The following is a 57671-nucleotide window of genomic DNA, read 5'->3' as shown; positions in this document are numbered from 1 at the left end:
CGAGATATAAAATGCCCATCAACTTCCCTTGATGCAAAATCGGGCTGCACAAGATACTTTTCGGCTGCTGGCGCATGATGTATGGGTCGTTGGCGAGAGTCAAATCGGCAGTTGCATCTAGTAGCACAACAGTCTGCTTGTCATGTTTGACTTTGTAAATCAGTCTGTGGGGAATGTCGTGACTATCTTCAATGGGAATACGCTGCAAGACAATTGGCTTTGAACCTGTGGTAATCGCTCCTTTGATTAACAGGCGCTCGTCTCGCAAGAGCATAAACACGCATTTATCAGCCCCCGCATTTTCAATGACGATCTCAAGTAACGATGAAAGCAGTTTTTCAAATTCGATTTCACCTGAGATAGTATGAGAAGCTTTGAGAATGGCAGCTAAATCTAAAGCAACAGATACATTACTACTGTCGGAAATGCTGGAACTGACGGATGTAACATTTGCCAATGTGAAGATTGTGTCTCTAGTGGAGAAGGGAGTATGGATTTGCTGGAGGATAGGGGTTAGCAGTTGCGGATAGTGTCTTTCCAGATCGGCAATTTTGGCCTTTGCACCCCATTTTGCGTAACAATAGTAAGCTTCTTGTATATAGCCTGCGGCGAATTTTTCTTTGCCCCATTCGAGGCAGAATTTACCTGCAAGTTCGTTTCCTAAGGCTTGTTCTTGCAGATAGCCATTGACTTCAGCAAGAGAAATAGCACTATCAAATAGTTCAATTGCTTCTGTTTTCTGTCCTGATAAAACGCTTAAAACTGCATTCACGAGATCGTACTTATGAGCAAAGTTTTCCGGACAACTAGCTGCCCATAGACTCAGTTGCGCTTGGTTTGATTTAACTTTTTGGATGTAACTATTGTCTAAACCTAGAGAATGACTCCGGCAGTATTCAGCTATAGCAATAGATTGATAGAAATTGATCGCTGCAACCTGATATTTTCCAGTAATTGTACCAACGAGGTCTTCAGCCCCCTGAGCCGATTTCAATGCCTCCTCATAGCGTCCGTAAAAACAGAGAATTTTAGTTTTTAGGAGCAAATAGTGGCAAATTGCATAATCGCTGTTGTTTATTCTACATACTTCAAGATGCTGCTGCTCAGTCGGGATATCAAGAGCAGAACTAGCTGTCAGTTCAGCAAGCGCAATGTTTAATCCAGAGAGCACATCCACAGTAAGCTGATAGTTAAGTTTCTTGGCACAAAATTCTAAATATTCAGGAAGATTTTGCTGAATTTCTAATAGGTTTTCTCCTGCATAAAATGGATTGAGCAGCTTGTACATCAAAAGATTACCTGAGAAAACCATCTCCCCAGACTGTAGCCCAGCCACTAATCCTCGATCGAAAATAGGCCCTGAGCAACGCAAGGGACGCACCCATGAAAGCAGATTATTCCCCAGCATATAACAAGCTTTGCATAGATTATCTGCTTGCTTAAATCGTTTGGCTAAACTTTCTGCAAGTACTCCAAATTCATAGCCAGATTGATAGTTGCTTTGATAATATCCGAGATACATTCCATAGGCGGAAAATCCGTTTCCTGATTCAGCTATTACGCCAAAATTGAGAGATACTGAAACCATCGATAACGCGACGACAAAGTATAGTTCTGCCTTTTGGAGAACATAAACGGGTACGATTAAATTATTCAATATTTTGATAATCAGGCGTTTTTCTGGATCGGTGGCTTCTGGTTCATCAACGAGCTGCTCTATTGTGCGATCGCCTAATTTCAATTGAATCTCACGTTGGTAAGATTCAAGTTTATCTGGTAAGTCTATTTCTGATAAATCAAAATTCAAGCAAGACAATGCCTTTTGTCCATACTGAAGTGCTTGGAGGTACTGACCTTGCAATGTGAACATCAAAATCGCTAGGTTAAAGGCTTCAGCTCTTTCAATTTGTTGTCTTGCAAAGCTAGAGATCGCTTCAACAATGGCTAGAGAAGATTGAAAATCTCCAGACAAATACTTAACTTCTGCGAGATTGAAATAAACATCTAAGGACTTCTCATAACATTGCTGCCAACTATCTGGAGGTAACAAGCTCTCAGCTACCGTAAAGTAGTTAACAGCAACTCCATAGGCAGTAGACTCTTTAGCCTTTTTCCCGGCAATAGAGTTTAGTTGTAAAAGTTCTGAACGTTCTTCCTGGCTTTGATGAAGTACCAAGCCCTCATTTAAGTGATTGACGATCGCAAAAATTTTACTGCCTTGTTCTTCTTTTGAAACATTAGCAAGCAGAAGTTTGCCAATTTGGAAGTGGGTTGCTTGTCTCAAAGTCTCAGGAATGAGAGAGTAAGCGGCTTGCTGTACTCGGTCGTGGAGAAACAGATAACTAACAGTAATGTTATCAACCGCTTCTACATCGTGTCCTTTGCCTTGGAAAAACTTGTAGGTTGAGTTTTCTGGAATAACTAACCCGTCTTGAAGCGATCGCCACAAGTCTGCTGCTACACTATCTTGAGTAGCTTCACAGACTACTGCTAAGGTTTCTAAATCAAATCGATTACCAATGCACGCCGCTAGCTTTAATACTTGCTGTGTTGCTTCTGGTAGCCTCTGCAATCGTCGGATCGTAAATTCCACAACATCATCCGTCAGCGCCAACTGTGTCACCTGGGTTAAGTCACACTGCCAATAGCCGGAGGAACGATTGAAAAAAATACATTCTTCCTCGTGCAGTCCGTACAAAAACTGAATGGTGAAAAATGGATTTCCCTGAGTTTTTTGGTAGACCAAGTGCGAAAGTGGCGCAGCGATATTATTTGAACACTGCAATGTATCGGCAACTAAACAAGTAATATCTAATTCATTCAAAGCAGCCAACATGAGAGTATTGAGATTGACACCTTGTTTTCTAATCTCATTGAAAGTTAGCATCAGCGGGTGGGCTGGAAAAACTTCATTATGCCGATAAGCTCCCAGTACGAGTAGATAGCCTGCTTCTGACTCGCTCATCAACAATTTCAAAAGGTTCAAAGAAGCAGAATCGGCCCACTGCAAATCATCGAGGAAGATCGCTAAGGGATGTTCTTTTTTCGTAAATACCCGAATAAATTTGCCAAAGAGCAGATTAAACCGATTCTGAGATGCACTCCCAACTAATTCAATTAGCGGGGGTTGGGAACCAATGATGTATTCTAGTTCGGGAATGACTTCAATCAGAACTTGTCCGTTTTCACCAACAGTCGCCAGGATTTGCTCCTTCCAGCGAGCTAATTCTGTATCGGATGCGCTGAGGATTTGTCCCATCAAGCTGCGAAAAGCTTGGACAAAGGCTGAAAACGGAATGTTGCGATTAAACTGGTCGTACTTCCCTTTGATGAAATAGCCGTACTGTCGGGTGATGGGTTTGTGGACTTCATTCACCACCGCAGTTTTGCCAATACCAGAAAAACCAGCCACTAGCATCAGTTCAGAACCGCCGCTAGCAACACGCTCGAAGGCTTTCAGTAAAGACTGAACTTCATTTTCCCGTCCGTAGAGTTTATCGGGGATAATGAAGCGATCGCACACATCATGCTGTGCTATTTCAAAGCTCTCAATCTTACCCGAAACTTGTAATTGATGCAGACAATTTTCTAAATCAAATTTCAGTCCCAAGGCACTCTGATATCTATCTTCAGCATTCTTCGCCATCAATTTACTGACAATTTTTGATAGTACAGATGAAATTTCTGGATTAATTTCGTGTACTAATGGTGCGATTTTCGCAATATGAGAATGTACCAACTCCATTGGATTGTTGGACGCAAAAGGTAACTCTCCAGTGAGTAATTCGTAGAAAGTTATGCCGAGTGAATAAAAATCTGTGCGATAGTCAATCCCCCGATTCATTCGGCCTGTTTGTTCGGGAGAGATATAAGCTAATGTTCCTTCTAAAACATTGGGGTTAACGAGGGTTTGGGTTTCTCTTGGTAATAGTGATGCAATACTAAAGTCAATTAATTTAACTTGTTTGGTTTCGGGATTAATTAATATATTGCTAGGTTTAATATCTTTATGAATAATCCGCTCTTGGTAGAGTAAATTTAAGGTGTCGCAGAGTGCGATCGCTATTTCTAAAAACTCTTGTAGAGAAGCGATATGTAGCGTCTGGTCAGAGGTGAAATAATCTGTCAGAGAAATTCCCCCAAAGTCTTCCATGACTAAAACATAGCCATTTTGGTACGGTTCTAGGCTATAAGTTTGGACGATTAGAGGTGAGTGGAGATTTTTCGCAATCACATACTGATTGCGAAACGACAAGAGTTCGCTGAAATTGGGATAAGGATTTTTCAGCAGTTTGATTGCTACTCTTAAAGAGCCAGTTTCTCGAACTGCTTGATAAACCACGGTTCTCGAACCGTTGTAGATTTCTGCGGTAACGTTATATCCAGGAATTCTCACAAAAGTGGCTATCATACTGCTGAAGAAGTGATGATTTACTGATATAGTGTTCCCAGATATCTAAAGTTATTTAGAAACAAGAATAAAAATTTACACCGGAATTTCAATAATAAATTCAGTGCCTTGACCAACAACAGAGTTACAACTCAATTTGCCGCCGTGGGTTGATTCAACAATTTGCCGAGCGATCGCCAACCCTAACCCCGTTCCTTTACCTACACATTTCGTAGTAAACAAATGGTCAAAAATCTTTTGTTTTACCGATTCACTCATTCCCTGACCATTATCTGCAATAGCAATTTTTACGAAATCATTTTGCACGGCAGTAGTAATAGTAATTCGGTTGGGATTGGCTTGAATATCTGCCCCACTTCGCCCAATATTCGACTCTTCTAAAGCATCAATAGCATTAGCAATAATATTCATGAATACCTGATTTAATTGTCCGGGGAAACATTCAACTGGCGGTAAATCGCCGTAGTTAGTGACAACTTCAATCGCCGGACGTTCAGAGTTAGCTTTGAGACGATGTTTCAAAATTAAAATCGTGCTATCAATACCTTCGTGGATATTAAAAGGCACTTTGTAATCGCGATCGGCACGAGAAAAAGTTCTCAAACTGGTGCTGATGTTTTTCAGCCTGTCGCACGCCATCGTCATCGAATTAAGCATTTTTGGCAAGTCTTCTAAGCTATATTCCAAGTCAATTTCTGACTCGTGGTCGAGGATTTCTTCACTCTTATCAGGTAAAGTTTCTTGATAAAGTTTCAAGTGTTCGACAATATCGGCGATCGTGGGTTTAGCTTGTTTAATACTGGCAGAAATAAAACCCAAAGGATTATTCATTTCGTGGGCTACCCCAGCAACTAAGTTACCCAAAGCAGACATCTTTTCACTTTGGATCGTTTGTAATTGGGCGTTTTGTAAATCAATTAGTGCTTGTTCTAAGTCGAGTGATTTTTGCTCTAAAGCAAGTTCAGCAATTTTGCGTTTGTGAAGTGCTGCTTGCTGTTCGCTAATATCTAAAAATAAGCCATCCCAAACCATAGACCCATCAGCAAATCTTTGGACTCTTGATTCGCCATGAATCCACTTGATAATTCCAGAGGGTGTAACAATTCGTCCAGACCATTGCCAAGGAGATGAGGTTTGAATCGAATCAATCTGGGACTGCTGATAACTCACGACATCATCTGCATACACCAGATTGTCGAAAAACTGCCAATTAGATATGGCTTGCTCTGGGGTAATTTCCAGCAAGCTGTAACAGTCGGCACTAATGTAACTCAACGATATAACCCCATTGGCACTCATGCTGTATTGATAAACTACTCCAGGTACATTGTTTACTAAGTTATGAAAGCGAGACTGTGCAGCACTCAATTCGGCAAGCGATCGCTCTAATTGTTGGGCATATTCTAAGGAACGTTCGTAAAGTCGCGCATTTTCCAAGGAAATTGCAGCTTGAGCGCAGATTAAATTCAGGAGTTCGATGCGATCGCCCTTGGCGTTGGCGGAGCCATCGCTGGTGAATGCCCCCGTTGCTAAGTTATTTTCTAGATATAAAATGCCTCTCAACTTGCCTTGATGCAAAATCGGGCTACACAAAATACTCTTGGGCTGCTGACGTATGATATAGGGGTCGTTGGCTAAGGTGGGATCTGCTGTTGCATCCAGCAGGACAATAGTCTGACTATTATGCAAGACTTTGTAAATGAGCTTTTGGGGAATATCCTGACTCTCCTCCACAGGAATTTTCTGCAATACTACTGGTTCTGTTCCCAGAGTCATTGACCCTTTAATCAACAGGCGACTGTCTCGCAACAGTATTAACACGCATTTATCAGCCCCGGCATTTTCGATGACGATTCTCAGTAAAGATGCAAGCAGTTTTTCCAGTTCGATTTCACTGGAGATTGTGTGAGAAGCTTTGAGAATCGCTTCTAAATCTAAGGTATGTGAGAGACTGCTGCTAGAAGTGGCAGAAGTGGAAGTGACAGTCCCCAGGGCAAAGATAGTTTCATGAGTGGAAAGGGTCGAACGATTTTGCTGTAATACTGGAGCGAGTAATTGGGCATAGCGTTTTTCTAAATCTGCAACTTTGGCTTTTGCACCCCAGCGAGCATAGCCGTAGTAAGCTTCAATCATGTACTCCCCAGCAATGCGCTGTTTACCCCAATCTAGGTAAAACTTTGCTGCTAGTTCGTTGCCAAGGGCTTCATCCTGGATATATTCGTTAGCTTTAGCAAGAGAAATTGCCTGGTCATATAGCTCAATTGCTTCGGTTTTTTGTCCTAACACTCGACATTTTTCAGCTGCTACCAAATCAACCTTATGCTGATAGTTCATTGGGGCATAGTGCGCCCAGTGCTGTAACTTAGTTTGGTTGTCTGCTACTCGCTCTAATGCGGTTGATACTTCGCCCGATCGCTGAGTCAATTGTGCTAGAGCAATCAAAGAATCATAGAAATAAAATGCAGGTTCGCCAACTGTACTTGCACCTCCCATGAAATAGTTTCTGCACTCAAGCGCAAGATTGTTTGCTGCCTCAAAGTCCCCAAACAAAAAGCCAAGGGTCAACTTATATGAGTAAAACATCCTCTAAGCCATGCCAATCATTTGCAGACCGCAGCAGAGGCAGAAATTCTGTTTCTTGCAGTGCAGAGCTAGAAAAAATAGTGGGATGTTCTGCAAAACCCAGTAAATTTAAAATTGCTTGCCAATAGATCAGACAGGAATTTGCCGATCCTAACTGCTTCAATTGCACTAAAGCATGATAGTAATTGCGTGTATTTTGCTCCAACTCAGCAAGGGGTTGACCGCAGTAAAAAGCATTCCGACAGAAAGTTTGAGCGCAATATCCAGCATATTCCAGATTGCCAATCTCTAGCCCCAGCGTGTAGCCCTCCTTCAAGACGGGTAAAGTTTCTGCAATGTGATAGTTTCGGTGGAGAATATAACCACCTAGCAGCAAAAATACTTCAGGTTTCGGCGCTTTATCATCGAATTTTAAAACGAGATGGAATGCCAACTGGCCAAACTGTGCAGCTAAATCTATATCTTTCTGGATGTTACAGAGAACCAGGCTGTAGCAAGCATAGTTAGTAGCAGAAACAGAGATATTTCCGTGTTGCAGAGATAATTTGACGACCAAGGTCGTTAATAATGGATACAAAAGAGAGCCACAGCTGTAAGCAGTTGCCATGATACTGCTGGCGATCTGGGTAATGGCTATTTTCTTGGCATCGGTCATGACAGGGAGATCGGCAAAATCTTCAACTTTTTGGTCGCCAATGAATTCGCTAATTTCTTGGATTGATTGCTGAATATCTGCCATTGTGGGTGATTCGGTCATCGTTATCCCCAATTGTTGTAAGAGATTGATGCCGATGCCCAATACTTCAGTAAATTGCATTTGGGAAACCTTGGCTTGAATCCTAATGCGGTAAACATTGACCTTTTCTAGTAAGTCATGAGCCTGTTCAATGACAATATTAATGAACTGTTCCATCGCCTCAAAATCACCACCCAGCATTGCCACTTCTGCCGCTAATTCATGGAAAGCGAGGGTCATTTCATAGTGTTGTTGCCAAGCTTGTCCCAACAAAGATAATCCCACGGTGGCATATTCATGGGCTGCTTGATAGGCGGTTGAAGTTTTGGCTTTGCGACAAGCAATTAAATTGAGTTGGGCTAATTCTTCTCGTTGGGTTTGTTGGGTAATTAAAGCAGTTCCGTGATTTAATTGATTGACGATTTCAAAAATCCGGTCAACTCTAGCTTGTGCGGAAATCTGTTGTAGCAGCAGTTGTCCGATTTGGTAATGAGTCGTTTGTTTTTGGTTATCAGGAATCAGGGAATAAGCTGCTTGTTGCGCTCTGTCATGTAAGAATTTGTAAGAAACTGTCATTTGTCCTTGGTCATTGGTCATTTGTTCGCTCTTGTCTAATGACAAATGACTACTCGCCCTGAGCGGAGCCGTTCGACGAAGTCGTTCCCGAAGGGTAGGGATGACTAATGACTGTTGTTGATAAAATTTATAAACATCACCAATTGGTAAAACCAACCCTTCTTGCAAAGCTTTCCATAAAGCCGCAGCCGTGTCAATTTCCGATTGTTGCGAAACAATCGCCAAAGTTGCTAAATCAAATTGAGCGCCAATACAGGCAGCAAGTTTGAGTACATTTTGAGTTTCATCGGGCAACTTTTGCAATTGCATTGCCATGAACTCTACTACATCATCGGTGAGCGCGAGTGTCTTCACTACTGCAATATCGCACTGCCAATGTCCGCCATTGAAGTCAAAAGTAATGTATCCTTCCTCGTGCAAAGCTTTGAGAAATTGGGTGGCAAAGAAGGGGTTGCCTTTGGTTTTTTGATAAACTAACTCTGTCAGTGGCAGTGCTGTTATTGGCGAACAACTCAGTGTATCGGTTATCAAATCATTAAGATGGGTTTGACTCAAAGGATTGAGAGTCAGGGTATTGACGATCGCCTCGGCTTTTTCAATCTCCTCTAGCATCAGCATCAGGGGATGTGCTTTTGAAACTTCGTTATCTCGATAAGCTCCGATGATGAACAGATAGCCGACCTCGCTTTGACTCATCAACACCTGTATTAAGTTGAGTGAGGCTGAATCTGCCCACTGCAAGTCATCTACGAACATTACTAACGGATGTTCGGCTGTAGCGAACACGGCGATGAATTTCACAAATAACAAGTTGAAGCGGTTCTGGGCTGCACTACCACCGAGTTCAGCAACAGGTGGTTGTTTGCCGATAATCTGTTCGAGTTCGGGAATGACATCTATTAAAACTTGCCCATTTTCACCTAAAGCAGATAAGACTTTCTCTTTCCACTGCATTAGCTGAATATCAGTTTCACTCAATAGTTGTGACATCAAGTCGCGGAAAGCTTGTACAAAAGCACTCAAAGGAATGTTGCGCTTGAATTGATCGTATTTGCCTTTGATGAAGTAGCCGCGCTGCCTGACAATCGGTTTATGCACTTCGTTGACGACGGCGGTTTTGCCAATTCCAGAAAACCCTGCAACGAGCATCATTTCTACCCCCCTATGTCCCGATTCAGGGGGGTTAGCGACTCTATCAAAGGCTTGCAGTAAAGTTGCTGCTTCGCTTTCTCGTCCGTAGAGTTTGTCGGGGATAATGAAGCGATCGCACACATCCCGACTCGCTATTTCAAAACTTTCAATCTTACCCGAAACTTGTAACTGATGCAGACAATTTTCTAAATCAAACTTCAGTCCTAATGCACTCTGATATCTATCTTCGACGTTTTTCGCCATCAACTTCATGACGATATCATCTAGTACTTGAGGAATTTCTCTTTCTGATTTGCTCGTCAATTTTTCTGGAAGTTTTGCAATATGAGAATGTACCAACTCCATTGGATCGTTTGATTGAAAGGGTAACTCTCCTTTTAGTAATTCGTAGAAAGTTACGCCGAGTGAGTAGAAGTCTGTGCGATAGTCAATTCCTCGATTCATTCTGCCTGTTTGTTCGGGGGAAATATAAGCAAGTGTCCCTTCTAACACATTGAGATTGACGAAGGTTTGGGTTTCTCTTGGTAATAGAGATGCAATACTAAAGTCGATTAATTTAACTTGTTTGGTTTGGGGATTAATTAATATATTGCTGGGTTTAATATCTTTGTGGATGATGCGCTCGCGGTAGAGTAAATTTAAGGTGTCGCAGAGGGCGATCGCAATTTCTAAAAATTCTTGTAGAGATTGTCGGCTTTGGCTGAGGAGCCATTCTTTGAGAGAAATCCCCCCAAATTCCATTACCAACGCATAGCCATTCTGATAGGGTTGGAGGCTGTAGCTTTGGACGATTAGCGGTGAGTTGAGATTTTTCGCAATGGCGTACTGATTGCGAAACGACAAAAGTTCGCCAAAACTCGGATATGGATTTTTCAGCAGTTTGATCGTTACTGGTAATGAGTCACTCTCTCGATACCCTCGATAAACTAGGGTTCTCGAACCATTGTAGAGTTCTTCGTTAACCTTGTATCCAGGAATATTTACAAAAGTGCTAACCATGCTGCTAAATCTTTAAGACTCCAAATTTAGTATTCCCAGATGTCTGAAATTGTTTACTAAACGAGCCAAAAATTATACTTAAATTTCAACGATAAATTCTGTCCCCTTACCCAGAACTGAGTTAAAATGCAATTTTCTGTTGTGAGTCTCTTCGACGATTTGTCGAGCGATCGCAAGTCCCAATCCTGTACCTTTACAACCGCTTTTGTAGTAAATCAATGGTCAAATATTTTCGATTTTATTTGTTGATTCATTCCCTTGTCATTGAAAGCAAAAATTTTGCCAATTAGGAATTTGGATAATTCTTCCTTACTGTTGTGAATCCAAAACACGTCACAGTTTTAACTGGTAAGGTAAGGACGACAAACCCTGTAATTTTTGCTAATACAGAAGTGCAGTTCAGCTTGCCACACTGAGTTTCCTTGATAATTTGGCGTTAGCGTTCGCGGAGCGTCTCGAAGAGAAGCTCACCGTTGGCGTTCGCGTTAGCGTCTCTGAAAGAGAAGCCTCTCGTAGAGAAGGTATCGCTAGCTTTGTTAATTTTTATAACTCAAGCTTGATTAAAAACCGTGCCTAACACTAGCTAACAGGGGTAATTTATTAACAGTTGCACAGTTAAATACACTTAAGTTAATCTTTAAACTACCTATGGCAATACTTGTCGGGTTTTGGGGAAAAGGGGAAGGAGAAAGGGGAAAGAAAAAACCTTTACCCTTTAACCTTTACCCTTTAACCTTTACCCCAAACCCAATGCCGAGTTAAAAATGGTTAACCGAGCAGTATTGCTACCTATGGGCACTCCAATTAAAGGCATATTTAGAATCAATCGACAACAATACAAAAGATGATTAACTATTAACTTAATGATTAACAGACGCCAATTTTTAAAAGGGGTGACAGCACTTTCTAGCTTATCTTTAGGTGGTTGTGGCTGGAGGCTAGCTGAAGTACGTGCTAATTCTAATACCAATAGTCAGCGCGACCAACTTTATATCTTTACCTGGACGCAATATACTGACAATCAATTATTGAAAACTTTTAGCGCTCAAACTGGCATAAAAGTGCTGGCAGATGTCTATGATTCCAATGATGTCATGCTGGCTAAATTGCAAGCTGGAGGCGGTGGCACTTACAGCATCATCAATCCATCTGATTATATGGTGCAGAAGATGGTAGACAAAGGTTTGCTAACAGAAATAAATCACGATCGCTTAATCGGTCTAGAGAATTTATTTCCTCGGTTTGAAAATCCTAGTTATGACCCCAATAACCGCTATAGTATCCCTTTTAATTGGGGAACAACAGGTTTACTTTATAATTCCGAAAAAATTAAAGATGCACCCCAAGACTGGGATTACCTTTGGCAAAATCAAGAGCAACTTAATCAACGAATGACTTTGCTCAATGATGTTCGAGAAGTGATGGGTGCAACCTTACGAATGCTCGGTTATTCTTATAACTCAAAAAATGAACAAGAAATCAAACAAGCTTATGAAAAATTGAAAGTTTTAAAACCTGCGATCGCCCGTTTTGACACCGACGCTTGGCAAAATCAAATTCTGGCAGGAGATTTATTATTGGCAATGTGTTATTCGGCAGATGCAGTGAAAATCTCTCAAGAAAATCCTAAACTCAAATATGTGATTCCTCGCAGTGGTTCTTCATTATGGACAGATACTATTGTAATTCCCAACACAGCCCCCAACCAAGCTGGAGCCTATGCTTGGATTAACATGATTTTGCAACCAGAAATCGCAGCCCAAATCACTCAACGCCTGAATATTTCTACGCCGAATAGCGCCGGATTTGAGCAATTACCAAAAACAATTCAAAACAACACTAATTTGTTTCCGCCAGAGTCACTGTTAAAAAATTGCGAACGTGTTACACCTGTAGGAGAATTTGAAGAGGTTTACGATCGTTATTGGACTCAATTAACTAGCAGTTAAAAGAGTTAGGAGTTAGGAGTTAGGAGTTAAAAGTTGGGAGTTAAGAGTGATTAATTTGGAAAAAAATGAAATTTCTAAAATAGACAAATTGCAGCACCCCGTTAGAAATTGGCTGCAACCCTTGGTATTGCTTGCACCATCTGGGATTTGGTTATTACTTTTGTTGGTGCTGCCATCTTTGATCATTTTCGAGTTAAGTTTAGTTGCAGATATCCGACCGGGAGATTTGGTCAACCCCAACGGATTCAAAAACTACATCCGAATATTTGACTCCCTTTACGTGCAAGTAATTTGGCGATCGCTATTTTTTGCGTTTGGTACTACCATTATTTGTTTAATTTTGGGGTTCCCCGTCGCCTATTGGATTGCTCAGATAGCGCCACAGCGTTGGCGAAATTTACTGCTATTAGGCTTTGTTCTACCTTTGTGGACTTCTTCCTTACTCCGTTCTTATGCATGGATTACAATTCTTCGTCCTACTGGTTTATTAAACAGTTTACTCAGCAATTTAGGCTTGCCTACTTGGGAATTACTTAACAATAGTCAAGCTGTATTGATTGGCATGAGTTACAGCTTATTACCTTATATGGTTTTGATTTTATATGCTTCTCTTGAAAAGCTAGACAAGCGGTTGTTAGAAGCTGCGGCTGATTTAGGTGCAAATCCGGTGGAAACTTTTTTCCAAGTAACCGTACCGCAAATTTTTACGGGAATTGCGGCTGCTTCCATGCTTGTATTCATCACAGGCTTGGGGGATTTTGTCGATCCAGAATTACTCGGTGGTGCTTCTAGTATGACGGCGGCGCGGTTAGTTTATAATCAGTTTCTTGGAGCAACGCAAAATTGGGGATTTGGTTCAGCCTTGAGTATGACGTTAATTTTGCTAGTTAGTATTGCGATCGCACTTTTAATCAAGTTTGGGGAAGCTACACCCAAACGCTAAACTTTTGGTCGCTCACTTATAATAAAGGCATCAAACGCCAGCGAGACAACGGTTATGCTCTCACCCAATCTCAAAAATGCGTTACCAACTACTGACGAACTTCCCTGTTCAGACGATACGCCAGTGGATAACGAAGATTAAAACACAGATGCAGAACAGGCACAACAAGAGCGATCGCGGGCTGAACAATTAGCCGAGTATTTACGTTCTCTAGGTGTAGATCCAAATAATCTACCTGGTAATTAAGTAGGGCTATTTGATTGTTGTGAAATAGCCTTACTTAATTAAGGCGATCGCATTGTCAAAATTATCAATTATTTTTCACTACAAGTAAACGATCTAAATCATTTGTATTATTGTTAATTAACTCCTTAATTTTAGAGATAAACTCATGCTCTAAAAAAGGCTTGGTTAAGTAAGCTTTTGCGCCTAATTCTTTAGCAAGCTGGCGATGTTTTTCAGCGCTGCGAGAAGTAAGAATCACAACAGGAATTTTTGCTAAATTTGTGTATTGGCGGAAATTGCTCAACAACTCAAAATCATTCATTCTTGGCATCTCTAAATCGGAGACGACAACTTGAATTTCAGGATGTAACTGTAATTTTTCTAGAGCTTCTACACCATTTTGAGCTTGTATTACTTGATAGCCAGATTTTTGGAGAGTTAGAGAGAGAGTTTGCCGGAGACTAATTGCATCATCTACTACTAAAACAACTTTTGGTGATTTATAATCTGGCTCTTGAGAATAACTGGGTTGGGTTTCTATAGTTGTTGTGGAAGTCGATGCCGCAAGTAATGGTGTAGATGAAAAAGTATGCCCTGATATTGGCAAGGCTTTTATATTTGACGCAGAAGCTACTGGTAGCGCCCTGATATCAAGTGTTGTTTGTTGGATTTCGCTAGATTTTATCAACAACCAAGCATCAATTACTAAGATGAGATTACCATTAGCTAAACTACTACAACCATAAATGTATTTTGGGGGTGCGATCGCATTTCCTAAAGGTCTGATTACCAGTTCTTGTTCGCCGATTATCTGGTCAACTTCTAAAGCAACCTTTCCCTGATTTCGCTGTAGCAAAAGCACCGGATTCTTTGCTATGCTTGGGTTTTGAGGATTTGAAGTATTGTATGAAGTCTCATTATTAATGAACGATCCATTATAATTAATCAACTTTGAAAGTTGACGAAGGCTGACCATAGTCTCATCATTGTCTATATTCAAATATAAGACTTTTTTACCTTCAATTTCTTTAATCTGCTGTTCAGAAGGAATCAATATTTTTTCGATACTGTCCAACATCAGACCATAAACAACACTTTTGGCTTGAACTAGCATTAACTTCTCTGTAGTCATAGAAAAAGGAATTTTGAGGATGAATATTGTTCCTTGGTTGGGTAAGGATTGAACTGAAATCGAGCCGTTGAGCGCGTGCATTTGAGTACGCACAATATCTAAACCCATACCGCGCCCAGAAATTTCACTTACTTTATTTGCAGTAGTAAATCCAGGCGAAAATATCAAATCTAAAAGTTCAGGTTCAGCCAGACTAGAAGCATAGTTTCTAGTTTTTTCTTCAGTTTGTATGGGATAAAGTTCGGCAGCTTTTCTGCGAATTCTGTCTAAATTCAATCCCTGACCATCATCTCGAACTTCGATAACAGTTTGGCTACCCTGATGATAAGCGCAGATTTCAATTAAACCTTCTTCTGGTTTACCAAGCTCTCGGCGAACTTGCGGAGCTTCAATACCGTGGTCAAAAGCATTACGCACTAAGTGTAACAAAGGATCGTAGAGCTTTTCGGCGATCGCTTTATCTACCAGTACTTCACTACCAGTAAGTTTCAATTCAACAAGTTTGGCATGAACATTCCCCAATTTATTTACCATCTGGGGGAAACGATTCAGAATATTGCCTAAAGGCGACATTCGTGCTTCGACTAAGCTATCTATAATATTAAGAGTTAAATTCTCTTTTTGATCGCTAATTTGAGTAGCTTGTGTCAGAAGCAAGTCAAGAGATTCTGTGGTTTCTTGTAGTTGCAGTGTCTCTTCTATTGCTTCATGCAATGTCATGTGAAATTCTGTATATACATCCATTTCTAGAGAGTCAAAATCCACTGCAAAACTTTGCGTTTGTTCCGATGTAATGTTTTGTATTTGTAAAGGTAAATCGCGTAACTCATTTAAAGTTGTTTGGTGTCTAGTGAGTTGCTGTACTAATTGCTCAATTATTTCTTTGATTTGTTCATCTTTTAAACTACGTCGTTTTTGGTAAATCAGCAATTCTCCTGCCAGATAATTGAGATGTTGCAGTCTCTCTGTATCTACCCGAATAAATGAAGGTTGGCGAAAGTTTTTAGTTTGAACATACTGTGATTTATCTTCTATTTCTTTGTTGATTTGTGTAGCTATCTCAGGCATAACTTCAATAGCTGTTTCCGGAATATCTACAACTACCTGTTCGCTGACAGTTAATGAATCAAGTTTTACTGAATAATTATCAGTCTGGGTTGTTACGACTTCAACAGCAATTTGCCTAGTTTCTTCTCCCCATATTGCTTCTAGCAAGTTATCAGTTGATTGAGAAGATACAATTTCTTTAATCGCTAACAGGTTTTGTAACTTTGGACTATCAAGCCAATTTTTCTCTTCGCTAGTAACAGGAGGATAATTTTTATATTCTTTTGCTAATTTGTGAATTTGGTTTTGTAATAATTTAATTCCTGAAAGGTAACTATCAGATGCTTTCAGAGAATATTGAAACTTGGCAACGGCAAATAGAATAATTAAGATTATGCCACGTCGATAAATACAAAGGCTTTGACTATCTTCTTCATCTTGAACAAAACCAAGAAAGTTTTTCAGCCAGTTTTCAATATAATTAAGCAGATTTTCTCTTTCTAATCTGGGAACTAGTAAAGTCAAGCTGAGTTCAGCTTCTGGTATTTGCATCTGGTGATTAAACCAGCCATAAATGTAGCGAATTACTTTTAAATAAAACTTGGCAGTTTTTGGTTTTACCGATTCGCTCTTATTGTTATCAGATGTAGTGAGAAACTGATAAAATTGTTCTTCATCAATGATAAATCTGTCAGTAAATGAATTATTTGGAAATTCTTCAGATAACTCATTATTTTCCACTACTGCGAGTTTTTGTAAACCTGATGAAGGTTCTCCACCAGATGTGCGATCGCCTGCTAATACTAATTTTTTTGCTTGTTGTAAATCTACTAAGGCAATTTCTGCAATTTGCTGTACCTGACTGGGATTTGCTTGCAGCGCTGAGAGAATAGTTTGGGAAATCTCTCCTAATCCAGGTAAATTTAAAGATTCTGCCAAGCCCAGAAATACTTCAGCTTGAGAGTGTAAAAAATCGATAAATTCGTCATTATTTGGGTGATTGTTAATAACGTCAGCAATACTGTTTAGACGTTGTTCTACTCCTACTTCAAAAACAGATTGTACAATATCAAAACCCAATTCTTCAGAAGTAGGAATATGAGATTCAGATCCAAATGCATCACCCAGCTTTTCTTGCAACTGCGCGAACACTGAAGTCGCTCGGTAAAGCAGTTCTTCGTCATTAACAGTACTACCTATTAATTCAGTATTTAATGCTATACTCAAACACTCATAAGCTTGTAATAAAAGTGTTTGTAACTCTGCATCAACTACCACTTTTGGATTGTATAAAGCCTTAAATACATCTTCTAAAAAATGGGCGATCGTCTTAATTAATTCCAGCCCAACGTTAGCTGCACCACCTTTAAGTGTATGAGTGGCTCGCATTAGATTGTGAATTTTAGCAATGCTATAATCTTCCGACAAGCTAAATAGTTCTTGTTCAATAATTTTGACTAATTCTGGGGCTTCAGCTAGAAAGTAGATGTAACCTTGTTGCCGAATTTCGTTATCTGTAATCATATTTTAGATTTTTGATTTTAAATTTTTGATTTTAGATTTGTTGCGTAAAGTTTTAATTGATGCAACTGTCATTGCCAGAATTTCGGTATTTTCTAACATCAAGCTTTTCACTTTTTCCAGTGGTAATAAACCAACCTCAACAACAAGTTCCATCCAATAAAGACTTTCATCGGCTTCTTCCTCTACCAAACTGAGTTTAGCAATGACATCGGCGGTTGACTTACCACGACAAGCTGACCGATAGTTAGCTCCCACAGATGTTGCTGAACGGATTAGCTGCTTGCCAATTACATCTGCCGTTCTGCTCTGTGGGAGAGCTTCTACTAAGCGGATTGCTCGCTAGCTGCTTTGTTCTCCGCTTAAAATCCTCCTCATTCATAATCTAAAATCCAAAATCTAAAATCTAAAATTCATTTGACTTTAAACTTACTAGCAGTTGTTAATAACTCTTGCGCCATTCCTGATAGCTCTTGGAACACAGTCGCAATCTCTTGAGATTCCGCAAAAGTTTTATCGGCAATTTCTGCGACATCTTGCATTGATTTGGTGACTGTTACAGATTGCGCCATTTGTTTTTGAGTCGCTGCGGTAATTCGCTCGATTAGCTGACTAATTTCGGCAGTCGCAGAAACGATCGCATTTAAGTTTTGGCGAGTGTCACTAACAAGATTTGTGCCTTCTACTACCTGCTGAATACCAGTTTCCATTGCTACTGCAACTTCTCCAGTTTCTGCTTGAATCTCCTGAACTAATTTTTCAATTTCGATGGTTGCTGCTGCTGATTGGCGAGATAAAGAACGGACTTCATCAGCCACAACTGCAAAACCTTTGCCATATTCACCAGCACGAGTAGCTTCAATGGCTGCATTCAAAGCGAGTACGTTTGTCTGTGTGGCAAAATTACCAATCAAATTCACCACTTTGGAGATTTTTTGCGAAGATTCGCTGAGGCGTTTAATCTTTTTGCTGGTTTGAGCAACGGTTTCACGAATTCCTTGGATTGCTTTTACAGTCAGGTTCATGGCAGTATCGCCAGACTCTACAGTTTGATTGGCTTTTTGCACTGCTAGTTGTACTAACTCAGCATTCGCTACTACAGCTTGAGTAGAGTCCACCATCTGTTGAATGTCACCTAAAGCTGCGGTAATGTCCTCAGACTGTTGTTGTGCCAGATTGGTTAGTCCCGTTAGTGAAGACTCGCTATTGCTAGAAGTTTGGGCAACTTGTTGAGCAGCCCCTTGTACTTGAACAACAATTTGCCGCAGTGCTTGCAAAGTATTATTGTAAGCATCTGCGATCGTGCCTAGTTCGTCTTCTGTAATCGGTGCGCGTACTGTTAAGTCGCCGTTGAGAGCAGGTCTCAGGGCTTTTAAGAGTTGAATAGATCGTTGTTGGAGTAACTCCTTGGCTGCCTTTTCTCGTGTTGCTGCTTCTGCTAATTTTGCTGACTGCGCTTGTACTTGTTGCAAATATTCGGTGTGTTGTAATGCCAATCCTAACTGGCTGCCAATACGTGCTAACAAAGTAACTTCTGATTCTTCCCAATCACGAGTTCCCGAATTCTGATAAGCTGCCAGCAATCCCCACAATTGTTCGCCAGCAAATACAGGAACAATTACATAAGCTTTGGCTTCAAATTGCTCTAAAACTTCAATGTGGCAAGGAGAATGACCTACCTGATAGATATCATTTACAACAAAGTTTTCCCCTTGGGCATATCGACCTCCTTGAGTTTCTTGTAAGTGGGTATCTTCCCAGACAGTTTTGATATCGGGGCCTACCAGTTTTACCCACAGATGACCTGCTGATTCTGCGACAAATTCACCACTCCAGTTAGGATTGAAACGATACACAGCGACGCGATCGCATCGCAGTAATTGCCTAACTTCTTGAGTAGTTGTTTTGAAAATTTCTTCTACATCTAAAGATTGGCGGATGCGGTTACTGATCTTGGTGACAGCTTTCTCTTGTTCTGCTATTTGAGCTAGTTTCTCCGATTTAACTCGCACTAATTCCAAATAGTCTATCTGTGATTTAGCTAAACTAAATTGCAAGCTAGTCTGAACCAAAAAGTTCACTTCCCAGCTTTGCCATTCACGGGAGCTAGAGTTTTGATAAGCTGCCAGCAATCCCCACAATTTATCTCCGAAGAATATCGGAACAATAATATAAGCTTTGGCTTCAAACTGCTCTAAAATCTCAATATGGCAGGGAGCTAGCCCTACTTCGTAGATATTATTAACGATAAAGTTTTCACCTCTGACATACCGACCTCCCTTGGTTTCTTGCAAGTAGGTATCATCCAAAACGGTTTTAATAAGCTAATCGGCACGTAAGTTGCATAATAAGAAGATGAAGCCGTTCAAAAGCAAGTATGCCACCAGCAGCCAAAAACTTTTTAACGCCAGAACAAATCACCAAGCTACAGGAAGCTCTAAAAGAAAGTGACTTACCACACGTTAGAGAAAGAATTTTAATTATACTGCTACAGAATGATGGAAAACCACAACACGAGATTGCTAAATTTTTAGGTTGTTCGCACAGAACAGTAGCATATTGGTGTATGCATGGAGATCCCGATGATTTAGAAACTTTACATAATAAAAGAGAATACGAACATTATCGAAAAGCCACCCCTGAATATGTTGAACTGTTATTAAAAACTGTTGATACAGAACCATCGACGTTAGGGTATGAATTTGGGAAATGGACGGCAGAGCGACTAGCTACATATTTAACCGAAAAAACAGGAATTGATTTAAGTAGTTCTCAAGTTAGGAGGATATTAAAGAGAAAAAAGTATAGTTATATCTGGTCTAAATATGACCTGGAAGATAAACAAAACCCAATCGAAAGAGCCAAGTTCAAGGAGAAACTTGCTCAATATCTATCAATCGCACGAGAGCAGCCAGAGCGTTTACAGGTATGGTTTTGGGACGAGAGTGGTTTTAGTCTACGTGTGATTCGACGCAAGAATTGGGGTAAAAAAGGAAAGCGCAAGAATGTTCCAGGGCAACGACGTTGTGGAGGTGTCAATGTGATGGGAGCAATCCGAGAATTAGACCGAAAACGGGTATGCTTCTTCGTCAAAAAAGGTAATGCAGATATTTTTTACGAGCAATTAGAACAATTAAATGAATTAATCAAACAGGAGTGGGTAAATCAAGGTAACTGTTCTGAAAATTTTGCTAAGTATGGGCCAAAAATTATTTTGATTTTAGATAATGCTAGTTTTCATAAACGCAAAGATGTTCTAGCTAAAATATCTAAACAGTTTCCGAATTTTGTTTTAGAGTTCTTGCCATCTTACAGCCCTGATTACAACATTATCGAGTTAGTCTGGCACTCATGTAAGGAATATATTGCTCATCGGTTATTTAAATCAGTAGATGAGTTAAAATCACTACTAGATAAGTTGTTGAATCAAGGCGAGTTAGTCATTAAGTGGCATCGGAAAATCAAAAACAAAGGTAATGTCAGTTATATTGCAGCTTAAATGCCGATTAGCTTATCAGGCCCTACCAGTTTTGTCCAACCAGTACTCACAGACTCAGCCACAAATTCACCACCCCAGTCAGGGTTAAAACGATAGACAGCAACGCGATCGCATTGTAGTGATTGACGCACTTCTTGAGTGGTTGTTTTGAAAACACTTTCTACATCTAAAGATTGTCTGATGCGGTTGACTATCTTAGTGAAAACTTTCTCTTGTTCAACTATTTGAGCTAGTTGGTTAGATTTTGTCTGCACTTGTTCGAGATATTCGGCTTGTGAGATAGCTACACCAAATTGCAAGCCAATTTGAGTTACAAAGGTTTCTTCCCAAGGTTGCCAATCACGAGGCCCAGAATTTTGATAAGCTGCTAACAAACCCCATAATTTTTCTCCAGCAAATATAGGTGCAATGATGTAAGCCTTCATTTCATACTGCTCTAAAATGTCAATGTGACATTGAGCATGGCCCATTTGATAAATGTCATTGACTACAAAGCTTTCACCCTTGGCATAACGTCCTCCTTGAGTATCTTGTAAGTGGCTATCTTCCCAAACCATGTAAAAATCAGGGCCGACCATTTTTATCCAGCCGTTACCCACTGACTCAGCAACAAACTCACCACTCCAGTCAGGTTTGAAGCGATAGACACCGACGCGATCGCATTTTAGTAATTGGCGTACTTCTTGAGTGGTGGTTTGAAAAAGCTTATCGACATTTGATACCCGCAGAATTTTGTCGATGACTTTAGCTACCGATTTTTTTGCTAGTAGCCGCTGTTGCTGTTCTTTTTGGAATTCAAAGCTTTGCAACTTGTAAATTAGTTCTGTTGTCAGTTGAGATAGTAGGCTAATTTCTACTTCTTGCCACTGCCGCGTTGAGTAGCAATTATTGACTGCTAGTAAGCCCCAGACTTTACCTTCTACTACAATCGGTAAACTCAAACTAGCTTTAATTTGAAATTTATCTAGCAGTTGCTTTTGATAAGGGGTAAGTTGAATCTGATTAATATCATCAATAACTACAGCTTCTACATAGTCTTGATTGGTATATAGACCAAAAATAATTCCGGGAATATTTTCGCCTAAAGTTGGAGTCCAACCTAATGTTCTCGATTCGGCTAAAACATTACCTGATTCTCGCGAAGTAAACTGATAAATTAAAGCGCGATCGCAGCTAATTTTTTCTCTAATTTGTGCTACAGTAATTTTCAGTAATGTATCAATGTTTGGGGCTTGGCGCATGTGAGTTGCGATATCTTTTATTTGTCGCCGCCAAGTTTTAAATTCTTGAGCGATCGCACTTAACAAAGACATTTCACTACTAGCAATATTTGCTATATTAGCGTTACCATTCTGATTTTCTAATTCAGAAATTAAATGCTCGTTATCATGGCTGTTGTTATACAAAAATGTCATTTGATTAAACCTCAAAATTGTGATCGTTGATAAATAGATATATGGGAAGCGATATTTATCTGGTATTTACCGACTAATAATTATGACTTTTCAAAACTCACATTTTACTAAATATTCAATTATGAATCCCCCATGCTGGAGCTTGAATAATACTTGTCGCATCCAAATTAAAAATTATATTTTCTGAATCATTAATAAAGTATCCATGTAAAAAAGGTGATAATTTAGGATAAAATAATTCAGCAGTTGCAGGTTTCATTTCTTTAGTATCTAGCCACTCAATATCTATTAGTTGTCGCACTAAAAGTCCTAAATACTTACCCTTATTTTCCAAAACAATTGCCATCATTCTTGAAAGTAAATTTGAGCCTTGCGAAATAGGAGGATAACCTAACATTGCCTCTAAATCAACTAACCAAAGCATCTCACCACGCCAGTTATAAATACCTAAAATGCTGCTTGGCATCTGAGGAACGCCACATATTTCTGGTAATGATACTTGCAAAACTTCTGTGATGTGTTGTAGAGAAATGACGGCTGTATCACTTACTCCCAAATTAAAACTTAAAAACTTTTGCTGGGTTTCCAAAGCTATCGATCCTTTCTACTTGATGATTTATCTCTAGCCACTATTTGCAGTTATTGTTGATTTTTGGAGAAATTATATTTAAAAAATAGTGACTTTTAGGATTTGTTTAATTGTGAGATTTTTCCTAATTAAGTAATCGCTTTAAAATTACCACTAGTTCGTCTCGATCGATCGGTTTTGATAGATAACCATCAGCGCCTAACATATTACCCCAAATTTTATCTACATCACTATTCTTTGTAGAGCAAAAAACCACAGGTATCTTGCTAGTGTCGGGATTGTTTTTCAGTTCTCGGCAAATTTCAAAGCCACTTTTACCTGGTAAAATTACATCAAGAAATATTAAGTCTGGCTTATTTTTATCTATTTTGTCTTGAGCCTCTTCACTACTAGTGGCGCTAATCACAGAATAACCTGCCTGTTGCAAGTAACGGCTGATTATTTCCATATCTGTTAAGCCATCTTCAACAACTAAAACAGTATTCATGGCAATTACTCATTAACTTTTTCTCAAAATGTAAACAAAATATACAAATCCTCAATGATTTCTCAAAAAGACATGGAAGGGACTAGAGACTAGCCCTAACCCCTTTGCCCTAACCAATATTTCACAAATCAAATAGGACTGCTATAAATACAAAAAATTGTATTTGTCTAATTTTGATTCAATCTTTATTTATCAACCTCAGAAAAAGTACGTAATAAACATCATTTTAGATAATATTTTTAATAAAAAATAGTTTAATAACCTAATTTAAATTTTCAAGTTTGGATTGAATTTTCAAACTTGAAACATGACTAATAGTTAAATAATTCAAAGGTAATAATACATCTAAAAGCCTAAATTAATGACAAATAAATGATTTGATTAATAGAGGAAATCTAAATTGTGGAACCTCAATAATTTAATTCTTACTGAGGTACAAAACTCTTTAAATTTTGAGAAATAATTGAGAATCAAAAATTGCCTCTAACTCTCCCTACTTACAAACCTCTAAATTAGATTTACTCTTATCAGTGGATACGCTCTGTGTAGGTAAATATTTACGTATTATACTCATTAGCTTATCAGTCACTACAGGTTTAGTGAGAAAATCTGTAGAACCAACTACTTTGGCACGAACTCTATCTAAAAGACCATCACTGCCTGTTAATATAATTATTGGTGTGTTGGAAAATGTAGATGTTCTTCGTAACTGAGTACAAATTTCGTAACCACTAGCAACTGGCATAATCAAATCCAAAAAAATTAGGTCTGGTTTATTCTGAATTAGGGTTGGTAGAGCTTGTACAGCATCTTGAATTTTGACAAACCTCAATCCATTAGAAGTGACAATATCCTCTACCATTTTGCATACTTGAGGGCTATCATCGACGCAAGCTACTAGTGGAGCAATCCGTTTTTTTGGTTGGGTAGTGGTAGAGTTATTATTAACTTCAGTAATTCCTAAAGGCAAGTCGGGTACTTCTATCAATTCGATGATTCCTTTAAGGATATAAGGAAGCAATGAACGGGTCAGTGGCAATACACTTTGCTTCATTTTCATGGCTAAATCTCGTAGAGTGAATTTGCCATTGATTAAATTCACAAAGTTTTTGTAGACAGATGGACTTACCATCTGCTCAAGTTGTTCTGGTCGCCGTAGAATTGGTGCTAAGTCAGGAGAAAAATTTGCTAAACCTGCTTCTGACCAAATTTTCCATGAGTCTTGCATGTGCTTTACAGACATTTCTGAACTTGTGAAGCTCATTGGAGTTTCTAAAATAACTTCTTGGTTGCGATTGCAACTTAGAGAAGCAAAGTTTCCTTGCAAAGCTAGGTCAAATAATAGCTCTGCTATCGTATTTTCCGCAATAGATTGAATCTGTTCCCTCTGAATTTTCTGTTTTTTATAAAATACTTCTATCAGTTTATAGTCCCAGTAATCAATTGATAGGTCTTGTCCACGTAACTGCAACTTATCAACATCAATCTGGGGACAATTCTGGGCTATATGTCTGCGCCAACGTCGGAAGGGATGAGTTCCGCCTGTTGCCCAAACTATCCGTCCCAATCGATAGTAAAAAGTCCATTGACTGCCCTTGGAACTTTTAATATTTAACTTGCCATTGTATTGCAACTGAGTACAAGTTTTAAATTCATTTACTAGGTTATTTGAAATAAGTTCTTGATGGGGCATAGTTTGTTCCTTTTATTAAAAAGTTAGCTATTAAAAACCGATACTAGTAGAACACAGCGTAAATCTACCTACCATCTCAATTAATCAGACAAGTTTCTTAAGTCACTTGTTCAAGGTAGGCAACACTTCTGCTACAGCGTTCTAGCTATATAGCGATTGGCAGATATGTGAATCAGTGCAAATGGATTTGGGATATAGCAGTCTAAATCAAGATTATTAAAAGCAAGGCAGATGTTAAGATAGCAAAACTATTGCTAGCAAAGAATTTATCTAGCATAAAGTTGTATTGGCATTTACTTTTCTGTTAATATTTATGACTAAAGGAGGTTGCCATAGTCGATATCATAGTGTAATAACAGATCATTTTAATAATTTTCATATAGAATCATATCCGTATAAGTTCTGAATTTTTGTTTAAAGAAGTAGAAAGCTGTGCTTTATTTATTGAAATTGACAATAGAGGTTAAAATATTTATTTAAGTTTACTATTCTTAATTATTCTAATTAATGTCAACTTTTCTAGGAATATTTAAAAAAAAAGGCGTGCTACTAAAACAAGTAGCAGCCAGATTAGAAAGTATTTATTTAGAAAATTTCTTCAAGATTGCTTATGGTTTTGATAACTGACAACAGCTGCCCTGAGATTACTTTGGTGTTCTGAAAGTAGCCGATCGCCTTCGTCTTTTTCCAAACCAGTCCAGTGCATCAATAGCGCCAGCTTAACCCATTTACCACTACGTTCTAGTAAAAAACCAGCAGTTTCGCGACTTAAACCTGTGAGGTCTTGCAAAATACGCAAAGCGCGATCGCGTAATTTTTGATTTGTTACTGCTACATCCACCATGCGATTGCCATAAACTTTGCCTAGCTTAACCATCACACCGCTAGAAAGGATATTTAAAGCTAATTTAGTGGCTGTACCAGCTTTCAGGCGAGTTGAGCCGGCGATTATTTCTGGGCCTGTCAATAGGCGAATGTCAATATCGGCATCAAAGCTAACTTGTTCAGCAGGAACACAGGCGATAAAAATAGTTGTAGCTCCTCGCCCACGAGCAGCATGAAGCGCACCGTGCACATAAGGCGTTGTCCCACCAGCAGTAATGCCAACTACGACATCTAATTGGGTAATATGTCGCACTGCGATCGCAGCCTCGCCATCTTCAATGCTGTCTTCCAAATCTTCAGAACTACGTACTAGTGCGCCAGCACCACCAGCAATAATCCCCTGTACCAACTCTGGGGGTGTACAAAAAGTAGGTGGACACTCAGCAGCATCTAACACCCCTAACCTGCCACTTGTACCCGCACCGATATAAAATAGGCGCCCTCCGTGGCGCAAACGCTCTGCGGTGCGCTCAATTGCTTCTGCTAACTGAATTTTCGCCGCTGCAACTGCTGCGACGGCCTTTTGGTCTTCGTCATTAAACAACTCCACCAATTCCAGAGAACTGAGCTGGTCTAAGTTCAGACTATTAGGATTTACCAGCTCAGTTAAAAGATGCCCGCGTTCTTGCAAATTTGTCATTTGTCATTTGTCCTTTGTCATTTGTCTTTTGTTCTAGCCTACGCCGCCCTTTCTTTGGGCATCTATCTATGTCCGTTGTCATTAGTCAGTTAGCGACCAATGGCTAATACTTCGGCTACGCTCAGTACAAGTGACCAATGACTAATGACTAATGACTAATGACTAATGACTACTTACAACAATCCTTCCAATTTGCGACGCATCTTCTCTAATTCAGAATCAGACAATTCTGGTTGTTCTAGCGGCTGTTGATTGAGAGGGAAAGTGTCTTCAACAGTATCCTCCTTCTGGGCATCTTCTTGCCAGTCGGTTTTTTCGACGTTAAGTTCTGGGGGAGTTACAACTAAATTGCTGTTTTCTGGGATGATTTCCCATTCATACCCAGCACTTTCGCAAAATTCCTTGATTTCTTCAGCATCCATCGGCTCTGGTGTGGGTGCGGGGAAATCCTGAGCTTCTAACATCAGGGCAAACCGTGTCGCATCGTCTTCTGACTCGAACATCAGAATTTTATTGCGTAGCTTGCCGCTTTTGGCATCGCCTTCCCGAATCGTGTGAATCCCCTCATTTTCCGTTCGAGCATTAAAAATTAACACAAAAACACGCATAGGCGTAATCATGACGTTAAAACAATACTTTCAGGTTAAATTTTACTATTTTCTATTAATTTTCTAGTATTTAACTTTTTTTGTACATTTGAACTACTAATTATATGATTTTTACTCTAGTAATCTTCTCTTAATAATATTCATATACCTATTATTCCTTTATTTCTCTAACTAGTAGTCTGAGTCTATCTCACACATTACCACACAAGGATTACAGCTATTTTTGACGCTATGCCCCCTATTTTCGCTTGCTGATATGTTTCATCATTCCCTTACTAGTACCCGGTTATAGGGCATTTCAGGCATTAATCAAAGTATCGTGAGAGTCATTATCGTTTGCTATTGAGAATGAGTAGAAAAGTAGTACAAAAATATTATTTTTATATCTATCTGCCTGTTATCTCCTGAAAACTCCAAGTAGTACTCTAAGTATTTCCAAAATATGCACAAAAAAAGGACTCTATCTAGAGTCCTTGCTATTAACTAAGCTTTTGAGTTAACTATTCCCCCAACAAATACATAACCTCTTCTAGCTTTTGTTTAGCTATGTAGAGATTGAGAAGCTTTTGCTGTTCCCATGATTGAGGCGGATGAAGTGAACGTCTTTCCATCGTGATTTTGATAAGCGCTACTTGTTCATCAGTTGGAGAATTCATTTGAATCGAGTGCAGCGCCGATATTTTGGAAAGCTTCAAAACTTAACCGTCTTAATCCCCTACCTTCTTGCATCTGGTTAAGTGCGATCGCAGGGAAGGCTATAAGTGAAGTAACGTAGCTAGTCTTATATCCAGCGTTCCCAGTAGGCTTAAGACCGTATCGACGGCACAAGTCGCGTAACTCCTGGATAGTTTTGATTTCGAGTTCCGTTCGTGTAAACATAGAGTAGCCATTTTCTAAAAGTGGTATCGGTGGTGAACTGTTTGCGAGACTGGTATCACCACCGATTAAACACTCTATTCTTCGGTAGACATCGAATCAAGTGTTATTTATATTTCTCAACAATGCCTAACCCTAAAGGTAATCCTCAAAATTTTGAACCAATTAAATCTGACAGAGAAGAACCTCTAGATGGGAAACTTACTATTCGTGTCACTAAGTCAATGGAAGAGGAGGTCAAAGCGCAAGACAATCCTCCTGAATTTTGTAGAAAAGCCATTCAAAAAGCACTGGACGAAAAGAAAGGAAGGCAACAGTAATTAGAGCTTTATTTCTAAGATTCTGTCTAAACTACAGATAGTTGAAAAGCAATACATATAAATAATAAATTTAAGGCTAGGGTTAGGAAATTGACTCTAGCCTTAAATTTATAGCTGTACCTCTGACTACGTGAGAATCTTAGCCTATCTGTGCTGATTGATTTTCACTGTTAATTGTAGACCCTGTGATCCACAGCCTACGACGTTTGGACACCTGATTATTTTCAATTAAGCTACTCATTATCCTCTGTAGCATCTTTGGAACCTTCAAGCAAATATTTATTACTACCTTTTAAAAGTTTCTGAGTTGTGTCATCTGATTCTATTAATTCACCATTTAGTTCTATTTTATTTTCACCAGACAAAAGAGTATTAAGATTGTTCATGATTACAATAGAACTTTTTTTTATTTTTTCATCAAATTCTTCAACATCAATGTTAGCTTCCTGTAACTTTTTTCTAAGTTCTAAAGCTGATTCTAGAGCTTTAAAATTTTGCTGCTCTGCTTCAATCTTACCCTCTTTAGTTAAGTTTCTATAGCCATATTCCTTAGCGTCTTTTATTAAAGATATAATTGTTTCTATAACTTTAGTTTCTCCAAAGATTTTAAGCCATAAACTACCAGATTCTATCTTAATTATTCTTAGAGGAAAATCAACCTCAGGAATATCAGAAATAAAGCATAATTCTGAATACAGCGCTTGAATCGCTTCTAGTTTTTGTATAAATTCTTTAAATGTATAATCAGAATCTATAAAAAGAGAAAAAGACCTTAAAGTTTCATCAAGTTCAAAATCATAATTTTGTTGAAGACTATTAATGATAAAACTATTAGCTTGAGTAAAAGTAGATAAAGTATTTAAAAAAGTTTTTGCACAAATAATTAAATGGATAGTTGATCTATAATCAGACCCATTAAGAAACCCTTCATATGCCTCTTCCAATAGGGAAAACTGAGAACGAATATAACTTTCTATTTCACTATTTTGGTTTGTTTTTTTTAGAAATGAGATGTAATTTTCTTGTAGTCTTTCAAGGTTTAGAAAAAAAACTTTAGGTTTTACACGTGATTTTATTTCACTTATTAAAGTTGATAGATAGCTTTCAAGGTTGACGTAAGATATGTTGTTTATTCTTTGAATAATATCTCCCAAATATTCTAAAGTGCCAGTTTCGTATGGCTCTGCCAAAAAAAGCAGCAATTCAAATGCTAATTTATTCTCGTCTTTTTCTAGCAAATTTTGTAAAAACTCAAAATTTTCAATTAGTTGGAAGGTTTGCATCTCATTACCTCATTTAGGTTAACTCTGAAAAATGGCTAATTTATTTAACTAAATGCAATTAGCAGATTTAATATTTGCTAATTTATTAAAACAACCAAAAATTAAAATATTTCATACCCTTTCATGCAAAATTAAGTTAGCTAGTATAACATAGCATAAAATGAAGGAATTTATGAACTTGTTCAAACAGGACTTTTAAAAACCTCTGTATATCCATCACCGATAAATCAAAATAATCTTTTTTAGATCCAGAGTAGTTTTTTGAGGTAAAAGCCAGCAAATCGCTGGCTTTTTTTAGTTAAATTCCTAAGCCATAAAGTTGCTTGATTGGTACGTTTTAATTCCGATTTCGTCGTTACCTTACGTTAAAGCTATAAGGCTTATTCCTAGAGGTTTTTAATTTACTTGGAGTCTCTACTTGGAGTAATTTCAACTACACTTCTCTATTTACTTAGATGTCTTTCAGTACTCTTTCCTTATCCGGTTGCAAATAATGCTTAATAAGAGTGTCTACACTGTTACCACAACTATCAGCTAATAATCCCAAATCAGCACCATTGTTAGCTTGAATACTAATAAAAGTATGTCTAGTAGAATAGGGCTTAAGATAACCGTGTATTAATCCTTGAGTGGCAAGTCTACTAACAACCCCAGGATAACTGTAGGCTTTTCCGTCCTCATTTACACGGTTATTGTGGTTCCAAGCTACTCTAATCTTAGGTGAGTCATAGTATTTGCCTTTGTTACTAAAAACTAATTCATTATCATTTTCTGTTTTTTCCTTCAAGGTTTTTAATAGATTAATTAATCTATTCATACCTTTCATTTTAAACCATCTAATTACTTCCGTTTTAGTGGTTTTACTTTTCTTCAATGAATAAGAATAACTTTCACCAAAAATTATCCATCCTGAATCAAATTTAATATCTTTCCATCTAAGTGCGAATGCTTCGCCGTGCCTACATCCAGTAAGAAATAAGAATTCAATTAAATTCGCAACTTCTCTCTCGTGTTGTTTATTTGATTCATAAAATGCATTGATAATTATATCTCTCTCTTCCAATGTATAAGCCTTGTAATCTTCTTCTTGTAACTGTTGTGATTTTTTAGGCAGTCGATAAGATTCTTTAATCTCGTTAAAATAATCTCGGTTTATTCCTAAGTTATTGTTAATTGCCCATAAGGAAAGAGAAGATAAAGCACCATACAAAGTTTTTATTAAGTGCTTACCAGTTTTTTTTGCATTCAATGTATTAATAATTAAACTTGCTGTTTCTTCTCCAAACTCTTGATCTAGAAAAGGTGTTAGCAATGTAGTGTAAGTAGTTTGGTATAGTGTCCTATGTGTTGACTCAGCAATTTGTTGTGTTTGTAGCTTCCAAGCGATATATTTACTCCACAATTCTCCTAATGTAGGTAATGCTCTCGCGGTCGGTAACTGAGTAACTGTAGCCATCGGCTTGATATCCAGGTACTTAGCCAGGGTAGGGTCAAATAATCCTCCGTCTGGATAATCGATGTCAGCTTGTATCCGCCTAGCTATACCGTCAGCCCATTGTCTATTTTCTGGGGTATCACTTCTGCCTAACCCTTTATAAGCTTGACGTTTACCGTAGAACTCCTGACTTACCCTAGTACTGAACTGGAGGCGAAGAGAACCTTTGTCAACTCCTACGTTTACGTCAGCTAATCGGTTAGAACCCTTGGTGTTTGGACGTTTTGAGTACATCTAGTAATTTTCTAGTAATTCTTATTGTTTCAGTTCTTGAATAACTGCTTAAATACTAGAATACTTTATGAGTACCATTACACGCCTTGGTGTAATCATCTGTCCTTTTTAAGGTTTATTCATATTAAAGTTCGAGATTGTGCCTCAAGGAAAGTCACAGGAATAATTTTCACTCTATTCAGATTTTCCTGAAAACGCCAATATTATTCAGCATAAGTATTGGATCGAGAAAATACCGTAACTCAACCAATGGGGTCTTGAGTTTAGTTGGCGTATCCTGGAAATGGCATACTGAACCAATGTGCCAGTTAATGCTTGTGTGTGCCAACGACATCCGGCAATTAATACAGTGAAAGCAAATGACTAAATCTACCAATCAAGATATTCATTCCCCCTCCCCTATCCGCAAACGTTTGTGGTTGCAGGTGTTGAGCCGGGGTAGCATTGCCTTGAGTGGACTTTTGCTGTTAGGAGTTCTCGTTGGTATTTGGCGGTTGTGGACTTTTGTCCAAACAGAGTTAACACCCTTGGCACAACAAAGTCTAACTACTACACTCAACCGTCCGGTAAAACTGGGAAGAGTCACACAATTTTCGTTGACAGGTGTACAGTTTGGGGCTTCAGCTATCCCAGCCACACCTACAGATGCAGACCGGGCCACAGTCGAATCTGTAGAGGTGGGTTTCGATCTGTTACAACTAATTTTTAATCGCCATCTAAAGCTAGATGTAACCTTAGTCAACCCAGATATTTACATTGACCAGGATGACCAAGGGCGTTGGGTTTCCACTACCATCGCGTCGTCAGGTGAAAGCACTGCAATTAAAACCGATTTGGACTACCTGCGGTTTCGGAATGCCAAGCTGGCCTTGATGCCGGATGAGAGAGTAGAGGGAGATGAGGGGGCACAGGAGCAGGGGGGCAGCACTTCTCTACGAGAGGCTGCGCCAACGGCTACGCTCAGTGACCGAGGGGCAGGGGAGCAGAAGGGCAAGGGAGAAGACCCAAATTCTAATTCAGTACTGGATAAACGCCCTGCTACCGCTAACAACACTCAGCAATCGCCGGTGCTATTTTCTCAACTTAATGGATCTGCTCAACTTTTAGCAAATAACCAGTTGATACGGTTTGAAGTTGGGGGTCAAGCAGATAGTGGTGGCAATATTTCCATTCAGGGAGAGACACGTTCTAAGGTGCTAGCAGGGACTTTCCAGGTGCAAGCACAAGATTTTCTGGCTGAGAATATTACTCGGTTGATTAAGTTACCAGTGAACTTACAAGCGGGTCGAGCCAATGGCGATTTGTTAGTTCGGTTGACACCAGGACAGCAAACTTTATTGTTTGGCAACGCTACTGTGCAAGGGGTAACGCTGCAAATACCCAAAGTCCCGCAACTGTTGAGCAATAGTCAAGGAAACCTGCACTTCCAAGGAACGGAGTTGCAGTTAAATAATGTGACTAGCAACTACGGCAAAATTCCTTTAGTGGCTACGGGAATCATCGACACTCAAGCAGGCTTGAAGTTGGCAGCGCGTGTAAATGCGGTGAGTTTGGCGAATGCCCAGGAGACTCTCAAGGTAAAATTACCTGTAGCGATCGCAGGACAAGTACAAGCTTCTTTGCAGATTACCGGATCGACAAAAGAGCCAATACTCTCCGGCTCAGTTGCCACAATCCAAACTGCCAGAATTGACAAAGTTGATTTTAATCGCATCAGTAGTAAGTTTGAGCTTGCTACTAGTTCCTCTTTACTTACCTTAAAAGATATTCAAGGTAAAGCTAAAGTTGGTGGTGATATCACCGGCGCTGGTACAATTCAACTCGGTAAGAGTCCGCGACTGGATTTAAATTTCGCTGCCAAAAATGTTCCAGGAGATGCGATCGCCAAAGTCTACGAAACAACTCCTACCTTTCAAATTGGCAATGTCTCAGGTACAGCTCAACTAACTGGCGCTCCTACCAATGTCCAAACTGTGGTACAGTTCCAAGCCCCCAACGGAACTTATCCCGGAACTGGCGAAGTTGCGATCGCTCCAAATCGCACCGTCTCTTTCCGTAATGTGGCTCTGAATGTCAGTGGTGGGACAGTCCGGGCAACTGGTAGTTATTTTAATGAGCGTTGGCAAGCTGTGGCTGTTGCCTCTGGGGTAAAGTTAGAACCCTTTGTAGACAAAAGTCAACTGCAAAATGTCTCTTTGGCTGGGGCACAATTCAATGGTCGTCTCATCCTCTCAGGCAGCACAGCACCATTTGCAATTGCCACGATTCGCAGTGATGGTGCAGGAGTTCAAATTGGTGGTGGCACAGTTGCAGTTTCTAATATCCAACTGCAAGACCAAAGCTTCTCGGCTCAACTTGTAGCTAATGGTGTGCGGTTGGGACAAATATTGAAACAGTCTCCCCCAGCTTTAGATAATCCTTTGGCGGGAACATTCCAAATCGCAGGTAGCAGAGATGATTTCAGCCTGAAAACCTTCCGTGGCAGTGGTGAGGCTCGCCTTGCTATTGGCAGGGGTACGGTTACAGCCTCTAATATCCAAGTGGCGAATGGTGTATATCAGGCACAAGTTCAGGCTAAGAATGTGCCTGTGCAGAAGTTGGCAAAAGTACCAAAGCAGTTTCAAGGGGGATTAAATGGTCAGTTCAACGTAGCGGGTTCTGTTGAGTCCTTCCAACCGCAAACGATTCAAGCCAACGGTCAAGCGCGGATAAATGTTGGGGGTGGAACTATTACAGCCTCTAATATCCAAGTGGGTAATGGTGTATACCAGGCACAAGTTCAGGCAACTAATGTACCTGTGCAACAATTAGCAGCAGTACCACCGCAGTTTCGAGGGAAGTTAACTGGTCAAGTAAATGTGGCAGGTTCTGTAGAGTCCTTCCAACCGCAAACTATTCAAGCTAGCGGTCAAGGACGGGTGGATGTTGCAGGTGGAACTATTGCAGCCTCTAATATCCAGGTGGGTAATGGTGTATACCAGGCGCAAGTTCAGGCAAGTAATGTACCTGTGCAACAATTAGCAGCAGTACCACCACAGTTTCGAGGGACGTTAACTGGTCAAGCAAACGTGGCGGGTTCTGTTGAATCCTTCCAACCACAAACTATCCAAGCTAACGGTCAGGGACGGCTGAATGTTGCAGGTGGAACTATTACAGCCTCTAATATCCAAGTGGCTAATGGTCGCTATCAAGCTGTAGTTGATGCTGCTGGTGTGGAATTAAATCGGTTAAATCAGCAATTGCGGGGTCAGTTTGGCGGTCAGTTGCAATTAGCTGGCAATATCGGATCGGCCAAATTAGCTGATGTGCGTGCTGCTGGACAGGTGCAATTATCTCAAGGTATCCCTGGTCTTGAGCGACCTCTGACGGCTGCGATCGCTTGGAGTGGTGAAAGGCTGACCATTGAGCGAGCGACTGCTCCCGGTTTAAGTGTTACTGGTAATATATTAGCCAATGCAAAACAAGCAGGTATACCGGAAATTACTGCCCTAAATCTCAACGTCCAGGCGCAGAATTACAACTTAAAACAGTTACCGATTAATCTTCCTAATCAGGTTGCGGTGGCGGGAAGTGTAGATTTTAATGGTCAAATTACTGGTAAACTGCCCTTGCCAAATGTGGTAGGGCAAATCAATTTACGAGACTTGGTTGTTCAAGATATTGCTTTTGAGCCGTTGTTAACCGGAAATATTGATTCAGCACAGGGACGCGGTTTGAGTTTGAACTTGGCAGGTAATAGCGATCGCTTGAACTTCAATTTAGATGCCAATAATCGCCCGAAATCTTTCTTAGTCAAATGGCAGCAAGCATCAGCCACAGGTAATGTTCAAGGAAATGATTGGGCGCTGAAAGTTGCCAATTTCCCTTTACAAATATTAAATTTGACTCCACCACCAATTACTCGCTTGGGTGCTGGTAAGATAGCTGGGTTGTTAACTGGGGATGTGCTGTTTAATCAGCAGACATTGGCAACAACGGGAAATTTAGCGATCGCTAATCCGCAAATTGGCCGAATTCAAGGCGATCGAATAGCTGCTCAATTCCGCTACGGTGACGGTAAAGCTACACTTACTAGTAGCGAATTTGTCAAAGGAAAAAGTAGCTACGCCCTTGTTGGTACTGTGGCTCAAAGCCCTAAAGGGCCTCAACTACAAGGTAAACTGAACGTCAAGCAGGGTGAGATCCAAGATGTTCTAGCTGTAGCCAAGGTATTTGATTTACAAAATTTGCCAGGTGGTTCGGCAGAAATTTACGGCACCGCAGCGGATCTGACTACCAACCCCCAAGGAACGCCAAATGAACCCTTATTAACCCAAATCCAACGGTTTTCTGAAATTGAAGCTTTGCTGGCAGAACAGGAAGAACAGCGACTTAATTCCACTCCAATACCAGATTTGGCAGACTTAAAGGGGACTTTCAATGGGGAAGTGGCTGTAAATACAGCTACAGCCAATGGATTATCAGTGGATTTTAATTTGAATGGACAAGACTTTGCCTGGGGCAAAAAAGAAGAACGAAATCGTTTTTATACTGCCGAAAAAGTGATTGCCGAAGGTAACTTTGAGAACGGTGTTTTAAGTTTGCGACCATTACGAATCGAATCTCAAAACAGGCTGATTGCATTTACGGGTAACGTTGGCGGTGATGAACAATCTGGTCAGTTGCGGGTGAATAATTTTCCAGTACAACTATTGAATAATGTTGTCAAACTACCAGTTGGCATCACAGGTAATCTTAACGGTACAGCAGCTTTAGCAGGCAGCATTGCTAATCCCCAAGCTAGAGGGGAATTGCAAATCACAGAAGGAATACTAAATCAGAGCAAAATAGAGTCAGCAAGAGCAAGTTTCAGCTATGCCAATGGACGTTTAAACTTTGGTAGCACTGTAGCAGTTGCTGGGCCAAAACCTGTTGATATTACTGGCAGCATCCCTTATAAATTACCTTTTGCTTCCGTCGCACCAGACAGCGATCAAATCAGTTTGGATATGAAGTTAGAAAATGAGGGATTGGGGCTGTTAAACGCATTGACTAATCAAGTGTTATTTGAAAAAGGTGAAGGTGAAGTAGACCTCAAAGTGCGGGGAACACTGCAAAAACCTCAACTAGACGGAATTGCTACTGTCAATAATGCCACTTTTTCAGCCCAGGCTTTGCCAGGTAAGCTCAGACGCGTCACAGGTAGAGTGCTGTTTAATTTTGACAGCATCTTAGTAGAAAATCTTCAAGGTAGATTTAGCCGTGGAAAGGTAGAAGCAGCTGGAGAAATTCCCATCTTCAACAATGAGAACGTAACTATCAAAAATCCCCTGACTGTTAATCTCGAACAGCTAGCGTTGAATCTCAAGGGACTTTACCAAGGAGGCGCTAGTGGCAATTTGCAGATTACTGGTTCTGCCCTTAATCCCATAATTGGCGGTAGAGTAAATTTATTTGATGGTAAAGTATTGCTGGCAGAATCTACCGACGCCACGACATCTGCAAATGGTAGTATTGGCGTATCACCCACAAAAGACAATAAGCAGAGCAAATCTAACATTGGGAATGGGGCGGGAAATACTAACGCCAGATTTAATAATTTAGATTTGGAACTAGGTAAAAACGTCCAAATTACCCGTGACCCTATTCTCAACTTCCGCGCCAGCGGTAATCTCATCGTTAACGGCTTAATCAATCAGCCTATACCTGATGGCACCATCCAGTTAGAAAAAGGAGGGGTAAATTTATTTACTACCCAATTTAACCTTGCTCGTGGCTATAAACACACTGCAACTTTTAGTCCTTCTCAACCCCGCGACCCCAACTTAGATATTCGGCTATTTGCTAAAGTACTGGATGTAACTCAAAGCAATGACTTCAGCCGAGTAAATTCTACAGGTTTATCAGCGTTAGAGAGTGTTCGAGTCGAAGCTACTATCAACGGTTTAGCTAGCAAACTAAATGAAAATCTAGAATTAACAAGTAGTCCGTCACGTAGTCAAACTGAAATTGTTGCTCTTTTAGGAGGTGGATTTGTAGACACCCAAGGACGTGCAGACAGTACTTTAGGTCTGATTAACATCGCAGGTTCGGCTGTGTTTAACAATTTTCAGTCAGCTTTTAACCAGATTGGGAGTACTTTTGGCTTAAGCGAACTGCGGATATTTCCTACCGTGATATCTGAGAATCCTGAAGCTGGAAGAAGCAATTCAACTTTAGAATTAGCAGCGGAGGCTGGGGTTGACATTTCTTCCAAAATATCTGTTTCCAGTATCAAAATTTTGACAACAAACGACCCCTTCCAATGGGGTATTAATTACCGAATAAACAATGAATTTCGCGTGCGTGCCTCCACTAACTTAACCGATGACAGTCGTGCTGTAGTGGAATATCAAAAGCGGTTTTAAATAAATCTCTTCAATTACGAATTACTTTCTGTTCCCTCTTCTCCTTGCTTCTCAATAGCTTTTCGTACCTGTTTAACATCCAATTCTAATGCTTCCGCAATTTGCTCTATACTTAGAGGATGTTTTAAAAGTCAAAACCAGTCAAAAATTATGCCAGTCGTCTGACCATAATACGAATCATGGCAATATAGATAAATATCTCGGAAGTTTCAGGTAATCTTTCATAATCTTTGCTTAAACGCCGACACCAATTAAGCCACCCGAAAGTTCGCTCAACAACCCAGCGCTTTGGTAAATGAACAAAACCCTTTTTTTCCAAGGGTCTAAGAACAATTTCTACAATCCAGCGAAACATATCCATCACCCACCGCATAAATTCTTCTCCTCGGTATCCTCCATCCATCCAAATAGTGTTCAACCGTTTTACTTGATTGCCTGTATTGTGAACTCGGCTGAGGACTTTTTTCGCGCCTTCACGTTCTGGAAAACTAGCCGATGTTACCAAAACCCGTAAAACTAGACCCAGTAAATCTACACTCAAATGGCGTTTACGCCCATGAATTTTTTTACCTGCGTCGTAACCAACATCAATAGAGATCATCGTTGCTGTTTCTACTGACTGGCTATCAACTGCTGCTTCTGATGGGCTAGGTTCACGCCCCGCGTCTACTCTCACCCACTGGTAGAGTTGATCGTGAACTTTCAACCATGTACCATCTTTACCCCATCTCCAAAAATAACCATAAACCGTTGACCAGGCGGGAAAATCACCTGGTAGACCTCGCCACGTACACCCCTCACACAATACATAGAGAATCGCATTCACCACCGCAAATAAGGCTAATTTTCGGGGACGACCACCTGGCTTTGCTCCTGGGAATAGGTCTGCAATTAATTCCCACTGTTCCCATGTCAAATTGCTACGGTATGCTTTAGTCATTCGCTCACAAGGTGCTGTTTTCTACAAATCTCAGCATAAGCCTTGTGAGCTTTCTTACAACAGCCCCTCTCTTTTAAAACATCCTCTTAAACCCAACCTAAGCAGACGGGGTATAGTCTCCAGCTTTGTTTCTTCACGAACCTCCTCTTTTACTTCTTGCTTTGTTTCTTCCTTGACTTCTTGGTAAAATTTAGTTTGTCTCCAATCGGTTAATCCAAACATTGCTTCTAACTCCTGCTGACTTTTGTTTACAAATTTGTAAATAAGCATTCTCTCTACTAATTCTAAGAGATTGCTCCGATTAGCTTCATCCGTTTGTTGTACTTGTTTTATCAAGTTTTTCGCTTGCTGTACGGCTCGATCTTCTGCTGCAACTACTAACTTAATTACGCTTAACCCAATCGAAGATGATGGTACATTATCTAATTCGTCTAAATAAATTATACGAATTTGCTGTGGAGCTAATGATGTTTGGTAAATGAATGGTATACCTGGGTCGAGACTACGTTGAGCAAAAAGTAATACTGCTTGCCAGCGACGTTGAGGTTTATATTGATTGATATATAGGAAAGCTTCTGTAATTATTCGCCAGTATATCTCATCATCTCGCTGAAATTGTACCTCAACAAAATAGATTGTGTCTTCTGGGAATTCAGGTTTGGGTAAGAATAAGCCATCAATGCGACGTGCTAGTTCTTTGATTTTTACTGAGGTAAATTCGTAGTGTAAGCTAATCGGCACGTAAGTTGCATAATAAGAAGATGAAGCCGTTCAAAAGCAAGTATGCCACCAGCAGCCAAAAACTTTTTAACGCCAGAACAAATCACCAAGCTACAGGAAGCTCTAAAAGAAAGTGACTTACCACACGTTAGAGAAAGAATTTTAATTATACTGCTACAGAATGATGGAAAACCACAACACGAGATTGCTAAATTTTTAGGTTGTTCGCACAGAACAGTAGCATATTGGTGTATGCATGGAGATCCCGATGATTTAGAAACTTTACATAATAAAAGAGAATACGAACATTATCGAAAAGCCACCCCTGAATATGTTGAACTGTTATTAAAAACTGTTGATACAGAACCATCGACGTTAGGGTATGAATTTGGGAAATGGACGGCAGAGCGACTAGCTACATATTTAACCGAAAAAACAGGAATTGATTTAAGTAGTTCTCAAGTTAGGAGGATATTAAAGAGAAAAAAGTATAGTTATATCTGGTCTAAATATGACCTGGAAGATAAACAAAACCCAATCGAAAGAGCCAAGTTCAAGGAGAAACTTGCTCAATATCTATCAATCGCACGAGAGCAGCCAGAGCGTTTACAGGTATGGTTTTGGGACGAGAGTGGTTTTAGTCTACGTGTGATTCGACGCAAGAATTGGGGTAAAAAAGGAAAGCGCAAGAATGTTCCAGGGCAACGACGTTGTGGAGGTGTCAATGTGATGGGAGCAATCCGAGAATTAGACCGAAAACGGGTATGCTTCTTCGTCAAAAAAGGTAATGCAGATATTTTTTACGAGCAATTAGAACAATTAAATGAATTAATCAAACAGGAGTGGGTAAATCAAGGTAACTGTTCTGAAAATTTTGCTAAGTATGGGCCAAAAATTATTTTGATTTTAGATAATGCTAGTTTTCATAAACGCAAAGATGTTCTAGCTAAAATATCTAAACAGTTTCCGAATTTTGTTTTAGAGTTCTTGCCATCTTACAGCCCTGATTACAACATTATCGAGTTAGTCTGGCACTCATGTAAGGAATATATTGCTCATCGGTTATTTAAATCAGTAGATGAGTTAAAATCACTACTAGATAAGTTGTTGAATCAAGGCGAGTTAGTCATTAAGTGGCATCGGAAAATCAAAAACAAAGGTAATGTCAGTTATATTGCAGCTTAAATGCCGATTAGCTTAATGCTAAGGCTTGCGATTGTTCCAAAAGTTCAAATAACACACCTGGAAGAGTTTGGAATAAGGTGTAAAAAATCGTGTCTGTTTTCATGCACTCTCGATATTTGAATATTTTTAGATTATCGGGGCTGAGAAAATATGATTTTTCTAAAATTATTAAATTGTGATATCATCACCTTGCTGATTAATAGCTAATCGCAAAATTGACAATCCTAAAATTATCAAAAATAGCACTAGACCAATCGTGCAAGCATAGCTAATTTCCAAGTTATTGAAAGCTTGCTCATATAAATAATAAACAATCGTTTTCGAGCTACTGAGTGGGCCTCCTTGAGTCATAATGTAGACTTCTTCAAATACTTTGGTCGCAGAAATAGCCGAAATTACTGCCACTAAGGCTAAATATGGCTTCATTAAAGGTATGGTAATATCCCAATGTTTGCTAATACCATCAGAGCCATCAATGGCAGCAGCTTCGTACACATCAGCGGGAATTGATTGCAACCCCGCTAAATAAATCACCATGTAGTAGCCTAATCCTTTCCATACGGTGACAGCCATGACGCTGGCAAGAGAAATTGGTACAATGCCAAAAATTTTTGCTGGGCTAGTTAGCCAAGGAATACCTTCTGGAAAAAGACCTAAAGCTTTAAATAACTGATTCAGTAATCCGTTTTCTGCATACAGCCATTTCCAAGCTATTCCCGCAACCACCATTGAAATTACTACTGGAGTGTAGTACGCTGCTCTAAACCAATTCATTCCCCGCAGTTTCTGATTTACCAAAATTGCCAGTACTAAGGGAGCGATTACTAAAATTGGTACTACACCTACAAGATATAAAAAAGTGTTTTCCAAAGTTTTCCAAAAAACTGCATCCTTCCAAAGCTTGAGGAAGTTGGCGAAACCTATCCATAGTGGCGGCTGGGCAATGTCTTCATAGTTAGTAAAGCTGAGGTAAAACGCTTGTAGTGCAGGCCAAAAGACAGTTAAGCCTAAAAGAACTAAGGCGGGTAGTAAAAATAAATAAGGGGTAAGCCGCTGTTTGATGAAAATCCAATTTTTAGGTATCAATTGATTCATAAGAATAATAGTTGTTTTTGCTTTTTCAGAACAAGAATTTGGAGATGTGAGTAGATTTAAGCTTCAATATTTTAAGGGCATTATTTGCTTGTGTAAGCATTGGCGTAGCCTCTCGTAGAGAAGTTCGTCGTAGACATCGCTAATTAATAACTCGGAGATTAACTGCAATGGAAACTCAGCACAATCCGCCAATTGAACATCAAAATGTCCCCATAAACCACCGTGGACTGCATGAATTTTTGTATAGTTCCGATGATGAACACGCTGCTATTGAGGTGAGTATAACTCCTGAACTGGCAAACAATGGTACTGAAATCATTGAGTTTAAGGCTTGGAGTGTAGCTGCTCAGAACGCTAAAATTGCCGGAGTTTATGCAGTATTAGATGCAGAACGTCGCACGCAGTATATTGGCTATTCTCGGAATGTGTTGCTTTCCCTAAATAGCCATCTTCGCCAAAATGGCGAGCAAAAGTGTGCTTTTGTACGCGTGCAAGCATTCAAATTTCCCAAACGTCAAGAAATGGAAGATTTGCGAGATGCGTGGATAGCAGAACTCGAAAGTACGCCACCTGGTAATGCAACTGAAAGCGGAATGTGGGCTAGTACGGTAGGCGAAGCGACTAAGGCGGTAATGTCAGAAGCCCAACTTCAAGCCTACGAGGAGAAAAAGCTAAAACTGCGGAAAGCAATGGCTGATACAACCCTTTCAAAAGAGTCAGAAACAATAGATGCGAGTGAAGCCGAACGTCAACGTCAACTTGAAGCTGCTGTGAAAAACGATGACTGGAGTGTGATTATTGACGCACAGACACAGGAAACTAAGTATTGATTTTTGTCTGCTATCTGACTTTTTGAGTAAGTGGCATGAAAGTTTTGTGAAAGATGAGAGTTAAGATTTTAAAACGCAGAGGGGCGCTGAGGGAAGCGCAAAGGTTCGCAGAGAAGTTAATTCTTTGCGTTCCTTTGCGTAACCTTTGCGTTCTTCTGAGTAAAAAAAAGGATATATATGACGAGAAAATTAGATGCTCTGATTAATTCTCTAGAAGGTATAGAAACTATTACCGATTCTAGCCAAGTCGCAAAATTATCCCAGGATTATCACACTTTTAGCCCTGTGTTAGTGTCGAAATTAGAGGGGAAAGTTGGAGATATTGTAGTGCGTCCCGCGAATGAAGCAGAGGTTTTAAAAGTTGCAGCTGCGTGTGCAAAACATCGTATACCTGTAACTGTGCGAGGTGCGGGAACTGGGAACTATGGGCAATGTGTACCGTTGCACGGTGGCGTAATTTTAGATATGACGCGGTTACAAGAGATTCTTTGGGTAAAACCGGGGGTGGCGCGGGTAGAAGCTGGGGTGAAGTTGGCAGCTTTAGATAAAAAAACACGAGAAATCGGCTGGGAAATTCGTATGGCCCCCTCTACGTACCGCACAGCCACAATTGGCGGATTTATTGCTGGGGGAAGTGGCGGTATTGGCTCGATCCAATATGGGTTATTAGCCGATCGCGGTAATATCTTAGCACTGCGAGTGATAACTGTAGAAGACGAACCCCGTGCGATCGCATTACGCGGCGATGATGTCCAAAAGGTAAATCATACTTGGGGAATTAATGGCATCATCACTGAAGTCGAAATTCCTTTAGGGCCAGCTTATCCTTGGGCAGAAGTGATTGTCACCTTTGATGACTTTATGACAGCAGCAAAGTTTGGTCAGGCAATTGGCAATGCTGATGGCATGATTAAGAAGTTAATTTCTGTCTTTGCATCCCCAATTCCCCAATATTTTCACGCACTACAAGAGTATATTCCTCAAGGAAGTCACTCAGTATTTTTGATAATTTCCGAGCCAAGTTTGGAATTCTTACCAGCTTTGGTGCAGCAATACGGCGGACAAATTACATATCAAAAACCAGCCGAGGAAGCAGCTAAAGGTACACATTTAGCGGAATTTAGCTGGAACCACACTACCTTACTTGCCCGGAGTGTAGATACTGGTATTACATACTTACAAAGTCTGTTTCCTAAGGATTGTAGTTTGCAACTAGTAGAGCAGATGTATAATTACTTCGGCGATGAGGTAATGATGCATTTAGAATTTTTTCGGGTGAATGGTGTCGTAGTTCCTAGTGCATTACAACTTGTGCGCTACACCACAGAAGAACGCCTCAATGAAATTATCCGCTATCACGAAGAACAGGGTGTGAGTATTGCCAATCCTCATACATATATTATTGAAGACGGCGGCAGAAGATTTATCGATCCCGAACAGTTAAAATTTAAAGAAATAGTCGATCCTTATGGCTTGATGAACCCCGGTAAAAGCAAGGTTATTCAATTCCAAACTCAAAATTAGCAAACTACAGAAACACATATCAGAAATTTCTCTGTATATTTGTGTAACCTCCCTTTAAAAAGCTAGCTGTTGGGCGTTTATAATTTGTGGTTTGATTTTAACAGCCGTGGGGATAACCCAAAATCCAACATCCCAAAATCGCCCATGATTGAAATTGACGGTTCCTACGGAGAGGGAGGCGGACAAGTTCTTCGCACTTCCTTAAGTCTAGCCGCCATTACCGGCGAACCCATACGAATTACAGGCATTCGCGCTGGACGCAAAAAGCCAGGATTAGCAGCACAACACTTAACAGCAGTTCGGGCGGCGGCGAGAATTTGTAATGCCCAACTACGAGGTGATGCTTTGGGTTCAATGCTGCTAGAATTCATCCCAGGTAGTGCTGTGCAAGCGGGAATTTATACCTTTGATGTTAGTAAAGCACAACAAGGTGGTTCTGCGGGTGCGATCGCTTTAGTTCTTCAAACAATTCTCTTACCTTTGGCGCTAGCATCTGGCAATTCCCTGGTGACACTAAAGGGTGGAACTCATGTGAACTTTAGCCCGACAGCGACGTATATTGAGCAAGTTTATCTGCCCATACTGCAACGCATGGGTGTAGAAGCCCAAGTCAAGTTAGGCGCTTGGGGGTGGTATCCCCAAGGTGGGGGCGAGGTAGAGTTACAGGTGGATGGCGGTGGTAAACTCGGTGGGATCGACTTGCTGGAACGGGGCGATTTACAACAGGTGCGAGGACTTGCAGTGGTGACAGAATTGCCTTCCCATATTCCGCAACGGATGGCGAATCGTGCGGAGAATTTATTACGTGAAGCTCATTTAAAGGTTACTGTACAGACTTTACGAGAAAGAGGTGTGGCACCTGGGGCGGGTATTTTTTTAACTGCTGAGTATCAGAATAGCTTAACTGGCTTTGGTGGATTTGGGCGTTTGCGGTTGTCGGCGGAAACAGTTGCAGAGATTGCTTGTCAGCAACTGCTTGAGTTTCATTACACCGGCGCACCAGTGGATGAACATTTAGCAGATCAGTTATTATTGCCGGCTGCTTTAGCTTTACAAGAAAGTCAGTATCGAGTGGCTGAAGTAAGTAGGCATTTAACAACAAATGCAGCAGTTATTGAACAGTTTGGGCTGGCGCAAATAACAGTAAATGAAGCTGAGAAAATCGTGTCCGTGAGTCCTGTAATTAGTGGATAAGATTAAAGACTAAACACTTTCTTAAGAGCCTTTATTTTTGTAGTATCAATGCCACATTCAAGTTTAGAGATAGGATTTAAGCTTTTCCACTTGCCTTTACTAGCACTGAATATAACATCAGATGATTTTTCTATATCAATTGCTTCAAAACCATCTATTTGGAATTTTGATAAATAACTCAAACGAGTCAACACTTCATCTCTTGATGCAGATTTAATACTCACAATTTTTGGTGGTGGTAAAGGCTCTGGCTCTGGTGATGGTGAGAAAAAGAATACTTTGGCAAGAGTATCCAACTTTTTACCTTTAGTAATTCCACATTTCAAGGTAAGAATAGGGTTAAAGTTAGACCAAGTTTTGCGATTAGATTCTGCAATTCGGTTTGTGGCAACAATAGGATCTACGCCTTTTAATGCACTACTTGGTTCTGATATTAAGTATCTGAATGCAGCTAGAATAGTATCTCGTGATGCTGTATTCAAATTTACTTTAGGTAAAACTTCTCTAGCTAAAATTTTTGCTTGCTCAATACTTTGAGAATCTGGTGAAATGACTATGCACCAGACTCGCTCTAACTTAGCTTGTTGAGCAACTATATAAATAAAGTGGTTACTAATAACTTGATATTGATAGTCACCAATTTCTTTAACAATAACAGGAATCCAATTTCGCCCATCAGCTTGCAAAATAGACTCTGCTGCTGCTTTAATGATAAATTCAGATTCAGAAAACTGATCTCCAGATTCAATATCAGTCAACTTCAGATGCATTAGTTTGCCAATATTATCAAAATCACTCATAAAATAAAGTACTCCTTAGCTAGACCGCGATAATATTCAGCAGCCGTAGAATTTTTGAAAGCTGCTGGAATTCGAGAAAATGCAGCATTTGCTACAATCGCATAGCTTGGCAGACTATATATGGTTTTGTCAATATTAGCTCTTGTAGTCTTTGGCCAAAAATAAGGAAGTAAATTAAACTTAGATACTTGCATTTCTCTTGTAATAATGGCTTCAATTTCCTGAGTTGCTGTTTTAAGTTGAGGAGGAGTGATACTTTCACCATTAAAAAATATAGGTAAGGCGATTGGCCCACCATCTCGTCTAGCTGCCTTAACTTTTGGTACTAACTCTTTAATTACTTTAGCTGCATTATTTAGGGATGCTAAATTATTATGTTTGGTAGGTATTAAAACCACATCACAGGCATAGAGACTACTTTGACTAAAAAACATCCAATTTGTCGGACAGTCAATAAATATATAATCATATTCATACACAAAAGCTTTTAAAGCATCTTTTAACCTAGCAGACCCCTTTTCAATTCTTGTAGCTAAGTCATGCTCTGTCAAATTTTCCAGTTTGGGATCTGCGGGAATAACGTCAAATTGTAATGATTTTCCAGATTTCAATTTAACTGTAAATGGTTGAACTGTATCGTGAATGTTTAAATATCTATCGGATAGACAATCATATAAACTAATTTTTCTTACTTGTAGAGCAAGAGATTTAGTTAAATCTCCTTGCTGTGGATCAAAGTCAATTACTAACACTCGCTTTCCTTGTTGTACAAGGGTAGCTGCTAGATTAACAGTTGTTGTAGTTTTTCCCACACCTCCTTTATTGTTGTAAACACAAATAGTTAAAGCTTTGGGCGGATTATGAATTAAATCTTTTACATTGGAAACAATAGCATTAATATTATCTTTTTTAATTAAAATACTTGGAGTTGCAGGAAATACAACTTTTCCATGTCGCCGAAATAGCTGAATATGAACTGAATTAGTAATAAGACCCCATTGAGATGTATTGCACTTAGAAGCAAGTAAATATCTTTTTATTTGCTCTCTAGTATTTATGTATTGAGGAGTGTCTTCTGATAAATTAAATTTTGCTCCTGTTCCTGTTGCTGGTGCTTTGACTTCAATCAATAAATATGGATTGATTCTAGACAATGCAAAAATATCACTATCAATATTCTTACGCGCAGCAAAATCTACTGTCCCATTCCCCGTAGTAAATTGTGAAAAATGCTCTTGCTGATTAAATCCAAGTGCCTTTATTAGAGGTCTTACAAAGACATCACTTATAAACGCCTCACTACTCTCATCAGGCAAAATGTTGTCTAAAATGTGGTTCCAGTCTGTAAGTAGCATTGCTTAATAAGCAAACGGGAACAATGACAAAACCGTTTGTTTTATTAATTGAATCAAATTTGCTACTTAATCGACCTCAGTATTTTTAACTAATCGAATTGATTACTAGATTAAAGCTTTTCCCTGAAAGCGATCGCTAGCAATACAAAGATGAAGCATAAGTCAATATACTAGGTTAAGCAAAATACCTTGCAGTACTAACACTTTGCCTCTATTCCCGTTGACAAAATTACACGTGGATGTATATCAATATAGGAAATGCCTCATTTCTAAGAGTTGAAATGAGGCAAAGGAGCTTATATAAGTAAAAACAGACAACTTGTGATACTTGATCTAGGGGCATTTGCAATCAATCCTGTAAAGTCAGATTTGTTGTAAGAATAAGCAAATGACAAATTTACAAGGCGATCGCAAGTAAGGTTAGAACTGAGTTTAGTTGTTCTTGATATTTACTATTTAATTCAATATCGAACATAGCCTTTGAATTTACCTCTACTAAAGGTATATATTTAAGTTAAGTCAGTTTGCGATCGCAAATACAAAGTACTGGGAATTGGGCATGGGGTATGAGGCACTAAATACAGAGATATTTTTTGTTGGCTGTGGTTATCCCCAATCAGGTATAGGACTCTTGCATCTAGTAAATTATGCTCTTGGACGAATGTTTGAACTTTTTGGACAAATGTTTGAACTTTGTGGACGAATGTTTGAACTTTGTGGACGAATGTTTGAACTTTTTGGACAAATGTTTGAACTTTTTGGACGAATGTTTGAACTTTGTGGACAAATGTTTGAACTTTTTGGACGAATGTTTAAACTTTTTGGACGAATGTTTGAACTTTGTGGACGATCTGTGGCATCATCTTCACGACTAACCATCTGCCAAGCGCTGAACCTACTTACTTAATATAATTAAACACCATTGAAGTAGCTTCAAGATTCACCGATTTCCTGAACAGTTTGCTCAAGACAGTTACTACTTCCAATGAAGCCGCAGCAGCCAGCACCCAACCGACACCAGAAACAACAACTCCAGAGTTGGCACAGCTAAGAGAACAGTTAGCACAACAACCAAACTCACCGAATCAAAAAAAAAGCGGTACGTCCCCTTTGCAAATGCAGATTGGTTTGTTTCGTTTGATTCAAGAGCAGCCTACCGCAGTTTTCGTGAGAGTTTCTCCGCCAACCACGAAACTCATTTGCGGGTGAAAAACTTGCCATACAGAATCACTGATTTTGTGGAGTTTGTCAAACAAGCGATCGCACTTTACAAAGCATTAGGTATAGTATCCGAAGATTGCTACCCCGTTCTAGATGCAGTGGTGAAATCGATTGCCGATGAATACGCCCAATTGCAGGAGCGGATTAAAAACTGGCAAACAGTGGCAAAGACACCAGAAATGTTGGCAGAACAGCAAGCGATTTTAGAAGCGCGGAGTAAATTTGCCAATGTCAAAGAAAAGTTTGCTGCCGGAGTCGAGTTTGCAATTACGATCAAAAAGAAAAGTCTCAGCTTGGGTGATATGGGGAATTTTAGCGCAACCGATTAAAACCCGTTTGCTCGTACAGCGTGTCAAACGCTTGTGGCTAGCGCCGTTGCAACATTATGGATTGTCTAATGAGAATCGCCCTTGGTAGCTTGAAATATCAATGATATAAAGAAGACAATAAAAATAACCAAAGTAAAAGCTTGCCCCGAAAAGGCAATTTTAATGCTTTGAAAAGTCACAGCATTGGTATCTCACCCTGTATATGACTTTGAATATCCTCTAAAATAAGTGTTTAGAAGCGTAAAGGTCTAATTTCTAGAGGATTTTTTCTAAAAGACAACCACCGATGTAGCCTGTAACTGCACATGACCAATCGAGAGGAATTGATGAAGAACGAATCAACGTTAGCAAGCAATGCCAACGTCAATTTCCTTATCGGTGGAGGTGAAATGGGTGCTAGGATGCGAGAACAGGATTGGTCAAAAACGTCCCTTGGCCCAACACAGCAGTGGCCACAGAGTTTGAAAACTGCGGTGCGAATTATGCTAACTTGCCGTCAACCGATGTTTGTTTGGTGGGGTGAGGAACTGATTAACCTTTACAATGACGCTTATAAGACTATTATCGGCGGCAAACATCCAGAAGCATTAGCACAGCCGGCTTCATACGTATGGCGGGAAATATGGGATCAGGTTGGGCCTCGCGCCGAATCAGCAATGCTGAAGAATGAGGGTACTTACGATGAAGCGCTACTGCTAATTATGGAGCGCAATGGCTACCCAGAAGAAACCTATTATACTTTTTCATATAGCCCGGTTCCTAATGACCAGGGCGACACAGGTGGGATCATCTGCGCCAACACAGAGGACACGCAGCGGATTATCAGCGAGCGTCAGTTGGCACTTTTGCGCGAACTAGCGGCGAGGACAGCAGACGCGCGGACATTCGATGAAGCCTGTAGGCTAAGTGCGAGTTGTCTGGAGAGCAACCCTTACGATCTCCCCTTCGCAATGATTTATCTAGTCGATCCCGATAAGCAGGAAGTTTTTCTGGCTGGAACGTGTCGCATCGAGCCAAACCACGTAGCAGTTCCAGAAACAGTTGCTCTTGATGCTGATGGGGTTTGGCCTTTTGCGGAAGCGATCAAAACGCATCGGCCAAAATTAATTTCTGATTTGGAAGTGTCTTTTAGTAATCTACCCTGTGGTGTTTGGCAGCGATCGCCCCATCAAGCGATCGCAGTACCCATTGCCGCATCCGGTCAAACCGGAAAAGCTGGTATATTAATTGCTGGTTTGAACCCCTTCAGGCTATTCGACGACAATTATCAACGATTCATTGATTTAGTTGCGGCTCAAATTGCAGCCAGCATCGCTAACGCCCAAGCTTACGAGGAAGAACGCAAACGCGCTGAAGCCTTGGCAGAAATCGATCGCGCCAAAACCGTCTTTTTCAGCAACGTCAGCCACGAGTTCCGTACCCCACTGACTCTGATGTTGGGGCCATTAGAGGACACCTTAACTACTTGTGCTACTCTGCTTCCAGCCAAAGAACGAGAGCAGCTAGAAATGGTGCAACGCAACGGACTTCGGCTGCTGAAACTGGTCAACAGCTTGCTAGATTTTTCACGCATTGAAGCCGGAAGAGTTGAAGCATCTTATGAACCCACCAACCTTGCCACCTTCACCGCAGAATTAGCTAGTGTATTTCGTTCCGCAGTAGAACGGGCAGGGATGCAGTTATCAGTTAATTGTCCTGCCCTGCCAGCACCAGTGTATGTAGATCGAGAGATGTGGGAAAAAATTGTTCTTAACCTGCTCTCGAATGCTTTCAAGTTCACGATGGCTGGAGAAATTGCGGTCAGTTTGCAGTGGTCAAATGACCATGTTGAGTTTGCAGTCAAAGACACAGGAATCGGTATTCCAGCCGCAGAAATCCCCCACCTTTTTGAACGATTCCACCGCGTCAAAGGAGCGCAAGGACGAACTTTTGAAGGGTCAGGAATTGGATTATCACTGGTGCAAGAATTGGTGCAAATGCATGGTGGAACAGTTGATGTTACCAGTCTTCTCGGAGCAGGCAGTTGCTTTACCGTGTCAATTCCAACCGGATATGCTCATTTGCCGCCAGACCGGATTAGTGCCCCGCGAACTTTAGCTTCAACTGCATTAGGTGCAACACCTTATTTAGAAGAAGCCCTGCGATGGCTACCTGGGCAAGGGAATAGGGAACAGGCAATAGGCAATAGGGAACAGGCAATAGGCAATAGGGAACAGGGAACAGGGAATAGGGAAGAATCTTACCTATCACCTCTCACCTATCACCTGTCACCCTCTCCTGCTCGGATTCTCTTGGCCGATGACAACGCAGATATGCGCGATTATGTTAAGCGGCTATTAAGTCAGCAATATGAAGTGGAATCAGTGCCGGATGGTTTAGCTGCTTTGGATTCGGCTCGTGGACGTGTCCCAGATTTAGTACTGACAGATGTGATGATGCCTGGATTAGATGGCTTTGGACTGCTGCAAGCATTACGAGCCGATCCGCTGACGCAAAAAGTTCCCATCATTCTGTTGTCAGCACGGGCGGGAGAAGAAGCACGGGTGGAAGGCTTAGAAGCGGGAGCCGATGATTATCTGATTAAACCTTTCTCTGCCCGTGAATTGTTGGCGCGAGTAGAGGCAGCTTTAAAAATGGCTCGTCTCCGCCAAGAGGCAATGGAACGCGAGCAAGGGTTGCGAATTGAAGCTGAGGTCGCCAAAGCACACCTAGAGACTGTTATCGCTGGTATTCAAGACCAGTTCTTTGTATTGGATCGAGAGTGGCGTTATAGCTTTGTCAATCAACAGGTAGCAGAAGTTGTTGGCATCCCCAAGGAAGAATTGCTAGGTAAGATCGTTTGGGAAGTATTTCCCGATGTGGTTAAAAGCAAGTTTGATACTGAGGTTCATCGGGCGATCGCCCAAAACACTGTTGTTCAGTTTGAATACTTTTATCCAGCTTGGCAGCGCTGGTTTGAGAACCGCGTCTACCCATTTGCAGAAGGGGTAAGCATTTTTGTTACAGACATTAGCGATCGCAAACAAGCAGAGAAAGCCCTTCAAGAAAGCGAAGAAAAGTTCCGCAACATGGCTGATAATGCCCCCTTTATGGTTTGGGTGACAGATACCAATAGCTACTGCACCTATCTCAGTCAAAGCTGGTACGATTTTACAGGTCAGAGCGAGGAAATGAGTCTGGGATTTGGCTGGTTAAATGCTGTGCATCCAGAAGACTATAATGATGTCAGGAATATTTTTCTAGAAGCTAGTAGCAGTTACTCGGCTTTTCGTTTGGAGTACCGCTTGCGGCGCAAAGATGGCAAATATCGCTCTTGCATCGATGCCGCGAATCCGTGGTTTGGGGTGGACGGTGAGTTTAAAGGTTACATCGGCTCAGTCATTGACATTACCGAACGCAAAGTTGCAGAAGCCGAACGCGATCGCCTCTTAGAACTTGAGCAAGCTGCTAGAACTGAAGCCGAAAGAGCCAACCGGATTAAAGATGAGTTTCTGGCGGTACTTTCCCATGAATTGCGATCGCCTCTGAATCCGATTCTTGGTTGGGCGAGACTCTTGCAGACTCGTGAGTTTGACGCCGCAGCCATCAAGAAAGCGATCGCAACTATCGAGCGGAATGCTCAATTACAAGCTCAACTAATTGAAGATTTGCTCGATGTCTCTCGGATCTTACAAGGCAAGCTCAACCTGAAGATGTTACCTGTCAACCTAGTACTGGTGATTGAGGCGGGATTGGAAACAGTCCGTTTGGCAGCAGAAGCTAAAAATATTCAAATTCAGACGATGCTGGATGCTTCTTTCGGGCAAGTTTTAGGTGATTCTGGTCGTTTACAACAAGTTATTTGGAATCTCTTATCGAATGCCGTTAAATTCACTCCTGAAGGAGGAAAAATTGATATTCAACTAGAGTACGTTGACGCTGAAGCTCAGATTACCGTCAGCGACACAGGTAAGGGAATCAGCCCTGAGTTTCTGCCTTATGTGTTTGAATATTTTCGTCAAGCTGATGGCACGACAACCCGAAAATTTGGTGGATTGGGGTTAGGGTTAGCAATTGTGCGTCATTTGACCGAATTACATGGCGGCACGATTCAAGCAGAAAGTTTAGGTGAAGGACAAGGAGCTATTTTCCGAGTCAGGCTACCACTAATTAAAAAAGATTTAACTGCAAAACCAAATATAGATGTTGCTGCATTAAATCCTTCTCTTTCCACTGAAATCCTGGCAGGCATCCAAATTTTAGTTGTAGATGATGACGATGATACCCGTGACTTCCACACATTTGTACTAGAACAGGCTGGAGCAATGGTGACAGCAGTGACATCAGCAAAAGAAGCATTACAAATTTTGGCAGAGTCAGAACCAGATATGCTGCTCAGTGATATTGGAATGCCAGAGATGGATGGCTATATGCTAATGCGCCAAGTCAGAGCATTGCAGGCAAACCAAGCCAAACAAATTCCGGCGATCGCTCTAACTGCTTATGCCGGAGAAATCAATCAGCAACAAGCACTTGAATCAGGGTTTCAAAAGCATCTGTCTAAACCCGTCGAACCAGAGGAATTAATCAAGGAAATTGCAACTCTAATTGGTATAAGTGGACATATCTAAGTATAGTGGAGCCAATTTCAAAGTCACTCTCCCACTCCCAATATTGGGAGAGGGATTTAAGATGAGAGCTTTTGATTCATGGCTTAATTTAACGTGAGTTCGATGAACCTCTCCCGGACAACCTCCCTCTCCCACAAAGAAAGGGAGGAGCAACGAGAAATTAGGGTTTTGGCTCTGCTCTCCGTGTCCAAGAGGGGTTGAGGGAGAGGTCAAAAAAGGGCTTGTCGAACTCACGTTAATTTATTAACTTGTTTCAAATGCTTTGTTGTTTATTGAGGTCTATTCATTCTTCAAAAAGATATATTTACTCTGAATTAATCTAGATAAACGCTGTTACTAATCTGGCTAATTTTACCTTTACTTTGTAACTTAAATTGTTAATATAACTCCTGGTTCTGTTGCTTGATTGTACAAAACACATCGGCAATTACTTGGATTTATAGTATAAATTTTGGCATATATTGCAAAGTCATACCAAGCGGGAAAAATGATTGCGACAGATGGAAAACTGAAACATTTATTCAATGGATGTTTCACAATCCAAAATCGTTCGACTGAGCGACTTGCCTTGAGTTTCGACACTTCGACTGCGCTCAGTGCATCGCTGCGCGGTAATCGAGCGACTTGTACTGAGTTTCGACTGCGCTCAACTACCGCGTAGTCGAAGTAAGTCGAGATTCAACTACCGCGAAGTTGAAAGCAGCCGAAGTCTAAAATCTAAAATCCAAAATAGTATCACTTACTCAGCTAAATTATGCAGTTTACTTAACTCATCAAATCTTCATATTTTTGAAGTGTAGTTTATCTTTTGCAGTAAAAATAATGGGAATAATAGAATAAATCGGATTGAGTAAATTATTTTGCTATGAGCCAAATATGTCCTATCTCCAAAACCTGTGCTTGTCGCAATGTTGCACGCTGCCGGAATAAGGAGGCAGGTAGGCTATTTCTCTGGTTTCCCGTTTCACATACCCTGATAAAAGTCACCTCCTACCTACAGCAATTTGCGCTTAAGTATGAACTGATGCACGAGCGGCCAGGTTTGAGTTTAGAGTGTAGACCCGGACAGTCCCTAGAAATTGCCCATAACTTGGCCAAACTACTTGCACCAAGAGAATTAAAAGAGACGCAAGTCCTTTTCATGCAAGGCACTTTCCAACCTCAACTCCATGATTTTAGTGACATAGCCTCATTACAACGCTTCATTAAGTTAAACCAATCCGATTGGTTGATTGATATGCTGGCAACAGAACGATTCACCAGTTACTTTCAACCAATTGTTTCAATTAACGATACATCGCAAATTTTTGGATATGAATCGCTCTTGCGCGGTCTAGATGAAGAAGGCAATTTAGTACTACCGACATCCATTCTGGAGTTAGCAACTGAAGCCGGACTTCTACCACAACTCGACCAAGTTGCTCGCCTCAGCACAATCACTCAATTCAGCCGCCATCAAGTGAATGGGCACATCTTCATCAATTTTGCACCAACTTCACTTTATGACCCAGCTTTTTGCCTACGTAGTACGGTAAAGGCCATTGATACTGCCGGAATTTCCCACGATCGCGTTGTTTTTGAAGTCGTGGAGTCAGACAATCCTCAAGATTTAGCTCACCTCAAAGCAGTGCTTCAATACTACCGGAATGCTGGGTTTTTAATTGCTCTTGACGATCTTGGTTCTGGTTATTCCAGCCTAAACTTGCTGCATCAGTTACGTCCAGATTTTATCAAGCTGGACATGGAGTTAATTCGAGATGTGCATCAAGACCTTTACAAAGCTTCGATTACCGAGAAGCTTCTAGAGATTACTCAAAAGTTAAATATTCAAACCGTTGCTGAAGGAATTGAGTGCATTGAAGAACTGAACTGGCTGCGAGAACGAGGTGCAAATTTTGCTCAAGGCTATTTGATTGCTAAACCTAGTGCAGCGCCTGTGACTACAACTCCTTACTTTGAGCAAATTGCATCATTAACTGTAGCATCGGCACATTCTCAGCAGGTTGAGCAGCGTGTCCAACACCAAAGCGAGTCTGAGCGAATTGTTGCGGCTGTAACGCAGCGCATTCGCCAATCGTTGGAGTTAGACGAGATTTTGCAAATCACGGTAGCCGAAGTGCGACAACTGTTTGAGGCAGATCGAGTGGTGATTTATCAGTTTAAGCCAGACTGGAGTGGATTAGTCGCTGTAGAATCCTTAGCAGAAGGGTGTATGTCGATTTTGAGATTTCACGTCATGGATACCTGCTTTCAATCCACGCGTGCAGCTTACTATCAACAAGGTAACACCAGAGCGATCGAAGACATTGAAACTGCGGAATTATCACCGTGCCATGTTGACCTCCTGAGAAGTCTGCAAATCCGGGCAAACCTTGTCGTACCAATTTTGCAGCAAGGGCGTTTGTGGGGACTATTGATTGCTCACCAATGCCGTCATTCCAGACAATGGCAGCAATCGGAGATTAACTTGTTTAACCAGTTAGCAGGTCAAACTGCGATCGCTATTCAGCAATCAGAACTTTACCACCAATTACAACAAGCAAACCAAGAATTACAGCGCCTTGCCTGTTCCGATGGTCTAACCCAAGTGGCAAATCGCCGCTGCTTTGATGACACATTAAACACCCAGTGGCAATGGTTGGCACGAGAGCAAAGTTCGCTATCTTTGATTTTGTGTGATGTTGATTACTTTAAGCTTTACAACGATACGCATGGACATCTGGCAGGAGATGATGCACTTAGACAGGTTGCTAAGGCAATCTCTCAGACAGTTAAACATCCCGCTGATTTAGTGGCTCGTTATGGCGGAGAAGAGTTTGCAGTTATTTTGCCGAATACTGATATTGAAGGGGCCATTGCAGTTGCAAAAGATATTCAGATCAATCTTAGTGCATTACAAATGCCTCATCCCCATTCTCAGGTCAGTAAATTCATTACCCTAAGTCTTGGTGTGGCAACCATCACTCCTCATAGCCAATTATCTCCTGCAACCTTAATTGCTGCTGCTGACCAAGGACTTTACCAGGCAAAAGCACAAGGGAGAAATTGTGTGGTGCAGATGGATTGTGAGAACGCTGATATTAAATAAGCTGATACCCTTGTGAGTTGTTCAGACAAAAATAATCATTTTAGCCATACTGTTAGAAAATAAAGCTCCAAACTTACTTTTGGTCTATTGTTTAAAAGTTGCCTGAGATTTTTCTTTGACCAAAGTGATGGCAGAATGTTAAGTAGAGCGGCATAAATAATTACAAGTTTACAGTGAAAACTTTAGCAATCAAGTGAGGGCTAAAGTTTTTACTACAAACTAATCTCAAGATTTTTTACATTATTTAATTTACTTCGTTTTATTCTCACTTACTTAAAATAGGTGAATATAAAACGAAAAGTGAACGTGTGAATAAAACATTAATGGCTTGACAAGTTGTGATTATATGAAATAATAATCATCTATGTATATAAAAGATTGATGTTCTCAATAGATTTGGATATACAAATGTTAAATTCATTTAGTTTTATATTCATATATGAATGTATTAATTATTTTGGCTGAAGTCAGCCTGATAATCTTTGTTTTTTTATTACTAAACTGGATTTTCAGCAAATTATTCAAGCTATTTACTAAAACCTTTATACCTAATAGCGACAATAGAAGTATCAAAACCCTCCGCCGAAATATCACAGGGTTATTGTTACTTGCTTGCGTGGTGTCGTGCATTTTGATTGTGGGTGCTAATAGTTATCTAGTTTATCGGGGCGAAAACCTTCAGCAATACACACTCTTGTTGATTGAGCTTATTCCATCAGGATTTTGGGTGACACTAGGAATTGGTATAGCTCAGAGTATTGGCACTTTGATTTTAGCGGCGATCGCTCTGAAATTTATTAAATATTGGCTGAAGGTAGCCAGCACTCGCGCCAAGAACTTAGAAAAAAATACTGCTGACGATGAAAGTATTGATGCTTTCTTTAAGGCCTTCTATGACAGAATCAGCGGTGGAATCTGGCTTTGGGCTACCATCTTGTGTGCCCAGTTTCTCAAATTACCAACTACGGTTTCGGAATATTTGTATATCGCCCTGCGAATCTATCTAATCATTGCCGTCGGGTTGCTTATACTCAAAGCAGTCGCTGCGATCGTTGATAGCCTAGATGCTCTCAGCATCAGATACTCCAATCCTGAT

The 57671-nt window shown here is 40.3% G+C and carries 33 protein-coding genes and 4 pseudogenes (2 of these 37 cut by a window edge); 16 read left to right on the top strand and 21 right to left on the bottom strand.

The genetic code is table 11. The annotated features are described in order from the left end of the window. The 3 genes and pseudogenes from ACR5KR_RS11630 to ACR5KR_RS11620 all read right to left on the bottom strand — a co-directional run. A protein-coding gene (locus tag ACR5KR_RS11630) for an AAA family ATPase (protein ID WP_448266630.1) crosses the window boundary here: on the bottom strand, positions 1 to 4411 show its 5' portion. The gene continues 1379 nt to the left of window position 1, outside the view; the window shows 4411 of its 5790 coding nt (coding positions 1-4411); its start codon is at positions 4409 to 4411; its stop codon lies off the left edge, out of view. A 75-nt stretch (positions 4412 to 4486) separates the two neighbouring features. Further along, positions 4487 to 10457 (bottom strand): annotated as a pseudogene (locus tag ACR5KR_RS11625) (protein kinase domain-containing protein). A gap of 78 nt (positions 10458 to 10535) precedes the next feature. Next, a pseudogene (locus ACR5KR_RS11620) lies at positions 10536 to 10729 on the bottom strand (ATP-binding protein); the annotation flags it as partial. A gap of 591 nt (positions 10730 to 11320) precedes the next feature. On the opposite strand from ACR5KR_RS11620, the gene ACR5KR_RS11615 reads away from it, so the two are divergent. Together ACR5KR_RS11615 and ACR5KR_RS11610 are read left to right on the top strand one after the other, a co-directional pair. After that, positions 11321 to 12406, top strand: a complete 1086-nt coding sequence (locus tag ACR5KR_RS11615) for an ABC transporter substrate-binding protein (protein ID WP_448266629.1) — start codon at positions 11321 to 11323, stop codon at positions 12404 to 12406. A 49-nt stretch (positions 12407 to 12455) separates the two neighbouring features. After that, complete coding sequence (locus ACR5KR_RS11610; RefSeq protein ID WP_448270171.1) at positions 12456 to 13349, top strand: ABC transporter permease; 894 nt, start codon at positions 12456 to 12458, stop codon at positions 13347 to 13349. 310 nt (positions 13350 to 13659) lie between these two features. On the opposite strand, the gene ACR5KR_RS11605 is transcribed toward ACR5KR_RS11610, so the two are convergent. From ACR5KR_RS11605 to ACR5KR_RS11595, 3 genes and pseudogenes are all read right to left on the bottom strand, one after another. Next, a complete protein-coding gene (locus ACR5KR_RS11605) occupies positions 13660 to 17277 on the bottom strand; it encodes a response regulator (RefSeq protein ID WP_448266628.1) in 3618 nt (1205 codons plus the stop codon). 3 nt (positions 17278 to 17280) lie between these two features. Further along, positions 17281 to 17565 carry a four helix bundle protein gene (locus tag ACR5KR_RS11600; protein ID WP_448270168.1) on the bottom strand — a complete coding sequence of 95 codons (285 nt, stop codon included), beginning with the start codon at positions 17563 to 17565 and terminating at the stop codon, positions 17281 to 17283. A 122-nt stretch (positions 17566 to 17687) separates the two neighbouring features. Then, positions 17688 to 19595 (bottom strand): annotated as a pseudogene (locus ACR5KR_RS11595) (methyl-accepting chemotaxis protein); the annotation flags it as partial. Positions 19596 to 19651: 56 nt separating this feature from the next. Between ACR5KR_RS11595 and ACR5KR_RS11590 the strand changes: the two are divergent. Further along, positions 19652 to 20773: an IS630 family transposase gene (locus ACR5KR_RS11590; RefSeq protein ID WP_448266169.1), complete on the top strand. Its 1122-nt coding sequence runs from the start codon at positions 19652 to 19654 to the stop codon at positions 20771 to 20773. A gap of 14 nt (positions 20774 to 20787) precedes the next feature. On the opposite strand, the pseudogene ACR5KR_RS11585 reads toward ACR5KR_RS11590, so the two are convergent. The 7 genes and pseudogenes from ACR5KR_RS11585 to ACR5KR_RS11555 all read right to left on the bottom strand — a co-directional run. Continuing rightward, a pseudogene (locus ACR5KR_RS11585) lies at positions 20788 to 22188 on the bottom strand (GAF domain-containing protein); the annotation flags it as partial. Positions 22189 to 22303: 115 nt separating this feature from the next. Further along, positions 22304 to 22777, bottom strand: a complete 474-nt coding sequence (locus ACR5KR_RS11580; RefSeq protein ID WP_448266627.1) for a chemotaxis protein CheW — start codon at positions 22775 to 22777, stop codon at positions 22304 to 22306. Positions 22778 to 22901: 124 nt separating this feature from the next. Next, positions 22902 to 23264, bottom strand: coding sequence for a response regulator transcription factor (locus ACR5KR_RS11575; protein WP_322664528.1), 363 nt, complete (start codon positions 23262 to 23264; stop codon positions 22902 to 22904). A 493-nt stretch (positions 23265 to 23757) separates the two neighbouring features. Then, positions 23758 to 24957 (bottom strand): response regulator, encoded by a 1200-nt coding sequence (locus ACR5KR_RS11570; protein ID WP_445626401.1) that lies wholly within the window; start codon positions 24955 to 24957, stop codon positions 23758 to 23760. Between the two features lie 598 nt (positions 24958 to 25555). Continuing rightward, complete coding sequence (gene murQ / locus ACR5KR_RS11565) at positions 25556 to 26482, bottom strand: N-acetylmuramic acid 6-phosphate etherase (RefSeq protein WP_445626402.1); 927 nt, start codon at positions 26480 to 26482, stop codon at positions 25556 to 25558. Positions 26483 to 26655: 173 nt separating this feature from the next. Continuing rightward, the gene (locus ACR5KR_RS11560) at positions 26656 to 27102 is read right to left on the bottom strand and encodes a DUF3110 domain-containing protein (protein WP_448266626.1); all 447 of its coding nucleotides are present in this window, start codon (positions 27100 to 27102) and stop codon (positions 26656 to 26658) included. Between the two features lie 627 nt (positions 27103 to 27729). Then, positions 27730 to 27969, bottom strand: a complete 240-nt coding sequence (locus ACR5KR_RS11555) for an SAP domain-containing protein (RefSeq protein ID WP_448266625.1) — start codon at positions 27967 to 27969, stop codon at positions 27730 to 27732. A 122-nt stretch (positions 27970 to 28091) separates the two neighbouring features. On the opposite strand from ACR5KR_RS11555, the gene ACR5KR_RS11550 reads away from it, so the two are divergent. Further along, positions 28092 to 28286 carry a hypothetical protein gene (locus ACR5KR_RS11550; protein ID WP_322690608.1) on the top strand — a complete coding sequence of 65 codons (195 nt, stop codon included), beginning with the start codon at positions 28092 to 28094 and terminating at the stop codon, positions 28284 to 28286. A 233-nt stretch (positions 28287 to 28519) separates the two neighbouring features. Here the strand turns inward: ACR5KR_RS11550 and ACR5KR_RS11545 are convergent, their stop codons facing one another. Next, a complete protein-coding gene (locus ACR5KR_RS11545) occupies positions 28520 to 29569 on the bottom strand; it encodes a hypothetical protein (protein WP_448266623.1) in 1050 nt (349 codons plus the stop codon). A gap of 451 nt (positions 29570 to 30020) precedes the next feature. After that, positions 30021 to 31298: a tyrosine-type recombinase/integrase gene (locus ACR5KR_RS11540; protein ID WP_448266622.1), complete on the bottom strand. Its 1278-nt coding sequence runs from the start codon at positions 31296 to 31298 to the stop codon at positions 30021 to 30023. Positions 31299 to 31657: 359 nt separating this feature from the next. Between ACR5KR_RS11540 and ACR5KR_RS11535 the strand changes: the two genes are divergently transcribed. Next, entirely contained in the window at positions 31658 to 37684 is a 6027-nt protein-coding gene (locus ACR5KR_RS11535; protein ID WP_448266621.1) for a translocation/assembly module TamB domain-containing protein, read from the top strand. 148 nt (positions 37685 to 37832) lie between these two features. Here ACR5KR_RS11535 and ACR5KR_RS11530 read toward each other — a convergent pair whose 3' ends face one another. Both ACR5KR_RS11530 and ACR5KR_RS11525 read right to left on the bottom strand, forming a co-directional pair. After that, the gene (locus tag ACR5KR_RS11530; RefSeq protein ID WP_448265250.1) at positions 37833 to 38624 is read right to left on the bottom strand and encodes an IS5 family transposase; all 792 of its coding nucleotides are present in this window, start codon (positions 38622 to 38624) and stop codon (positions 37833 to 37835) included. A 54-nt stretch (positions 38625 to 38678) separates the two neighbouring features. Then, entirely contained in the window at positions 38679 to 39365 is a 687-nt protein-coding gene (locus ACR5KR_RS11525) for an Rpn family recombination-promoting nuclease/putative transposase (protein ID WP_448266620.1), read from the bottom strand. Between the two features lie 42 nt (positions 39366 to 39407). Here ACR5KR_RS11525 and ACR5KR_RS11520 point away from each other — a divergent pair, with 42 nt between their 5' ends. Beyond that, positions 39408 to 40529, top strand: a complete 1122-nt coding sequence (locus tag ACR5KR_RS11520) for an IS630 family transposase (protein ID WP_448266169.1) — start codon at positions 39408 to 39410, stop codon at positions 40527 to 40529. A 7-nt stretch (positions 40530 to 40536) separates the two neighbouring features. On the opposite strand, the gene ACR5KR_RS11515 is transcribed toward ACR5KR_RS11520, so the two are convergent. Continuing rightward, positions 40537 to 40632, bottom strand: coding sequence for a DUF2887 domain-containing protein (locus ACR5KR_RS11515; protein ID WP_448266619.1), 96 nt, complete (start codon positions 40630 to 40632; stop codon positions 40537 to 40539). 65 nt (positions 40633 to 40697) lie between these two features. Then, the gene (locus ACR5KR_RS11510; RefSeq protein WP_448266618.1) at positions 40698 to 41624 is read right to left on the bottom strand and encodes a carbohydrate ABC transporter permease; all 927 of its coding nucleotides are present in this window, start codon (positions 41622 to 41624) and stop codon (positions 40698 to 40700) included. Between the two features lie 167 nt (positions 41625 to 41791). Between ACR5KR_RS11510 and ACR5KR_RS11505 the strand changes: the two genes are divergently transcribed. The 3 genes from ACR5KR_RS11505 to rtcA all read left to right on the top strand — a co-directional run bounded on the left by ACR5KR_RS11505 (position 41792) and on the right by rtcA (position 45172). Beyond that, positions 41792 to 42454, top strand: a complete 663-nt coding sequence (locus tag ACR5KR_RS11505) for a GIY-YIG nuclease family protein (protein WP_448266616.1) — start codon at positions 41792 to 41794, stop codon at positions 42452 to 42454. Positions 42455 to 42631: 177 nt separating this feature from the next. Next, a complete protein-coding gene (locus ACR5KR_RS11500) occupies positions 42632 to 43978 on the top strand; it encodes an FAD-binding oxidoreductase (RefSeq protein ID WP_445626407.1) in 1347 nt (448 codons plus the stop codon). 144 nt (positions 43979 to 44122) lie between these two features. Continuing rightward, positions 44123 to 45172 carry an RNA 3'-terminal phosphate cyclase gene (gene rtcA / locus ACR5KR_RS11495; RefSeq protein ID WP_448266615.1) on the top strand — a complete coding sequence of 350 codons (1050 nt, stop codon included), beginning with the start codon at positions 44123 to 44125 and terminating at the stop codon, positions 45170 to 45172. Positions 45173 to 45174: 2 nt separating this feature from the next. On the opposite strand, the gene ACR5KR_RS11490 is transcribed toward rtcA, so the two are convergent. Together ACR5KR_RS11490 and ACR5KR_RS11485 are read right to left on the bottom strand one after the other, a co-directional pair. After that, positions 45175 to 45972 carry a Rho termination factor gene (locus ACR5KR_RS11490; RefSeq protein WP_448266613.1) on the bottom strand — a complete coding sequence of 266 codons (798 nt, stop codon included), beginning with the start codon at positions 45970 to 45972 and terminating at the stop codon, positions 45175 to 45177. Further along, positions 45969 to 47327, bottom strand: coding sequence for an AAA family ATPase (locus ACR5KR_RS11485; protein WP_448266612.1), 1359 nt, complete (start codon positions 47325 to 47327; stop codon positions 45969 to 45971). Before ACR5KR_RS11485 ends, ACR5KR_RS11490 begins: the two co-directional genes overlap by 4 nt. A gap of 559 nt (positions 47328 to 47886) precedes the next feature. On the opposite strand from ACR5KR_RS11485, the gene ACR5KR_RS11480 reads away from it, so the two are divergent. From ACR5KR_RS11480 to ACR5KR_RS11450, 7 genes are all read left to right on the top strand, one after another. Next, on the top strand, positions 47887 to 48234 hold the full coding sequence (locus ACR5KR_RS11480; protein ID WP_448266611.1) for a hypothetical protein: 348 nt from the start codon (positions 47887 to 47889) through the stop codon (positions 48232 to 48234). A gap of 53 nt (positions 48235 to 48287) precedes the next feature. Beyond that, positions 48288 to 48536, top strand: coding sequence for a hypothetical protein (locus ACR5KR_RS11475; RefSeq protein WP_448266610.1), 249 nt, complete (start codon positions 48288 to 48290; stop codon positions 48534 to 48536). Positions 48537 to 48541: 5 nt separating this feature from the next. Then, a complete protein-coding gene (locus ACR5KR_RS11470) occupies positions 48542 to 48877 on the top strand; it encodes a hypothetical protein (RefSeq protein WP_445626414.1) in 336 nt (111 codons plus the stop codon). A 326-nt stretch (positions 48878 to 49203) separates the two neighbouring features. Next, positions 49204 to 53487, top strand: a complete 4284-nt coding sequence (locus ACR5KR_RS11465; protein ID WP_448266609.1) for an ATP-binding protein — start codon at positions 49204 to 49206, stop codon at positions 53485 to 53487. 487 nt (positions 53488 to 53974) lie between these two features. After that, positions 53975 to 54148 carry a hypothetical protein gene (locus ACR5KR_RS11460; protein ID WP_448266607.1) on the top strand — a complete coding sequence of 58 codons (174 nt, stop codon included), beginning with the start codon at positions 53975 to 53977 and terminating at the stop codon, positions 54146 to 54148. A gap of 204 nt (positions 54149 to 54352) precedes the next feature. Beyond that, positions 54353 to 56575: an EAL domain-containing protein gene (locus tag ACR5KR_RS11455; protein ID WP_448266606.1), complete on the top strand. Its 2223-nt coding sequence runs from the start codon at positions 54353 to 54355 to the stop codon at positions 56573 to 56575. Between the two features lie 439 nt (positions 56576 to 57014). Continuing rightward, positions 57015 to 57671 carry the start of a mechanosensitive ion channel family protein gene (locus tag ACR5KR_RS11450; protein ID WP_448266605.1) on the top strand. 927 nt of this gene lie beyond the right edge of the window, so 657 of the gene's 1584 nt are visible here — the first part of the coding sequence; it begins with the start codon at positions 57015 to 57017; its stop codon lies off the right edge, out of view.

This window comes from Nostoc sp. DSM 114159 (assembly GCF_053470285.1).
Note: the sequence above shows the minus strand (reverse complement) of the source record. Positions and strands in the feature narration are given on the sequence as shown.

Excerpts from the sequence above, each read along its gene's own strand:
- ACR5KR_RS11545 (WP_448266623.1), bottom strand. The coding sequence starts at position 29,569 with ATGCAAACCTTCCAACTAATTGAAAATTTTGAGTTTTTACAAAATTTG.
- ACR5KR_RS11515 (WP_448266619.1), bottom strand. The coding sequence starts at position 40,632 with ATGAAAACAGACACGATTTTTTACACCTTATTCCAAACTCTTCCAGGT.
- ACR5KR_RS11485 (WP_448266612.1), bottom strand. The coding sequence starts at position 47,327 with ATGCTACTTACAGACTGGAACCACATTTTAGACAACATTTTGCCTGAT.
- ACR5KR_RS11560 (WP_448266626.1), bottom strand. The coding sequence starts at position 27,102 with ATGATTACGCCTATGCGTGTTTTTGTGTTAATTTTTAATGCTCGAACG.
- ACR5KR_RS11520 (WP_448266169.1), top strand. The coding sequence starts at position 39,408 with ATGCCACCAGCAGCCAAAAACTTTTTAACGCCAGAACAAATCACCAAG.
- ACR5KR_RS11490 (WP_448266613.1), bottom strand. The coding sequence starts at position 45,972 with ATGAGTGATTTTGATAATATTGGCAAACTAATGCATCTGAAGTTGACT.
- rtcA (WP_448266615.1), top strand. The coding sequence starts at position 44,123 with ATGATTGAAATTGACGGTTCCTACGGAGAGGGAGGCGGACAAGTTCTT.
- ACR5KR_RS11465 (WP_448266609.1), top strand. The coding sequence starts at position 49,204 with ATGAAGAACGAATCAACGTTAGCAAGCAATGCCAACGTCAATTTCCTT.
- ACR5KR_RS11550 (WP_322690608.1), top strand. The coding sequence starts at position 28,092 with ATGCCTAACCCTAAAGGTAATCCTCAAAATTTTGAACCAATTAAATCT.
- ACR5KR_RS11590 (WP_448266169.1), top strand. The coding sequence starts at position 19,652 with ATGCCACCAGCAGCCAAAAACTTTTTAACGCCAGAACAAATCACCAAG.
- ACR5KR_RS11455 (WP_448266606.1), top strand. The coding sequence starts at position 54,353 with ATGAGCCAAATATGTCCTATCTCCAAAACCTGTGCTTGTCGCAATGTT.
- ACR5KR_RS11540 (WP_448266622.1), bottom strand. The coding sequence starts at position 31,298 with ATGTACTCAAAACGTCCAAACACCAAGGGTTCTAACCGATTAGCTGAC.
- ACR5KR_RS11460 (WP_448266607.1), top strand. The coding sequence starts at position 53,975 with ATGATTGCGACAGATGGAAAACTGAAACATTTATTCAATGGATGTTTC.
- ACR5KR_RS11615 (WP_448266629.1), top strand. The coding sequence starts at position 11,321 with ATGATTAACAGACGCCAATTTTTAAAAGGGGTGACAGCACTTTCTAGC.
- ACR5KR_RS11535 (WP_448266621.1), top strand. The coding sequence starts at position 31,658 with ATGACTAAATCTACCAATCAAGATATTCATTCCCCCTCCCCTATCCGC.
- ACR5KR_RS11555 (WP_448266625.1), bottom strand. The coding sequence starts at position 27,969 with ATGTTTACACGAACGGAACTCGAAATCAAAACTATCCAGGAGTTACGC.
- ACR5KR_RS11510 (WP_448266618.1), bottom strand. The coding sequence starts at position 41,624 with ATGAATCAATTGATACCTAAAAATTGGATTTTCATCAAACAGCGGCTT.
- ACR5KR_RS11605 (WP_448266628.1), bottom strand. The coding sequence starts at position 17,277 with ATGATTACAGATAACGAAATTCGGCAACAAGGTTACATCTACTTTCTA.
- ACR5KR_RS11570 (WP_445626401.1), bottom strand. The coding sequence starts at position 24,957 with ATGCCCCATCAAGAACTTATTTCAAATAACCTAGTAAATGAATTTAAA.
- ACR5KR_RS11500 (WP_445626407.1), top strand. The coding sequence starts at position 42,632 with ATGACGAGAAAATTAGATGCTCTGATTAATTCTCTAGAAGGTATAGAA.
- ACR5KR_RS11530 (WP_448265250.1), bottom strand. The coding sequence starts at position 38,624 with ATGACTAAAGCATACCGTAGCAATTTGACATGGGAACAGTGGGAATTA.
- ACR5KR_RS11505 (WP_448266616.1), top strand. The coding sequence starts at position 41,792 with ATGGAAACTCAGCACAATCCGCCAATTGAACATCAAAATGTCCCCATA.
- murQ (WP_445626402.1), bottom strand. The coding sequence starts at position 26,482 with ATGACAAATTTGCAAGAACGCGGGCATCTTTTAACTGAGCTGGTAAAT.
- ACR5KR_RS11575 (WP_322664528.1), bottom strand. The coding sequence starts at position 23,264 with ATGAATACTGTTTTAGTTGTTGAAGATGGCTTAACAGATATGGAAATA.
- ACR5KR_RS11480 (WP_448266611.1), top strand. The coding sequence starts at position 47,887 with ATGGGGTATGAGGCACTAAATACAGAGATATTTTTTGTTGGCTGTGGT.